Annotated in this window: 52 protein-coding genes and 1 pseudogene (2 of these 53 only partly in view); 20 read left to right on the top strand and 33 right to left on the bottom strand. The window is 60.9% G+C overall.

The genetic code is table 11. From position 1 onward, the window contains the following. On the top strand, positions 1-678 hold the 3' portion of the coding sequence (secF, locus tag B9Z50_RS03825) for a protein translocase subunit SecF (RefSeq protein ID WP_108362288.1). Its footprint begins 273 nt before the window's first position; only the last 678 of its 951 coding nucleotides appear in the window; its start codon lies off the left edge, out of view; the stop codon is at positions 676-678. Positions 679-753: 75 nt separating this feature from the next. Here secF and B9Z50_RS03830 read toward each other — a convergent pair whose 3' ends face one another. Next, complete coding sequence (locus B9Z50_RS03830) at positions 754-1,215, bottom strand: DUF3717 domain-containing protein (protein WP_108362289.1); 462 nt, start codon at positions 1,213-1,215, stop codon at positions 754-756. Positions 1,216-1,286: 71 nt separating this feature from the next. Beyond that, a complete protein-coding gene (locus B9Z50_RS03835; protein WP_233249738.1) occupies positions 1,287-2,873 on the bottom strand; it encodes a M48 family metalloprotease in 1,587 nt (528 codons plus the stop codon). A gap of 80 nt (positions 2,874-2,953) precedes the next feature. Between B9Z50_RS03835 and moaC the strand changes: the two genes are divergently transcribed. Both moaC and B9Z50_RS03845 read left to right on the top strand, forming a co-directional pair. Continuing rightward, positions 2,954-3,445 carry a cyclic pyranopterin monophosphate synthase MoaC gene (gene moaC / locus B9Z50_RS03840; protein WP_108362567.1) on the top strand — a complete coding sequence of 164 codons (492 nt, stop codon included), beginning with the start codon at positions 2,954-2,956 and terminating at the stop codon, positions 3,443-3,445. A 47-nt stretch (positions 3,446-3,492) separates the two neighbouring features. After that, positions 3,493-4,887, top strand: coding sequence for a sensor histidine kinase (locus B9Z50_RS03845; protein WP_108362290.1), 1,395 nt, complete (start codon positions 3,493-3,495; stop codon positions 4,885-4,887). A 51-nt stretch (positions 4,888-4,938) separates the two neighbouring features. Here B9Z50_RS03845 and recX read toward each other — a convergent pair whose 3' ends face one another. Both recX and recA read right to left on the bottom strand, forming a co-directional pair. Continuing rightward, positions 4,939-5,409 carry a recombination regulator RecX gene (recX, locus tag B9Z50_RS03850; protein WP_108362568.1) on the bottom strand — a complete coding sequence of 157 codons (471 nt, stop codon included), beginning with the start codon at positions 5,407-5,409 and terminating at the stop codon, positions 4,939-4,941. 2 nt (positions 5,410-5,411) lie between these two features. Next, entirely contained in the window at positions 5,412-6,449 is a 1,038-nt protein-coding gene (gene recA / locus B9Z50_RS03855) for a recombinase RecA (RefSeq protein WP_108362291.1), read from the bottom strand. A 141-nt stretch (positions 6,450-6,590) separates the two neighbouring features. Here recA and B9Z50_RS03860 point away from each other — a divergent pair, with 141 nt between their 5' ends. The 3 genes from B9Z50_RS03860 to B9Z50_RS03870 all read left to right on the top strand — a co-directional run bounded on the left by B9Z50_RS03860 (position 6,591) and on the right by B9Z50_RS03870 (position 9,402). Beyond that, positions 6,591-7,094, top strand: a complete 504-nt coding sequence (locus tag B9Z50_RS03860; RefSeq protein ID WP_108362292.1) for a MarR family winged helix-turn-helix transcriptional regulator — start codon at positions 6,591-6,593, stop codon at positions 7,092-7,094. A gap of 138 nt (positions 7,095-7,232) precedes the next feature. Then, on the top strand, positions 7,233-7,907 hold the full coding sequence (locus B9Z50_RS03865; RefSeq protein ID WP_108362569.1) for a response regulator transcription factor: 675 nt from the start codon (positions 7,233-7,235) through the stop codon (positions 7,905-7,907). 55 nt (positions 7,908-7,962) lie between these two features. Then, on the top strand, positions 7,963-9,402 hold the full coding sequence (locus B9Z50_RS03870; RefSeq protein WP_108362293.1) for a sensor histidine kinase: 1,440 nt from the start codon (positions 7,963-7,965) through the stop codon (positions 9,400-9,402). Positions 9,403-9,513: 111 nt separating this feature from the next. Here the strand turns inward: B9Z50_RS03870 and B9Z50_RS03875 are convergent, their stop codons facing one another. The 4 genes and pseudogenes from B9Z50_RS03875 to B9Z50_RS03890 all read right to left on the bottom strand — a co-directional run. After that, on the bottom strand, positions 9,514-10,173 hold the full coding sequence (locus tag B9Z50_RS03875; protein WP_108362570.1) for a glutathione S-transferase family protein: 660 nt from the start codon (positions 10,171-10,173) through the stop codon (positions 9,514-9,516). A 25-nt stretch (positions 10,174-10,198) separates the two neighbouring features. Continuing rightward, positions 10,199-10,522: a hypothetical protein gene (locus tag B9Z50_RS03880; protein WP_108362294.1), complete on the bottom strand. Its 324-nt coding sequence runs from the start codon at positions 10,520-10,522 to the stop codon at positions 10,199-10,201. A gap of 14 nt (positions 10,523-10,536) precedes the next feature. Beyond that, on the bottom strand, positions 10,537-11,289 hold the full coding sequence (locus tag B9Z50_RS03885; RefSeq protein WP_233249739.1) for a biotin--[acetyl-CoA-carboxylase] ligase: 753 nt from the start codon (positions 11,287-11,289) through the stop codon (positions 10,537-10,539). 184 nt (positions 11,290-11,473) lie between these two features. Then, positions 11,474-11,995, bottom strand: a pseudogene (locus B9Z50_RS03890) (SET domain-containing protein); the annotation flags it as partial. Positions 11,996-12,090: 95 nt separating this feature from the next. Here B9Z50_RS03890 and B9Z50_RS03895 point away from each other — a divergent pair. Then, the gene (locus B9Z50_RS03895) at positions 12,091-15,015 is read left to right on the top strand and encodes a DNA topoisomerase III (protein WP_108362297.1); all 2,925 of its coding nucleotides are present in this window, start codon (positions 12,091-12,093) and stop codon (positions 15,013-15,015) included. 77 nt (positions 15,016-15,092) lie between these two features. Here the strand turns inward: B9Z50_RS03895 and B9Z50_RS03900 are convergent, their stop codons facing one another. Continuing rightward, on the bottom strand, positions 15,093-16,988 hold the full coding sequence (locus tag B9Z50_RS03900) for an AMP-binding protein (RefSeq protein WP_108362298.1): 1,896 nt from the start codon (positions 16,986-16,988) through the stop codon (positions 15,093-15,095). Between the two features lie 108 nt (positions 16,989-17,096). Between B9Z50_RS03900 and B9Z50_RS03905 the strand changes: the two genes are divergently transcribed. Then, entirely contained in the window at positions 17,097-17,990 is an 894-nt protein-coding gene (locus tag B9Z50_RS03905; RefSeq protein WP_108362299.1) for an NAD(P)-dependent oxidoreductase, read from the top strand. Here the strand turns inward: B9Z50_RS03905 and B9Z50_RS03910 are convergent. The 3 genes from B9Z50_RS03910 to B9Z50_RS17555 form a co-directional block, all read right to left on the bottom strand. Continuing rightward, positions 17,980-19,287 carry a leucine-rich repeat-containing protein kinase family protein gene (locus tag B9Z50_RS03910; RefSeq protein WP_108362300.1) on the bottom strand — a complete coding sequence of 436 codons (1,308 nt, stop codon included), beginning with the start codon at positions 19,285-19,287 and terminating at the stop codon, positions 17,980-17,982. The two genes, B9Z50_RS03905 and B9Z50_RS03910, sit on opposite strands and share 11 nt — an antisense overlap. Before the next feature lie 110 nt (positions 19,288-19,397). Beyond that, positions 19,398-20,399, bottom strand: a complete 1,002-nt coding sequence (gene gap / locus B9Z50_RS03915) for a type I glyceraldehyde-3-phosphate dehydrogenase (protein ID WP_108362571.1) — start codon at positions 20,397-20,399, stop codon at positions 19,398-19,400. A gap of 219 nt (positions 20,400-20,618) precedes the next feature. Then, positions 20,619-20,771, bottom strand: a complete 153-nt coding sequence (locus tag B9Z50_RS17555) for a hypothetical protein (protein WP_158270627.1) — start codon at positions 20,769-20,771, stop codon at positions 20,619-20,621. A gap of 231 nt (positions 20,772-21,002) precedes the next feature. Here B9Z50_RS17555 and B9Z50_RS03920 point away from each other — a divergent pair, with 231 nt between their 5' ends. Both B9Z50_RS03920 and B9Z50_RS03925 read left to right on the top strand, forming a co-directional pair. Further along, positions 21,003-22,145, top strand: coding sequence for a tetratricopeptide repeat protein (locus B9Z50_RS03920; RefSeq protein ID WP_146183157.1), 1,143 nt, complete (start codon positions 21,003-21,005; stop codon positions 22,143-22,145). After that, on the top strand, positions 22,142-23,311 hold the full coding sequence (locus B9Z50_RS03925; protein ID WP_108362302.1) for a HupE/UreJ family protein: 1,170 nt from the start codon (positions 22,142-22,144) through the stop codon (positions 23,309-23,311). The genes B9Z50_RS03920 and B9Z50_RS03925 overlap by 4 nt, the downstream gene beginning before the upstream one ends. Before the next feature lie 18 nt (positions 23,312-23,329). Here B9Z50_RS03925 and gndA read toward each other — a convergent pair whose 3' ends face one another. Continuing rightward, complete coding sequence (gndA, locus tag B9Z50_RS03930; protein ID WP_108362303.1) at positions 23,330-24,736, bottom strand: NADP-dependent phosphogluconate dehydrogenase; 1,407 nt, start codon at positions 24,734-24,736, stop codon at positions 23,330-23,332. 176 nt (positions 24,737-24,912) lie between these two features. Here gndA and hutG point away from each other — a divergent pair, with 176 nt between their 5' ends. Next, complete coding sequence (hutG, locus tag B9Z50_RS03935) at positions 24,913-25,728, top strand: N-formylglutamate deformylase (protein ID WP_108362572.1); 816 nt, start codon at positions 24,913-24,915, stop codon at positions 25,726-25,728. 184 nt (positions 25,729-25,912) lie between these two features. Here the strand turns inward: hutG and B9Z50_RS03940 are convergent, their stop codons facing one another. Next, entirely contained in the window at positions 25,913-27,064 is a 1,152-nt protein-coding gene (locus B9Z50_RS03940; RefSeq protein WP_108362304.1) for an alkane 1-monooxygenase, read from the bottom strand. Between the two features lie 213 nt (positions 27,065-27,277). On the opposite strand from B9Z50_RS03940, the gene B9Z50_RS03945 reads away from it, so the two are divergent. After that, on the top strand, positions 27,278-28,870 hold the full coding sequence (locus B9Z50_RS03945) for a GMC family oxidoreductase (protein ID WP_108362305.1): 1,593 nt from the start codon (positions 27,278-27,280) through the stop codon (positions 28,868-28,870). 18 nt (positions 28,871-28,888) lie between these two features. Here B9Z50_RS03945 and B9Z50_RS03950 read toward each other — a convergent pair whose 3' ends face one another. Both B9Z50_RS03950 and B9Z50_RS03955 read right to left on the bottom strand, forming a co-directional pair. Beyond that, the gene (locus B9Z50_RS03950; RefSeq protein WP_108362306.1) at positions 28,889-29,476 is read right to left on the bottom strand and encodes a hypothetical protein; all 588 of its coding nucleotides are present in this window, start codon (positions 29,474-29,476) and stop codon (positions 28,889-28,891) included. Then, positions 29,473-30,708 (bottom strand): sterol desaturase family protein, encoded by a 1,236-nt coding sequence (locus B9Z50_RS03955; protein WP_108362307.1) that lies wholly within the window; start codon positions 30,706-30,708, stop codon positions 29,473-29,475. The genes B9Z50_RS03950 and B9Z50_RS03955 overlap by 4 nt, the downstream gene beginning before the upstream one ends. A gap of 129 nt (positions 30,709-30,837) precedes the next feature. Between B9Z50_RS03955 and B9Z50_RS03960 the strand changes: the two genes are divergently transcribed. Then, positions 30,838-31,545 (top strand): Crp/Fnr family transcriptional regulator, encoded by a 708-nt coding sequence (locus B9Z50_RS03960; RefSeq protein ID WP_158270628.1) that lies wholly within the window; start codon positions 30,838-30,840, stop codon positions 31,543-31,545. 296 nt (positions 31,546-31,841) lie between these two features. Here B9Z50_RS03960 and gap (B9Z50_RS03965) read toward each other — a convergent pair whose 3' ends face one another. The 6 genes from gap (B9Z50_RS03965) to B9Z50_RS03990 all read right to left on the bottom strand — a co-directional run bounded on the left by gap (B9Z50_RS03965) (position 31,842) and on the right by B9Z50_RS03990 (position 38,434). Continuing rightward, positions 31,842-32,849 carry a type I glyceraldehyde-3-phosphate dehydrogenase gene (gene gap, locus B9Z50_RS03965; RefSeq protein WP_108362309.1) on the bottom strand — a complete coding sequence of 336 codons (1,008 nt, stop codon included), beginning with the start codon at positions 32,847-32,849 and terminating at the stop codon, positions 31,842-31,844. 137 nt (positions 32,850-32,986) lie between these two features. Further along, positions 32,987-35,017, bottom strand: coding sequence for a transketolase (gene tkt, locus B9Z50_RS03970; protein ID WP_108362310.1), 2,031 nt, complete (start codon positions 35,015-35,017; stop codon positions 32,987-32,989). Between the two features lie 180 nt (positions 35,018-35,197). After that, positions 35,198-36,142: a uracil-DNA glycosylase gene (locus tag B9Z50_RS03975; RefSeq protein ID WP_108362311.1), complete on the bottom strand. Its 945-nt coding sequence runs from the start codon at positions 36,140-36,142 to the stop codon at positions 35,198-35,200. Positions 36,143-36,150: 8 nt separating this feature from the next. Further along, positions 36,151-36,648: a ribosomal protein S18-alanine N-acetyltransferase gene (gene rimI, locus B9Z50_RS03980; protein ID WP_108362573.1), complete on the bottom strand. Its 498-nt coding sequence runs from the start codon at positions 36,646-36,648 to the stop codon at positions 36,151-36,153. A gap of 8 nt (positions 36,649-36,656) precedes the next feature. Then, positions 36,657-37,442 (bottom strand): tRNA (adenosine(37)-N6)-threonylcarbamoyltransferase complex dimerization subunit type 1 TsaB, encoded by a 786-nt coding sequence (gene tsaB, locus B9Z50_RS03985; RefSeq protein WP_108362312.1) that lies wholly within the window; start codon positions 37,440-37,442, stop codon positions 36,657-36,659. Next, positions 37,439-38,434: a DMT family transporter gene (locus tag B9Z50_RS03990; protein ID WP_108362574.1), complete on the bottom strand. Its 996-nt coding sequence runs from the start codon at positions 38,432-38,434 to the stop codon at positions 37,439-37,441. Before B9Z50_RS03990 ends, tsaB begins: the two co-directional genes overlap by 4 nt. Before the next feature lie 113 nt (positions 38,435-38,547). On the opposite strand from B9Z50_RS03990, the gene dacB reads away from it, so the two are divergent. The 4 genes from dacB (at position 38,548) to B9Z50_RS04010 (ending at position 42,586) form a co-directional block, all read left to right on the top strand. Beyond that, entirely contained in the window at positions 38,548-40,134 is a 1,587-nt protein-coding gene (gene dacB / locus B9Z50_RS03995; RefSeq protein ID WP_233249740.1) for a D-alanyl-D-alanine carboxypeptidase/D-alanyl-D-alanine-endopeptidase, read from the top strand. A gap of 16 nt (positions 40,135-40,150) precedes the next feature. Continuing rightward, positions 40,151-40,405 (top strand): SemiSWEET transporter, encoded by a 255-nt coding sequence (locus B9Z50_RS04000; protein WP_108362314.1) that lies wholly within the window; start codon positions 40,151-40,153, stop codon positions 40,403-40,405. Positions 40,406-40,517: 112 nt separating this feature from the next. Further along, a complete protein-coding gene (locus B9Z50_RS04005; protein ID WP_108362315.1) occupies positions 40,518-41,891 on the top strand; it encodes an SGNH/GDSL hydrolase family protein in 1,374 nt (457 codons plus the stop codon). Beyond that, positions 41,882-42,586: an OmpW family protein gene (locus B9Z50_RS04010; protein WP_233249741.1), complete on the top strand. Its 705-nt coding sequence runs from the start codon at positions 41,882-41,884 to the stop codon at positions 42,584-42,586. The genes B9Z50_RS04005 and B9Z50_RS04010 overlap by 10 nt, the downstream gene beginning before the upstream one ends. Before the next feature lie 54 nt (positions 42,587-42,640). On the opposite strand, the gene B9Z50_RS04015 is transcribed toward B9Z50_RS04010, so the two are convergent. Genes B9Z50_RS04015 through purE form a run of 3 tightly spaced genes read right to left on the bottom strand, consistent with a single transcriptional unit; the run spans position 42,641 to position 45,341 of the window. After that, positions 42,641-43,645, bottom strand: a complete 1,005-nt coding sequence (locus B9Z50_RS04015) for an L-threonylcarbamoyladenylate synthase (RefSeq protein WP_108362576.1) — start codon at positions 43,643-43,645, stop codon at positions 42,641-42,643. An 8-nt stretch (positions 43,646-43,653) separates the two neighbouring features. Next, a complete protein-coding gene (locus tag B9Z50_RS04020; protein ID WP_108362316.1) occupies positions 43,654-44,844 on the bottom strand; it encodes a 5-(carboxyamino)imidazole ribonucleotide synthase in 1,191 nt (396 codons plus the stop codon). Continuing rightward, a complete protein-coding gene (gene purE, locus B9Z50_RS04025) occupies positions 44,841-45,341 on the bottom strand; it encodes a 5-(carboxyamino)imidazole ribonucleotide mutase (protein WP_108362317.1) in 501 nt (166 codons plus the stop codon). Before purE ends, B9Z50_RS04020 begins: the two co-directional genes overlap by 4 nt. Before the next feature lie 81 nt (positions 45,342-45,422). On the opposite strand from purE, the gene trxA reads away from it, so the two are divergent. Beyond that, positions 45,423-46,376 carry a thioredoxin gene (gene trxA, locus B9Z50_RS04030; RefSeq protein ID WP_108362318.1) on the top strand — a complete coding sequence of 318 codons (954 nt, stop codon included), beginning with the start codon at positions 45,423-45,425 and terminating at the stop codon, positions 46,374-46,376. A gap of 274 nt (positions 46,377-46,650) precedes the next feature. Beyond that, positions 46,651-47,016 carry a hypothetical protein gene (locus tag B9Z50_RS04035; RefSeq protein WP_108362319.1) on the top strand — a complete coding sequence of 122 codons (366 nt, stop codon included), beginning with the start codon at positions 46,651-46,653 and terminating at the stop codon, positions 47,014-47,016. A gap of 67 nt (positions 47,017-47,083) precedes the next feature. Here the strand turns inward: B9Z50_RS04035 and B9Z50_RS04040 are convergent, their stop codons facing one another. The 3 genes from B9Z50_RS04040 to pyk form a co-directional block, all read right to left on the bottom strand. Next, entirely contained in the window at positions 47,084-47,992 is a 909-nt protein-coding gene (locus B9Z50_RS04040; protein ID WP_108362577.1) for a phosphoribosylaminoimidazolesuccinocarboxamide synthase, read from the bottom strand. A gap of 80 nt (positions 47,993-48,072) precedes the next feature. After that, entirely contained in the window at positions 48,073-49,137 is a 1,065-nt protein-coding gene (gene fba / locus B9Z50_RS04045) for a class II fructose-bisphosphate aldolase (protein ID WP_108362320.1), read from the bottom strand. Between the two features lie 151 nt (positions 49,138-49,288). Then, on the bottom strand, positions 49,289-50,719 hold the full coding sequence (gene pyk, locus B9Z50_RS04050; protein WP_108362321.1) for a pyruvate kinase: 1,431 nt from the start codon (positions 50,717-50,719) through the stop codon (positions 49,289-49,291). A 264-nt stretch (positions 50,720-50,983) separates the two neighbouring features. On the opposite strand from pyk, the gene B9Z50_RS04055 reads away from it, so the two are divergent. After that, a complete protein-coding gene (locus B9Z50_RS04055; protein WP_108362322.1) occupies positions 50,984-52,099 on the top strand; it encodes a fatty acid desaturase in 1,116 nt (371 codons plus the stop codon). 137 nt (positions 52,100-52,236) lie between these two features. Here B9Z50_RS04055 and B9Z50_RS04060 read toward each other — a convergent pair whose 3' ends face one another. The 5 genes from B9Z50_RS04060 to def all read right to left on the bottom strand — a co-directional run. Then, on the bottom strand, positions 52,237-53,430 hold the full coding sequence (locus tag B9Z50_RS04060) for a phosphoglycerate kinase (RefSeq protein WP_108362323.1): 1,194 nt from the start codon (positions 53,428-53,430) through the stop codon (positions 52,237-52,239). Between the two features lie 108 nt (positions 53,431-53,538). After that, positions 53,539-53,874: an AzlD domain-containing protein gene (locus tag B9Z50_RS04065; RefSeq protein ID WP_108362324.1), complete on the bottom strand. Its 336-nt coding sequence runs from the start codon at positions 53,872-53,874 to the stop codon at positions 53,539-53,541. Then, positions 53,871-54,602, bottom strand: a complete 732-nt coding sequence (locus B9Z50_RS04070; protein WP_108362325.1) for an AzlC family ABC transporter permease — start codon at positions 54,600-54,602, stop codon at positions 53,871-53,873. Before B9Z50_RS04070 ends, B9Z50_RS04065 begins: the two co-directional genes overlap by 4 nt. Next, positions 54,602-55,564 (bottom strand): methionyl-tRNA formyltransferase, encoded by a 963-nt coding sequence (gene fmt / locus B9Z50_RS04075; RefSeq protein WP_108362326.1) that lies wholly within the window; start codon positions 55,562-55,564, stop codon positions 54,602-54,604. Before fmt ends, B9Z50_RS04070 begins: the two co-directional genes overlap by 1 nt. Positions 55,565-55,584: 20 nt before the next feature. Next, a protein-coding gene (gene def / locus B9Z50_RS04080; protein WP_108362327.1) for a peptide deformylase crosses the window boundary here: on the bottom strand, positions 55,585-55,750 show its 3' end. It continues 341 nt past the right edge of the window; the window shows 166 of its 507 coding nt (coding positions 342-507); its start codon lies beyond the right edge, outside the window; it ends in the stop codon at positions 55,585-55,587.

Here is a 55,750-nt window from a genome sequence, read left to right on the forward strand (position 1 = left end):
CCGGTGCAAAAAGGTGTGACCACTGCCCAGCAAAGCGAAGCCGTGTTGAGCGCCCTGAAAGCCGCCAGCCCCGATGTGACGCTGCGCCGCACCGAGTTTGTGGGCCCGCAGGTGGGCAACGAGCTGGTGGAGGACGGCCTGATGGCGCTGGCCTTTGTGGTCATCGGCATCATGATTTACTTGGCCATCCGTTTCGAGTGGAAGTTTGCCGTCTCGGCCATCATCGCCAACTTGCACGATGTGATCATCATCTTGGGCTTTTTTGCCTTCTTCCAGTGGGAGTTTTCACTGGCGGTGCTGGCGGCGGTGCTGGCGGTGCTGGGGTATTCGGTCAACGAATCGGTGGTGATTTTTGACCGCATTCGCGAGAACTTCCGCCGCTACCGCAAGATGAACACGGTCGAGATCATCGACAACGCCATCACCTCCACCATCAGCCGCACCATCATCACCCATGGCTCGACCCAAATCATGGTCTTGTCCATGCTGCTGTTTGGTGGCGAAACGCTGTACTACTTCGCACTGGCTTTGACGATTGGCATTTGCTTTGGCATCTATTCGTCGGTATTCGTGGGTGCGGCCGTGGCCATGTGGCTGGGCATCAGCCGCGAAGACATGGTCAAGCCAGTCAAGAAAGACAACGACCCGGACGACGAAAACGCGGGCGCGGTGGTCTAAAAGCACCGCCAAGTTGACGCCACAAGCGGGCCATTGGCCCCGCTTTGCGCGCCAGCTGGCACGCAAAGCCAGTGTTCAGAGCTTGAGGTCCAGTGGCACCTGCGCGTCTGCGGCAGCTTTGGCCAAGAGACGGTCTTCAGCAGCGCGCTCGGCATAGCGATTGAAGCGCCAGGAGCTGCCCTCCATGGTGATGCGATGCCAAATGCTGCGCTTTTCACCGGGGCTCATCTCAATCCACAATTGCACCTCTTCAAAGCTGCGGCCGCAGCCTTTGCAGGTTTCGTCGCCTTGGCTGGTCGAGCAGATGGCAATACAGGGCGTGTCAGGGGTGGTGGCATACCAATCTTGCCAGGCCTCGGCCGCGGCCAATGGCAAGCTGAATTCATCGGCCAAGTCTTGCTTGTAATACACCATGAGCCCATACACCTCGGCCAGCGCACGCAGTGGCGGCGCGAGCGAGACGCCGTCCGGCGAAGGGCTCTTGGCGCGCCAATGGTTGATGGCGGCTTCGATGTCGGTGATGTGGATTCCGGCCATGGTGTGTTTTATGCAAGGAGGGCGATCATAGCCCCTGAACGCTGTTGGCGTGGCACGCCTGGGCAACAAGCCTAGCGCGACCCTGACGATGGCTGCTGCAGAGCACGCAACTGGGCCTGCACTTCGCGCAAGCGGGTGTCCACGATCGAGGCTTCGATGTGCTCGCCCGCCTGCAATCGGCTGCGCTTGGCCAGATCTTGCGCAGCCCGAAAGCGGTCCAGTGCGCCTTCCCAGTCGAGCCGGGCCACCTGCGCCTCGGCCTCGGCCCGTAAACCCGCCAGGGCCTGACCTTGCGCGGCCAGCAACCCCGCCAACAAGTTCCAGGCTTGGGCGTCATGGGGGGCGACAAACACCCGCTGGCGCAATTGCCTCGTGATCTCAGCCTGCAGCGCATGGCCGGGCAAACGCTGCACGGCTTGCGCAGCGGCCATCAGCTCTGGCCGCCCCCATTCCGCGACGGCCCCGCCGGGCAGCAGCTGCTGCAGTGCGGCTTCAAATCGGTCTTGCTTCATGGCCACTTCGGCCGCCAACAGGCGCAACCAACGCTCGACCGACAGCGCTGCAGGTGAAGAGACAGTTGGGTTGGATGACTTGTATGTGGGCACTGACTTTTTCACCAAATCTTGCAATTGATGAAGACTTTGTTCCGCAGCAAACATGTTTCTTTGCTGCAGATAGGCCAGCGTGCCCGCATAGAGCTTGCCCGCCCGTTGGGCCGGACCGTCTTGAGGCGAAGGCTGTTGCGCCTCTTGGGTCCAGGCCTTGAGCGCATCGGGGGTGTTTTGCGACAAAACCCGCGCGCGCGCCGCCATCAGCGCTTGGGCCATGTCGACGGCTGGGGCTGCGGCGGGCGTGTTCAGCTGCTGGCGGGCCTGCATGTCGGCGATGCGCTCGCTGGTCAGGGGGTGGCTGCGTAAATAAGGAAAAGCGCCACTGTCGTTCAAACCCGCGGCCTGTTGTAGCTTGCCAAACATGCGCACAAAGCCGCGGGGGTCGTAGCCTGCATCGACCAAAATGCCGTAACCCACGCGATCGGCTTCGCGCTCCATATCACGCGAGTAGCTCAGCTGGGACTGCACCGCCGCAGCCTGCCCGCCCACGATCAGGGCTTGGGCGCCTTGCGGACTTTTGCTGGCGGCCAAAGCCCCCAAAATCATGGCCCCCACCAACCAAGGCGTCATCCGGCCTTGCTCGCTGATGCCGCGCGCAATGTGGCGCTGGCTGACGTGGCTCAATTCGTGGGCCAGCACCGAAGCCAACTCGTCGTGCGACCCCACCACCGCAATCAGACCCAGGTGCACCCCCAAGTAGCCGCCCGGCAGGGCAAATGCGTTGACCGAACGGTCGCGCCCAAGCAGGATGCGCCAGGCAAAACGCTCTTGCAATTCGGCAGACAACTCGCCCCTGGCCGCTGCCGCCTGCACCAAAGGAGCCCACAACAGCTGGATGTACTCGTCAAGCACGGGGTCTTCGATGTAATCGGGGTCGCGGTAAAGTTCGCGGGCGATGCGGTCGCCCAGTTGCCGCTCGGCGCTGAGCGAAATGCTTTCACCATCGCCCAAGCCGGGTAAACCAACCGACTGCGCCTGTGCGAGCGGGCAGACCAGCGCAGCGACCAACAGGCCATGCCATAAGCGATCACGGTATTTGTGTTTCAAAGCTGTCCTTGCCAGGTTCAAGCCTCGTATGATGCCCTCTTCTTGTGAATTCTCTGTAAACCCTTTTGATGCTGACTTCCATGAGCCAGAACCACGCCACACTGACCCACTTTGATGCCCAAGGCCAGGCCCACATGGTCGATGTAGGGGGCAAGGCCAGCACACGGCGCGTGGCGGTGGCCACTGGCCGCATCGAGATGCTGCCGGCCACCTTGGCCTTGATCACCTCGGGCACCGCCAAAAAAGGCGATGTGCTGGGCATTGCCCGCATCGCGGGCATCCAAGGTGCCAAAAAAACCAGCGACCTGATCCCTTTGTGCCACCCGATTGCCCTGACGCGGGTGGCGGTGGATTTTGAAGTGCAAGAAGAGCTGTCATGTGTGGTGTGCACCGCCACCGCCGAAGTCAATGGCCAAACGGGCGTTGAAATGGAAGCCCTCACGGCCGTGCAGGCGGCCCTGCTCACCATTTACGACATGTGCAAAGCCGTGGACCGGGGCATGACCATCAACGGCGTCAAGCTGCTGGAAAAACATGGCGGCAAATCGGGCAGCTTTGTCGCTGCCGCCTGATGTGATGGTCTGCTGACCCGCCGCTCACCTCCACTCACAGTCAGGCCATGACGCCCTTGCATTTGCCAACGGCTTATTTGATCGCCGGTATTTTGTATTTGATCATGCCCTTGGTGGTGTGGCTGATGCTGCGCAAGCAACATGCGCTCAGCAACACGCTTTGGTACCTGGGTGGACTGTCTTTTGGCCTGAGTTTGATCTTGCTGGGCATGCGCGACAAATGGCCCGATGCACTCACGTACGGCTTTGCCGTTTGGTTGCTGGTGTTGGGGCCCTTGTTGCGCGCGTGTGCCTTGCGACACGAGTTACAAAAGCCCATCCATTTGACTTGGATGCTGATTCTGTCTGTGGCCTTCATCGCTTTGTACACGGTGTTCCATGCGGTGTTGAATGACGCCAGTCTGCGTTTCATGTGGTCATCTTTCGGGGCTGCGGCCGCATTTGCTTGGTTGGCCCTGTCGGCAAGAGCGCTCTACAAGCGCGACCTCAGCATCAGTGCTCAATGGATTTTTTATTTTTATTTCGCTTTGGCGGTGCTGTTGTGTTTGCGCGTAGTCAGTGTCCTGTTCGGTTGGTCCCAACCTACAGCCATGACCACCGACCTTTTGTCCTTTGTGTTGATCACATGTGCTGTGGTGACCTCCATTATTGGGAACATTGGCTTTTTGGGCGTGTTCATTGAACGGATGAACTCCGAGGCGCTCGAGTCCGCCAAAGTGCAGGCCCGTCAAGAAGAATCGGCACGCCTGAGCGAGCAAATCGCCCAGCTCGACCGACGTCGCAGTGTGGGCGAAATTGCGGCTTCTTTGGCGCACGAGTTGAGCCAGCCACTGACCAACATTTACCTGATTACCGACCGCATAGAGTTGTCCCTTCAGCAGATCCAAGACGAGTCACTGAACAAGTACTTTGCAGACCTCAACCGCAATACCCAGAAAGCGGGCGACATTCTGGGTCGCATACGCACCTTCATTCAGTCCAAGAACACGCGTTCTGAGCGCGTTGAACTCAGCCAGGTGATCACCGATGTGAGCGCGTTGATCCACGATCTGGCCTACAACGAATCGGTGGAACTGCAGGTCTCTTTGCCGCCTCAGACCTTGGCTGTCTGGGCCGATCCGGTTCAGCTGTCGCAAATTTTCATGAACTTGCTGCGCAACGCCATCCAGGCCACACAAGGGCAAGCATCACGGCAATTGCAAATCCGCGTCTGGCGAGAAGGGCCGATGGCGCACATCACCCTCACCGACAATGGACCGGGCTTGCCTGCTGAAGCCTTGAGCCAGGTGGGTACCGCTTTTTTCACCACAAAAAGTGATGGCTTGGGTGTGGGCTTGTCCATTTCCAAATCGATTGCCCAGCAGCATGGTGGCAGCTTGAGCATTGGCAACAGCCCCTCGGGCGGTGCCGTGGTCGAATTGCAGCTGCCGGTGGTGGACTGAAGGTTCAATGGATGGCGTGGGCCTTGCGCCGACAAGAATCTGAGTCCAGTCTCAATCTAAGAGATCGTCACCCAGACCATCGCCTTTGACCACTCGCCGCACCACTTCGGCGTTGAAGCCCCGGGTGATCAGAAAACGCATTTGCTTGGCGCGCGCCTGTGGGTCTTGCGCGGGCGCAGCGAACTTCTTGCGCCAGACCTCTTGCGCCCGGCTCAGTTCGGTGTCTTTGAGCTGCTCCAAGGCCTCGGCCACCGCCTCGCCTGACAAGCCCTTGGTGGCCAGTTCTTGTTTGATTCGCGCACTGCCGAGTTTGCCAGCACGGCGGTTGACCAAAGAGTCCACCGCCCGGCCGTCATTGATGAAGTCCCGTGCTTGCAGCTCATCGAGGGCTTTGGCCAGCTCGCCAGGCACTTCTTCGTGTGCGGCCAATTTGCGCTCCAGCTCAGCACGCGAGTACTCTCGTTGGCTCAAAAGCCGCAGGGCACGGCCTTTGAGCGTGGGCTGAAAGCCGGGCTTGTTCAAAATCAATCGCCTTTGGGTTCTGCAATCGCCGATTCGAGCAAGCGAATGCCCAGCGATTCACGCACTTTGTTTTCGATCTCGCGGGCCAAAGCTGGGTTCTCGCGCAAAAACTCGCGGGCATTGTCGCGGCCTTGGCCGATTTTCTCGCCCTGGTAGGCGTACCAAGCACCCGATTTGTCGACGATTTTGGCGGTCACGCCCATGTCGATCACCTCGCCTTCGCGGCTGATGCCCTCGCCAAACAGAATGTCGAACTCGGCCGTCTTGAAGGGCGGGGCGACTTTGTTTTTGACCACTTTGACTTTGGTCTCGTTGCCGATCGCGTCGTCGCCCTTTTTGATGGTGCCGGTGCGGCGGATATCGAGGCGCACAGAAGCGTAGAACTTGAGCGCGTTGCCGCCGGTGGTGGTCTCGGGGCTGCCGAACATCACGCCGATCTTCATACGGATCTGGTTGATGAAGATGACAGTGCAGTTGGTCTTTTTGATGGTGGCGGTCAGCTTGCGCAGGGCCTGGCTCATCAAACGCGCTTGCAGGCCGGGCAGGCTGTCGCCCATGTCGCCTTCAATTTCGGCCTTGGGCGTGAGCGCCGCGACCGAGTCGATGACGACCAGGTCCACCGCGCCGGAGCGCACCAAGCTGTCCACGATTTCCAAGGCCTGCTCGCCGGTGTCAGGCTGGCTGACCAGCAGCTCTTGCAGGTTGACGCCCAGGTTTTGGGCGTATTGCACGTCCAAAGCGTGCTCGGCGTCCACAAAGGCGCAGGTGCCGCCCAGGCGCTGCATTTCAGAGATGACTTGCAGGGTGAGCGTGGTTTTGCCGGAAGACTCGGGGCCATAGATCTCGATCACGCGGCCACGGGGCAAGCCGCCCACACCCAAAGCGATGTCCAGGCCCAAAGAGCCGGTAGAAACCACCTGGATGTCCGCGATCACCTCGCCTTCACCCAAGCGCATGATGGTGCCTTTGCCGAATTGTTTTTCAATCTGGGCCAGGGCGGCTTGCAGGGCTTTGGACTTTTCGGTGTTGTCGTCGCTCATGGGAATCTCCTTGAATATCAATGGGTTGGGGCACCGGGCTCAGCAGTGATGCGCTGTTTACTGGATGCGCAAACAGTACTGTAAACGAACTGTACAAAGCTTTAAAGCAAATTTTTGGTCAGTTTGCCTTATCATTTAACCATGTCAGAAAACACCCATTTCAGCGCTCCGGGCAACCCCAACTTGCAAGACGATCGCTGGCGCGAAACCCACCTGGGCCGCTTGCTGGGCCACGCCATGCGGCGGTTTGATGAACGCGTGTTGCACCTGATGGCGGGCAACGAGGGCGTGCCCCTGGCCTTGGCCAATCTGGCCGCGCGCGACCAGATCAGCGCCGCGCATGTGCACATCACTCGCCACTTGGCCTTGGAGGGCTCGCGCCTGACCGACCTGGCGCGTGCTGCAGGCATGAGCAAACAGGCCATGGGCGACCTGGTGGGCCAATGCGCCGCTTGGGGCCTGGTGCAGCGCGAGGCCGACCCGCTGGACGCCCGCGCCCGGCGCGTGGTGTTCACGCCCGTGGGTCTGGCCTGGCTGCAAGCCTTCAAGGACGCCGTGGCCCAAGCCGAGGCTGAGTTTCGCGAGGCAGTGGGCAAAGATGTGGCCACCGTAGTGGCCTTGGGGCTGGAGGCTTATGCCAATTGAGCTGGCGGCATCAGGCAAAACGCAGAACCATGCGCCAGAAGCCCAATCTGCCCATAACAAGTGCTTGCAGACACTAGAATCGACAAAGATCACAAACTTGTGCCCCCGAGAACCCCCCAAAAACAACAGGAGACAGCCATGCGCATTCTGATAGCCGAAGATGACCAGGTGCTTGCCGATGGTTTGTTGCGCACCTTGCGCAGCGCGGGGGCGGCCGTGGACCATGTGGCCAGCGGCAGCGAGGCCGATGCGGCACTGATGACGAACAACGAGTTCGATTTGCTGATCCTGGACCTGGGCCTGCCCCGAATGCATGGCCTGGATGTACTCAAGCGCTTGCGCGCTCGGGGCTCCACGTTGCCCGTGCTGATCCTGACAGCGGCCGACAGCGTGGAAGAGCGCGTCAAAGGCCTGGACTACGGCGCAGACGATTACATGGCCAAACCCTTTAGCCTGCAAGAACTCGAAGCCCGTGTGCGCGCCCTCACCCGCCGTGGCATGGGTGGAGCGACTTCGCAAATCAAGCATGGCCCGTTGATCTACGACCAGTCCGGTCGTGTGGCCACGATCGACGGCAAGATGGTCGAGCTGTCGGCCCGCGAGCTGGGCTTGCTGGAGGTGCTGCTGCAACGCGCGGGTCGCCTGGTCAGCAAAGACCAACTGGTCGAGCGCCTGTGCGAATGGGGCGAAGAGGTCAGCAACAACGCGATCGAGGTGTACATCCACCGCCTGCGCAAGAAAATCGAAAAAGGCCCCATCCGCATCGCCACCGTGCGGGGTCTGGGTTATTGCCTCGAGAAAATCCCGGGCTGAGGGCGCGCCTGGCATGCGGCAGTCCCCTTAAGCCATGCAATCCAAGGGCTGAACCATGCGGATTTTCAAGCGCGAACAACGCTCGCTGTTTGGCGAAATTCTGGACTGGATGCTCACGCCACTGCTCTTGCTGTGGCCCATCAGTCTGGCGCTGACTTGGTTGGTTGCACAGGGCTTGGCCAACAAGCCTTTTGATCGGGCACTTGTCTACAACGTGCAGGCGCTGGCCCAACAGGTCAGGCTGGGGGCCGATAAACGTGTGGAGTTCAGCCTGCCGCAACCGGCCAGTGAACTGCTGCGCGCCGACGAAACCGATCTGGTCTATTACCAAGTCACCGGTAACTTGGGCGAGCACCTGAGTGGCGACCGCGAACTGCCCTTACCCAAACCGAATGAGCCCAAGGGCAGCAGCTACGAGGTGCACATCCGCGACGATGAAATGCGTGGCCTGGAAGTGCGGGTGGCCTTCACCTGGATACGGCTCGATTCCGACGGCAAGCGCCCGGCTTTGGTGCAGGTGGCCGAAACCCGCGAAAAGCGCTCGGTGCTGGCCGCTGAAATCATCAAGGGCGTGATGCTGCCCCAGTTCGCCTTGCTGCCGCTGGCGGTGTTGCTGGTTTGGCTCGCCTTGGTGCGTGGCATCAAACCTTTGTCGCAACTGGAAGAGCGCATCCGAGAGCGCAAGCCCGATGACCTGAGCCCTTTGGACGACAAAGCGGTCCCCATGGAAGTGGCCCCTTTGGTGGTCTCGGTGAACGACTTGCTCGAACGCCTGAAGGACTCCATCGTCACGCAAAAACGCTTTTTGGCGGATGCCGCGCACCAGCTCAAAACGCCTTTGGCGGGCTTGCGCATGCAGGCTGACCTCGCGCAGCGTTCAGGCTCCAGCGAAGAAGATCTAAAAAAATCTCTGCAGCAAATTGGCCGCGCCAGTGTGCAAGCCACACACACCGTCAACCAGCTGCTGTCACTGGCACGCGCCGAGGGTGGTGGGGCCAACTTGCCCTTGCAATCGTGCGACATGGTGAGTTTGGCCAGCGAGGTGTTGCAAGACTGCCTGCCCCGCGCCATGGACAAAGGGCTGGACTTGGGTTTTGAGGGGGTGACAGCAGGCACACCTGGGGCCCAGGTGCAGGGCAATTCCACACTGCTCAAGGAGATGCTGCGCAACTTGGTGGAAAACGCCATCCACTACACGCCCAGCCCACCCGAAAGGCAAGGCGTGATCACCTTGCGGGTGTTGGTAGACCCGTACAGCCGAGCCTTGGTGATCCAGGTGGAAGACAACGGCCCCGGCATTCCCCTGCCCGAGCGTGAGCTGGTGTTTCAGCCCTTTTACCGCGCCCTGGGCACCAACGTGGACGGCTCCGGGCTGGGCTTGCCCATCGTCAAGGAAATTGCCCAGCAGCACGGGGCCACCGTCAGCATCGACGCCGCCCATCCAGGCCAGACGCCACCCGGGGCCTGCTTCACTTTGCGCTTTGGGGTGAGCTGAGTCACATCGCACCCAGCTTTCGCTCAAAAGCCTCAAGCCAAGGCGGCAAAACACCGCCCTTGGACAGCCCACCACTTGTAAGCGCCCACCCTGGGGGCGATAGACCTTCGATCAGGCCGGCGCGCTCATGTTCAGCTGCAAGCGCTCGCGGGCCATCACGCGGGCCACGGCGGGCTCAGCAGCCACCTTCTGCACAAAGTCCCACAAGACGGGATGCGCCTCAGGCGCAATGCCTGCGATGGTGCCCCATCGGGTGAGCGTGAGGCTGTAGGCGTCAAGCGGGCCAAAGCGCTCACCACTGAGCCAAGGCTGGCCTTGGGCTTCAGCAGCTTGGACCAAGCCTTGCAACTCGCCCAACATGCTGCGAAACAGCTGTGTGTTGTAAGGCTTGAGCGCCGCTTGAACTTCAGGCTGGTCCGAGAACTTTTGCGGCATGAAGATGTGCGTGAAGGTCGGGTGCACCGTGTTGTTCATCCAGGCCAAGGTGGACAAGGCTTGGGCGCGGGCCATGGGATCGGTGGGCAAGAAACCCATCTGCGGGAAGATTTGATCAAGGTGCAGCACGATGGCCACAATTTGCGTGATCGGCTGCCCCGCATTGACCAACACAGGCACCTGAGCGCGCGGGTTGATGGCCTGGTATTCGGCGCTGTTTTGTTCACCCTTGTGCAGCTTGACCATGCTGGGCTCGAACTCGGCACCACTCATCTCCAGCAGCACATGGGGCACAAAGGAGCAAGCTCCGGGGGCAAAGTAAAGTTTCAAACTCATGGGAATCATCTCCGTGGCAAAGCAATCATCGCGGTGCAGCGGGCGGGGCTGCTGGGGCGGGTGCGGGCAAGGCCGGGACCGGGATGGTGGCAGTCGGGGCACTCGGGGCACTCGCATCTTGGGGTACTGCACTGGCTGGGTCGCTGGCCTCCACGGCGGGTGACTCGGCCGTGCTGGCAGTCGGCGGGATGACCACGAATTTCAGGGCTTCGGGGCGCACCTGCTGCTGCAAGCGTTCGGGTTCGCGCTCTTGGTTGGGGCCATGGCCCCAGCGAGCAAAAGCATCCCATTGCCAGGCCAACACAGCGGCATTGAGCACCAGCAAAAGTGCCAACCAGTATTTCAACATCTTGCAGGGTTCCGTCAGGTCTTGGGGCGTACGCTGATCTCGGCGCTGTGGATGTCCTGAACGCCAAGCTCGGTCTGCAATCGTAACGCACCCCCGGGGCCCACCCCCAGCGACACGCCTTGTTGGCCATCGCTGGTGTGTACAGCACGGCTTTGCAGCACGTCACGCGCTGCAAAACGGCTTTGCAACGGCGCAAAACCCTGGGCTTCAAAAGCCTTCAAGGTTTGGATGAGGGGCCATGCCACACGCGCCAAAGCAGCGGGTGCCGTGAGCTCAGGCAGCAACTCGGTCAGGGCCGCTGGCGGCGTGTTCAGCCCGTCTGCGGCTCGGGGGCGGATGTTCAGGCCCACGCCCACCACCACCTGGCTGCGTCCGCCCATGCTGGCCGCCTCGACCAAGATGCCGCCGAGCTTGCGGTCCTGAAACCACAAATCGTTGGGCCACTTCAGGCCCACATCGGGATGCAGGCTCTCGGCCAAGCTCAGGCCCACGGCCAGCGACAGACCCGACCAGTCTTGCGGCGCCAACGGGAGACTGAGCGAGAAAGTGAGCGAGTCGCCGGGCTGGCTTTGCCAGACGCGCCCCATGCGGCCGCGTCCTGCGGTTTGACGCTCAGCCACCAACAAGGTCGGCTCATGCTGGCCTGCGCGGGCGCGACGCATGAGCTCACTGTTGCTCGAATCGATCTCGGGCAGCACCTCGACGGTGAAGTCGGGCAACAAGGGGTAGACCTGCTCCCAGATCGTTTCAGCGGGCCAACGGGTCATGGGTGAATACATCCTTGCAAGCGTCACAGGGGTGGGCGTCCGTCTCGGTGGACTTGGGTCTCGGTGGACTTGGTTCTTTGTGGGAGCGGTCTCTGACCGCGATCAACGTCACTTCACAATCGATCGCGGTCAGAGACCGCTCCTACAGAAAATCGCAGCGCCTCCCCGGTGGGTCTTATTTTTTCTGGCCAGGAATTTTGGGCGTGGCCGGGCGGCGCTTGGGGGCCAGCAAGGTGCCCCGGCAATTGTCACTGCCGCACCAGCAAGGGTATTCGGCCTTGAGCTTCTTGGTGTAGGGCTCGTCGATGATCAGGCCGTAGTCGTAATTGAGTTCTTCACCAGCGGCAATGTTGCGAATGGCTTTGATGAAGATGCGGTCATTGTCTTCATCGGCTTCGCAGTTGGGGTCGCAGCTGTGGTTGATCCAGCGCGAAGAGTTACCGCCGTACAAGGCGTCGATCACCCGGTCTTCGTTCACATGAAAGTAAAACGTGTGGTTCGGATCTTCCGGGTCGTGCGGGTGGCGGTCTTGCGCCTCGTCCCAGCTGATGACCTCACCCACGTATTCGATCAGGGTCTCGCCTTCGGCGATGTCCTGCAGCGCAAACACACCCTTGCCGTGCACGCCAGAGCGGCGCACCTGAATGCGTTTACCGGATGCGCTGGGTTTGGCGCGGCTGGGGGATGAAACTGGTGTTTTGGCCACGGCGTTAAAAATTTGTTATGGTGAATTCATGTGGGCGTGCGCGTGAGCGTGTGCCCGGGCGCGTGCGCACACGCGAGACAACGGATTGTAATGACATGAAAACCTTGGTAATTGCAGAGAAGCCTTCAGTGGCTCAAGACATCGTCAAAGCCTTGACCCCGACCTCGGGAAAGTTCGAAAAACACGACGACCATTTTGAAAACGACAAATACGTGGTGACCAGCGCGGTGGGCCACCTGGTGGAGATCCAGGCCCCCGAGCAATACGACGTGAAACGCGGCAAGTGGAGCTTTGCCAACCTGCCCGTGATCCCGCCGCACTTTGACTTGAAGCCCGTGGACAAAACCAAGAGCCGCTTGACGGCCGTGGTCAGGCAAGCCAAGCGCAAGGACGTGAACGCCCTCATCAACGCCTGTGACGCGGGCCGCGAGGGGGAATTGATCTTCCGCCTGATCGAGCAGTACGCCGGTGGCACCAAGTCGCTGGACAAACCCGTGCAGCGCTTGTGGCTGCAGTCCATGACGCCGCAAGCCATTCGCGATGGCTTTGACAACCTGCGCACCAACACCCAGATGCAGGGCCTGGCCGACGCGGCCCGCAGCCGATCCGAGGCCGATTGGCTGGTGGGCATCAACGGCACGCGCGCCATGACCGCCTTCAACTCACGCGATGGGGGCTTCTTCTTGACCACCGTGGGTCGGGTGCAAACCCCCACGCTGGCCGTGGTGGTGGAGCGCGAAGAGCAGATTCGCAAGTTCATCAGCCGCGATTACTGGGAAATCCACGCCGAGTTCGGCGCTGCTGCCGGCACCTACCCCGGCAAATGGTTCGACCCCGCCTGGAAAAAAGAAGAAGACGCCGAAAAGAAAGCCGACCGCAAATGGACCGCTGCCGAAGCCCAAGCCATCGTCGACGCGGTGCGTGGAAAAACGGCCAGCGTGACCGAAGAAGCCACGCCCACCACGCAAGCGAGCCCCGGCCTGTTTGACTTGACCAGCCTGCAGCGCGAAGCCAACGGCAAGTTCGGCTTTTCGGCCAAAACCACGCTGGCCCTGGCCCAAAGCCTGTACGAGCGACACAAGGCCCTGACCTACCCGCGTACCGATTCGCGCCACCTGCCCGAAGACTATGTGCCTGTGGCCAAGCAGACCTTTGAAATGCTGGCCGACAGCGGCATGCGCCACCTGGCCCCGCACGCGCTCACGGCCTTGAACAACAACTACGTGCGCAAGATCCCGCGCGTGTTCGACAACAAAAAAGTGTCGGACCACTTCGCCATCATCCCCACGCTGCAAGCGCCCAGCGGCTTGTCCGAGGCCGAGCAAAAGCTGTACGACTTGGTGGTGCGCCGCTTCATGGCGGTGTTCTTCCCCAGCGCCGAATACCAAGTGACCACCCGCATCAGCGTGGCCGCAGGCCACAGTTTCAAGACCGTAGGCAAAGTCTTGGTCAAACCCGGTTGGTTGGCGATTTATGGCAAAGAAGCAGCCAATGAGGTGGAAGACGCCAAAGACGGCGACAAGGGCCAGAACCTGGTGCCGGTGCAGCCAGGCGAGATGGTTGGCGTGGAGTCGGTCGAGGCCAAGGGCCTGAAAACCCGCCCGCCCGCCCGCTATTCAGAAGCCACATTGCTGGGCGCCATGGAAGGCGCAGGCAAATTGGTGGACGACGACGAGCTGCGCGAAGCGATGCAGGAAAAAGGTCTGGGCACACCTGCCACCCGCGCGGCCATCATCGAAGGTCTGCTGAACGAAAAATACATGCTGCGCGAAGGCCGCGAGATCATCCCCACGGCCAAGGCTTTCCAGCTCATGACGCTGCTGCGCGGCTTGCAGGTGGAAGAACTCTCTCGCCCCGAACTCACGGGCGAATGGGAATACAAGCTCGCGCAAATGGAACAAGGCAAACTGAGCCGCGCCACCTTCATGGCCGAGATCGCGGCCATGACAGAGCACATCGTCAAAAAAGCCAAAGAGTACGACCGCGACACCGTGCCGGGCGACTACGCCACGCTCAGCACCCCCTGCCCCAATTGCGGCGGCGTCGTGAAAGAAAACTACCGCCGCTACACCTGCGCGGGCGCTGACGGCGCCAGCGACGGCTGTGGCTTCTCGTTTGGCAAGTCTCCTGCGGGCCGCACCTTTGAACAAGCCGAGGTCGAGCAGTTCATGCGTGACAAAAAAATTGGCCCGCTGGAAGGCTTCCGCTCCAAGGCCGGTTGGCCCTTCGTGGCCGAGATGGCGCTCAAGTACAACGAAGAAGAAAAGAACTGGAAGCTCGAGTTCGACTTCGGTGACGAAAAAAAGAACGAAGAAAGTGGCGAGATCGTCGAGTTCAGCGACGAGGCCTTGGGCGCTTGCCCCAAGTGCGGCAGCCCGGTGCACGAGCATGGCAGCAACTACGTCTGTAGCAAAGCCGTACCGACGAACGAACAACCCACACCGAGTTGCGACTTCAAGACCGGCAAACTCATCTTGCAGCAACCGGTGGAGCGTGAGCAGGTCGTCAAACTGTTGACCAGCGGCAAAACCGATGTACTCGACAAGTTCGTCAGCAACCGCACCCGCCGCAGCTTCAAGGCCATGCTGGCCTGGAACCCTGAAGAGGGCAAGGTGACGTTCGAGTTCGAACCCCGTGAAGGCGGCAAGAAATACCCGCCGCGCAAGACAGCGGCCACCAAGACGCCGTTTGGCAAAGCGGCCGCCAAAAAGACCACGGCCAAAACAGCCAAAGCGCCTGCCGCCAAAAAAGCGGCCAAACCTGCAGCAGAAAAAGCCCCGCGCAAAGCTGCCGTGGGCACCCTCAAACCCAGCCCGGCCTTGATGGCTGTGATTGGCGATGGCACGTATGCCCGCACCGAGGTCGTGAAAAAAATCTGGGACTACATCAAGGCCAATAACCTGCAAGACCAGGCAGACAAACGCTCCATCAAGGCCGACGGCAAACTGCAAGCGGTGTTTGGCAAGGACAGCGCCACCATGTTCGAGCTGGCCGGCATCATCGGCAAGCACTTGAGCTGAGACTGCAACCACGAACACAAAAAACGCCACGCCATTCGTGGCGTTTTTTGTGGGCCATGCGCAGGCCGCTCAAACCCTCAAGGCGCGTGCAGCACCAGCTTCACAGGCAAAGCGTCCAGCAGGGGCTTGAGGGCCGTCCAAGCATCGGCAGGCGTGGCGCGGGCGTCCACCGCCACCGGTGCATCGCCAGCCGCTTGCACCTGCGGCCATTGCACGGGTTCGAGCTGCAAGGGCGCTAAGGTGTTGTGGATCAGTCGTTGCACCACGGCCGCTGTGGCCAAGGTGCGCAATTCGGGTTTGTAAATTTTGCCGACGTTGGTCACCGGCATGCGGTCCAGCACCGTGATGGACTTGGGTTGGGCAGGCGCTTCGTCGACCCGCTCGGCCGTGAAAGCGAGCAACTCGGCTTCGGTCACATGACGGCCCGGTTTGAGGGTGGCAAAAGCCACTGGCAACTCACCCGCATAGGCATCGGGCGCACCCACGGCAGCGCACAAGTCCACCGCTGGGTGCGCACCCAGCGCGTCTTCAATCACTTTGGGGTCAATGTTGTGGCCGCTGCGGATGATCAGGTCCTTGGCCCGGCCCGACAGGTGCAGACGGCCTTGCGTGTCGATGAAGCCCACATCACCCGTGATGAGCCAGCCGTCGGGCGTGAAACTGCGCGCTGTCTCTGCGGCATCCAGATAGCCGGAAAACAAATTAGGCCCTTGGTACAGCACCATGCCTTTTTCGCCTGCGGGCAGGGTTTGCGTTGTGGCCTGGTCATCGCTGTTCAGCGCCACGATGCGCACACGCGCATGCGGCAGTGGCCAACCCACGCAGCCTGCAGGTGCACTCAGGCCCGGCGGGGCCACGGTGCTCAGGCCAGCGGTTTCGGTCATGCCCAGGCTTTCGTTGATCTGCAGGCCCAAGGTTTGTTCAAAGCGTTGCGCCAATTCGGGCGGCAGCGGTGCTGCGCCCGTGCGTACCGAGCGCATGCGCGAGATGTTGGCCCCGTTCAGGGATACACCTGCCAAGGCCGCCAGCACCGTCGGCACACCCGACATGAGCGTGCAGCCGTGGTGCTCGGCCAAGCGCCAGTAGTTCTGCACCACCTCGCGGTTGCGAAACAGGCTGGACGTGGGAATGATCACATGCATGCCGATGGCCAGTGAACACAGCGCCCCAGGCAGCACGCCCGCCACATGGAACAGCGGGTAACCGTTGATCGTGACGTCGGTGCTTTGAAAGCCCTGCATCTGCGCGTTGGCCCAGGCGGTGAAGACCTGCGCACCATGGCTGTGGCGGGCCAGCTTGGGCGCACCGGTGGTGCCGCCGGTGTGAAAGTAAGCCGCGATGTCATGCGGGTGAAACACACGGCCGCTGATGAGCCGATCACCGACTTGCACAGCACGTGCAGCGTGAAAGTCTTGCACGCCCGCCGGCAGCACATCGGCTGCAGGCAGCGGGCCACCATCGGGATGAACCAGCAGCACGGTGTGCAAAGCGGGGCATTGGGCTTGAAGGCGCAGGGCTTTGGTGCGCAGTTGGCTGTCGTCGTCCACCCCGTGGGCGATCAGCACTTGTGCACCGCTGGCCTGCAACAAAGACACCAGCTTGTCCTCGCTCAGCAGCGGGTTGAGCGGCTGCACAATGCCCGCCGCCTCGCCACCCCACAGGGCCAAGTGGTAGGCCAGTCCGCCGGGCAACAGAACGGCTGCCACGTCTTGTGGGCCCAGTTGCAGGCTGTGCAACAAATTGGCCGTCTGGTGAATGCCTTGCAACAAGCTGCGGTAGGTCCAGGTGGTGGACGCGCCACCGGGCTGGCCCGTGTGCAAAAAAGTCAGCGCAGGTCGCTCGGCATGAACCTGGGCGCTGGCGCGGATCAGGTCATAGGTGCTGGCCCAAGGCATGGCCTCGTCCATCGATGTGGCCTCGATGCGGTGAACGTCTGCGAGGGATTGAACGGGAGATGAAACGGTCAGGTGCATGCACCATGTTAGCCAGGGTTTGCAGGTCTCAAGGCTGCTCAGGCGACACCATGGTCTGGCCATTTCTTCCAAAATAGGCTTTTCTTTCACCACACCGCAGAGACTCACATGCAACACATCGGATTTATCGGCGCTTCGGGTTTGATGGGCCATGGCATGGCCAAGAACCTCCGGGCCAAGGGTTTTGACTTGTCGATTTCGGTGCACCAGCGCACCGCGCCCGTGCAGGACCTGCTCGCTGCTGGAGCGCGACAAGTCAGCGCCTACGCCGACCTGGCGGCCTGCGATGCGGTGATCATTTGCGTGACCGGCTCGCCCCAGGTCGAGGCGGTGGTGGCTGGACCAGGCGGTTTGCTGTCCAAGGCACGCGCGGGCCTGATCGTCATCGACACCTCCACCAGCGAGCCCGAATCCACCCGACGCCTGGCCGCGCTGTGTGCCGCGCAGGGCGTGATTTATGTGGACGCGCCGCTCACACGCACGCCCATCGAGGCCGAGGCGGGCAAGCTCAACTCCATGGTGGGGGCGTCACCCGAGGTGTTCGCGCGCATCGAGCCTGTGATTCGCGCTTACAGCGAAAACGTGTTCCATGTGGGCGAGATGGGCTCGGGCCACGTCGTCAAGCTGCTCAACAACTTTGTGGCACAAGCCATTTGCACCGCCACAGCAGAGGCCTTTGCGGTGGGGGCCAAGGCGGGCGTGGACCTGGACAAAGTGGTGCAGGTCATCTCGGCCGGCGGGGTCAACTCAGGGCTGTTCCAGCTGATGAGCAAAACCCTGCAGGGCGACTATGGCGCGATGAAATTCGAGTTGAACAACGCGGCCAAGGATTTGCGCTACTACTCGCACCTGACCGAGAGCATGAAGGTGCCCTCCATCATTGGCACCAGCGTGCACCAAGCCCTGAACACCGCCGTGGCTTTGGGCTATGGCAGCGAAATGGTGCCTTCGCTGGTCAAGGCGCAGGCCCAGCTCAACCAGGTCACGATCGTCAAGGCTTGAGGGTTTGAAGGGCTTGGGCCACTTCGGCTGCTATGGGCCGCTGACGCGGCTGCTCTGACAAGCAGTCAAGGGCCAGTGCTTGCATGGCCTGGACTGCTGGGTGTTGTGCATGTGCCGGCACCGCAGCGCCCAACTCTTGCAGCAAACAGCCCAAGGCCCGCACCTCCAGCGCCAGCAGGCTTTGGCGAAGTTCGGGCTGGGCAGTCGGCAGCCGCGTGGCCGCGCCAAAGTCACCCAAGCGGGTCAGGCCATGCACAGGGTCGATCAAGATGTTGTGTGCGTACAGGTCGCCGTGCATCACGCCCCGCTGGTGCAGGTGTGCCACGGCACCGGCCACATCACTGGCGATGCCCAAGGCCAAAGTGACTGAGAGCTGAAAGTCCGGCGGGTACACGTCCCGGGTGCAGCTCTCTAAGCTGGGCGGCCCTGCCAGATTGATGTGCGCCGCAGGAATCAGCGGCATGAGCAAACCCTGAGCTTGCGCGGGGTGACCTGTGAGTCGCGCCACAGGCGTGGTGAGCACCGGGTGCTGCCCGGCTGCCAAGCAAGCGGCCAGTTCGTCTTCGGGCAGGCCGTCGCTGGTCACCTCGCCTTTGAATAATTTGAGTGCCAAAGGCTGCGGCCAATCTTTGGCGTGCACTTGGTAAATGTGGCCCGAAGCGCCTTCACCCAGCAATGGGCCGTACGTCAAATCGTGCCAAGCCATACCCGGCAGCTCGGAAACAGCCGGACCAACCCAGCCCATGGCATTACCCGCCAGCGCCAGCCAGGACAGGCGCGGCAGTTCCGTGAGCCAAGCGGGCACCGTGGTCAAGCGGTTGGCCGAAACGCGCAGCAATTCCAGACGGTGCGCGCGCTGCAGGCTTTCTGGCAAGGCCTGCAGCCGGTTGCCTGCCAGCATCAGCTTTTGCAAAGCCGGGCGTTGGCCCAGTTCAGAGGGCAAGCGGTGGATCGCGTTGTTGGTGAGCGTGAGCCAGCGCAAAACGTGCGGCAGCGCGGCGGCGGGCACTTCTGCAATTCGGTTGGCTTTGAAGCCGACCATTTGCAAAGCCGGGCAGTCGCCCAGCACTTCGGGCAGCACCTCAAAGTCGTTGTCTGAGGCAAACAAGACCTGCAGCTTGTGCAGGCGTGTCAGCTGGTGCGGCAATTCTCGCAAGCGGTTGCCACTGAGGTTGAGCACCTCCAGCGTGTCGGCCAACTCAAAAATCTCTTGCGGCAGTTCGGTCAGGCCACAAGACAGATCGAGGCGGCGCGTGCCCGCCAGAGCGCCGCTGCGCAATTGTTCCAGGGTGTGCATGGTTATCCATCAGCCAATGAAAACGCCCATGAAAAGCATGGGCGTTTTCTGTCGATTGTCGGTCATGGCGCAGTGACTTGACCCACGCCCTTGCACACGAACGGGTGGGCTTATGCCTGGCCCACCACCCGTGCCATCTCGAGGCACTTGTTTGAGTAGCCCCACTCGTTGTCGTACCAGGCCATTACCTTGATGAAGGTGCTGTCCAGCGCCATGCCCGCTTCGGCATCGAACACACTCGTGCACACCTCGCCACGGAAATCGGTCGACACCACCTTGGCTTCGGTGTAACCCAACACGCCCTTGAGTGCCCCTTGGCTTTGCGCCTTCATCTCGGCGCAGATTTCGGCATAGGTGGCCGGGTGGTTGAGCTCGGCCGTCAAATCAACCAAGGACACATCGCTGGTGGGCACACGCACCGCCACACCCGTCAATCGGCCTTTGATTTCAGGAATCACCACGCCCACGGCTTTGGCCGCGCCGGTGCTGCTGGGGATGATGTTTTCCAGAATGCCACGTCCGCCGCGCCAGTCCTTGTTGCTCGGGCCGTCCACGGTTTTTTGGGTGGCGGTGGTGGCGTGCACGGTGGTCATCAGGCCACGCTTGATGCCCCATTTGTCGTTCAGCACTTTGGTGATGGGGGCCAGCGCGTTGGTGGTGCAGCTGGCGTTGCTGATGATCGCTTGTCCGGCATAGGACGCGTGGTTCACGCCGTACACAAACATGGGTGTGTCGTCTTTCGACGGCGCAGACATCACGACTTTTTTGGTACCGGCTGCCAGGTGTTTGCCTGCACTGTCCTTGTCCAGAAACAAGCCGGTGGCTTCGATCACCACGTCCGCGCCCACCTCGTTCCACTTGAGGTTGGCCGGGTCGCGCTCTTGCGTGAGGCGGATGCGTTGGCCGTTCACGATCAAGGTGCTGCCCTCGACCGACAAGGTGCCCTGAAAACGGCCATGCACGCTGTCGTACTCCAGCATGTAGGCCAGGTACTCGGGCTCGAGCAAGTCGTTGATGCCGACAATCTGGACATCCTTGAAGTTCTGGACTGCAGCACGCAGCACCATGCGGCCGATGCGGCCAAATCCGTTGATGCCGATTTTGAGGGTCATGGGGGTCTCACTTTCATTGGGTTTATGGGCGGCAGCTTCCTGAAATGGGCAGCCCTGCATGTAACCATGCTACGCGAAATCATGAAACTTTGTTACAAAATCTGTCTGGCGTGTTGGATTGTTTTGGTTTTGTAACCTCGGTCAGCATGAAGAAGATGGGTTTTCAGACAGGCGTAAAAAAACCCCTCAAGAGGGGTTTTTGCACAGAGCCAAGAAAAATTACTTCTTGACGCAAGCTGGGTTTTTCTCGTTTTCTTTTTTCGAGCAGTCGACTTTTTTGTCGTCCATTTTGCCGCCGCCATGGCTACCTGCGAAGGCGGGCGCGGACATCAGCATCACTGCGGAAACGAGGGCAGTCATCACGGTTTTCATAGAAACACCTTCTGGGAATGAGGTTGTCGAAAAGATTCAGAATCGAGTGCCTGCGGTTTCGGGCACATCATCATCCTAGTCACTTTCCTTGAAAGGCCCTCCAAGATGGCCAAAACCCCTTTACTTGGGTCGCCTTTTAAAGCTGCAAGGCTTTCAACCCACTGGCGCAGCGTCGCACTGGCGCTTGGATGGGTGCTGACAAGCCAAAGCACACTCGCCCAGGAGCGCTTTTTGCCCCAGGCTTCGGCGGTCGTTCTGGCCGCTTCGGTGCACACGGCGGGGGGCCGCCCCAGTGCACTGCGTGCCCTGGACCAAGCTTGGCGAGCCCAACCTCAAGACTCACCAGCCGCACTGGCCTATGCCCGAGCGGTGTTCACTTTGGGTTTCAACGAAGGCGATTTGCGCTGGTTTGGTTCGGCCAAAGCGGCTTTGATGCCTTGGTGGCAGGCGACTGATTTGCCCGCCGATGGCTATTTCATGCGGGGTTTGGTCAAACAGGGCTTTCACGACTTCGATGGCGGCTTGCAAGACATCCACCAAGCCATCACTTTGAACCCCGAGCGTGCGGAGTTCTGGTCGTGGCGCTTTGCCCTGCATTTGCTCCAGGCCAATATGGGCGCTGCCCGGCAAGATGCCGAAGAAATTGCGCGGCGCTTTGGCCCACAAGAAGGCGACATTTACAGCGCCGTGTTGGCGTACCGAACGGGCCAAGCCTTGACGGCCGTGCAAAAGCTGAACGCGTCGATGCGCTTGCCCGACTACCAAGATGCCGCCTCGCAAGTCTGGATCGGCTTTCATCTGGGCGAGGCACACCGTGTGGCCCAGCAGCCCGAGCAGGCCATCGCCCTTTGGCAGCGGTTGCTGCAGGCCCATCCCCAATCGCATTTACTCAGGCTGTCTCTCGCCGATTTGCTCAACCAGCAAGGGGGATTCCGTCAGGCCAAGGCCGTGGCCACCGCACAAGCGACCCCATCCAACAGCAACTTGACCGACGCTTTGCTGATGCAGGCCCTGCTGGCCAGTCGCGGCCTGAAAGCGCCAAATGAAGCTGCCTTGGCCCAGCAGATGGCCGCGCGTCTGCAGTCGCAAGCGCTGCGCCAGGAGTCGCTGATTGAGCGGCCCAAACTGATTTACCAGATTGCTTATGGGCAGGATCTGGCGGCAGGCTTGGCCCTGTCCATCGAGAACTGGCAACAACAAAAAGAGCCGCCTGATGCGGTGCTCTTTGCACAGGCCGCGCTCGCGCTCAACCAGGCACGCGCGGCCGAACCGGTGGTCCAGTGGGCCCAAACCACGGGCTACACCGACCCGCAATTGGCCCCACTCCTCTTACAACTGAAGGCTCACCCGAGCTGGTCCAAGGAGCGCCCATGAGCTGCCCAACCATGCGCCAGCACTGGCACGCCTGGCTCGGTGTATTGACCTTCGTCGCTGCTTTGTTGGGGTCTGGCGCAGCCTTGGCGCATTCCAGCAGCAACAGTTACCTGACGCTCAGCGCGCCAGATGGGCGCTTGACTTTGCGTGCCGACCTTCATTTGCGCGATGTGGACCTGATCTTCGATCTGGATGCCGACCGCGACGGCCAAGTCAATTGGGGCGAAACCCACATGCGCAGGGCTGAACTGAGCAGTTGGCTCGATCAGGGTTTGCAGCTGAGTGCGTCCGGGCAAAAGTGCCTGCTGGGTGTGCCCGATCTGCAGGCCAGCGAACACGCCGACGGGACTTATTTGAGTGCGCTGTGGACACCCGATTGCCCCGGCGTCTCCGATCTTTCGAATGTCAGTTTGGCCTTGCGCTATGGCCTGATGTTTGATCAAGACAGCCTGCACCGTGGTCTGTTGAAGGTGGATTTGCCGGGCTTTCAGAGCAGCGCCTTGCTCAGCCCCGAGCGCCCCGAGGCGCAGCTGAGCCAGGCCGACAGCAGCGCCTGGCGGGTGTTCGGCCGCTACATCGTTGAAGGGGTGTGGCACATCTGGATCGGCGTTGACCACATCGTGTTTTTGCTCAGCTTGTTGGTGCTGGCGCCTTTGTTGCCTTCGCGCCAAAGGATCACACAGTGGCCTGCGGCGCAGCAGGCCAGGCCTGTGCTGATCGATGTGCTGGCCGTGGTCACGGCTTTCACGGTGGCGCACTCCATCACGCTGGGCTTGACCATCATGGAATGGCTCACGCCCCCACCCGATCTGGTGGAGCCCGCCATTGCACTGTCGGTGGTGCTGGCCGCTTTGAACAATTTGCTGGGCATCAATTCGCTCAAGCGCTGGCGCTTGGCTTTTGTGTTTGGCCTGGTGCACGGTTTTGGATTTGCCAGCGTGCTGCTGGACTTGGGCTTGCCTGCCAGTGCCTTGGTCGCAGCCTTGGGCGGCTTCAATGTGGGTGTGGAACTGGGCCAGCTGGCCATCGTGGGGGTGTTCTTGCCCATTGCCTGGCTCTTGCGCCACACCCGCTTTTACCGCTGGGTCATCGTCGCGGGGGGCTCGGCCGCCATTGTGGTGTTGGGCCTTTTCTGGACACTGGACCGCATTGGTTGGCTGGCTTGAGGGGCCAGCCGCCTTGTTTCAATCCATCCAGCGTGTGTGGAACTTGCCCGCACGGTCCGTGCGCTGATAAGTGTGGGCCCCAAAAAAATCGCGCTGGGCTTGCAGCAAGTTGGCGGGCAAACGCGCTGAGCGGTAGGCGTCGTAATAACTCAGGGCGCTCATGAAAGCGGGCATGGGCACACCGTGCAACGCGGCTTGGGCCACCACTTCGCGCAGGTCTTGCTGGTTGTCGGCCATGACGCGGGCGAAGTGCGAGTCCACCAACAAATTGGGCAAATCAGCCTGGCCGCTGTAGGCGCGTCGAATGTCTTCGAGCAAGTGGGCGCGGATGATGCACCCGGCCCGCCAAACCTGGGCCACTTGGGCCATGGGCAGCTGCCACTGCTGCTCGCGGTCGGCGGCCCGCATCAGGGCAAAACCCTGGGCATAGGCGCAGACCTTGGCGGCCATCAGTGCACCACGCAGCTGGGCCAACACGGCAGCGCGCTCGGGCCAAGGTGTGGTTTCAGGACCGTGCAAAACCTGAGCCGCTGCCACGCGCTCGGTCTTGATGGCGCTCAAGGTTCGGGCGAACACCGCCTCTGCAATGGTGGGCGCGGGCACGCCCAAATCGAGCGCCACCTGGCTGGCCCATTTGCCTGTGCCTTTTTGTTCGGCGGTGTCCAAAATCATGTCCACCAAAGGCGCGCCGGTCTCGGGGTCGGTGCGTTGAAGGATGTGCGCGGTGATGTCGATCAGGTAACTGCCCAGCTCGCCCTCGTTCCAGGTGGCAAACACCTCACCCATTTCTGTGGCCGACAAACCCAACTTTTGCATGAAGGCGTAGGCCTCACAAATCATCTGCATGTCGGCGTATTCGATGGCGTTGTGCACCATCTTCACAAAATGGCCCGCACCGCCCGGCCCCATCCACTCGCAGCAGGGCTGACCGTCTTCGGCTTTGGCAGCAATCGCCTGCAGCAGGGGCTTGACCAAAGGCCAGGCCTCGGGCGATCCACCGGGCATGAGGGCCGGGCCCCGCAAAGCGCCCTCCTCGCCGCCACTCACGCCCGAGCCCACATACAAGATGCCCGATGCACGCAGGGCGTCGATGCGCCGCTCGGTGTCGGTGAACAGCGTGTTGCCGCCGTCAATCAGCACATCACCGGGCGACATAAGGGGGGTGAGCTGCGCCAGCACCTGGTCAACGGCCGCACCAGCGGGCACCATCAACCAAACGCGCCGGGGTACCGACAGGCTGCCCACCAGTTCGGCCAAACTCTCGCTGGCCTGAGCTTTCAGGCCTTGGGTGCGTTGTGCAAAGTTGTCGCGCTTGTGGGCATCGAGGTCAAAGCCCGATACCGAAAAGCCGTTGCGCTCCAGGTTCAGGGCGAGGTTTTCCCCCATCACGCCCAGGCCCACGAGGCCGATGTCCATGGCTTGCATCTTGTTCTATCCTTCGTTCTAGCCTGTTCAAGCGGGTGTATTGTCATAGCAACCATTGAGAGTTCCTGTCACCTCTCTGTCTGCTTGAGCACCCCTGCTTTTAACCCCTCAACACTTCTAGGCATCAGGCCCTTCTTCTCGACGCATACTTCGTGACAGAGGCCAGACAAATGAGCATGACGTTTCAAACCACCGAACCCCCGTTCCGCTTTCGCCAAGGCACACGCCCGTTATTGATCTCGATGCCGCATGTGGGCACACATGTGCCGCCCGAATTGGCCGCACGCCTGACCGATGAAGCCCAGCGCGTGCCCGACACCGACTGGCACCTGGAACGCCTGTACGACTTTGCCGATGAATTTGGTGCCTCGGTGCTGGTGGCCACACATTCGCGTTTTGTGATCGACCTGAACCGCCCGCCGGATGGGAGCAGCTTGTACCCGGGACAAAGCGTCACGGGCCTGTGCCCAGTGGACTTGTTTGACGACCAACCGCTGTACCGCGACCCGGAAGACCTGCCGAATGAGGCCGAGATTGCCGAGCGGCGCGAAGCCATTTGGCAGCCTTACCACGCGCAGTTGGCGCAGGAGCTGGCGCGGCTACGCGAGGTACATGGCGTGGCGGCTTTGTGGGACGCGCATTCCATCCGCTCTGTGGTGCCTCGCTTTTTTGACGGCCAACTGCCCGACCTGAACCTGGGCACGGCCAACGGGGCCAGCTGCAGCCCGGCGCTGGCTGTGCAACTCCTGGCCATTGGCAAGCAAGCCAACGGCTACACAGCGGTCCTCAACGGCCGCTTCAAAGGCGGGCACATCACCCGGCAATACGGCAACCCGGCGCAAGGCGTGCACGCGGTACAGCTGGAAATGACGCAATGCAGCTACATGCAAGAAAGCTGGCCGTTCGACTATTTGCCCGACGTGGCAGCAGGCGTGCAGCCGCATGTGCGCAAGATGCTGGAGGCCGTCTTGGCGTTTGTCGAATCTCATTGATCTGGCCTGATCAATTTTGAATGGCTTGTGTTTTTTAGGCCATGCGGCTATTTTTGTCTTTGTAGGAGGCCACCCCGTAGGCGATGGTTTTGAGGGCCTGCTCCACGCCCATCGCCCACGGGGTGGGCTCCTACAAAAAAACCATCTCTTGAATGTTTTTACAGTCTTCAAGTGTGCAGATCATTCAGGCCCAGCGCCTCATGAGTTTTTGCCGAACTGATGGCTGGACATTGGCCAGGTTCAAATTTCCGCCATAGTGCGCCATCACGCGGCGGTCCATCCACGCAAACCACAGAGGCGGGCAGTAAGCCACTGAGATCATGGTGGCGTAGCCCGCGGGCAGTTGCGGCGCGGACTCGAAGTGCCGCAACGCCTGGTAGCGCCGGCTGGGGTGGGCGTGGTGGTCGGAATGCCTTTGCAGTTGGTAGAGCAAGAGGTTGCCCACCAAGTGGTTGCTGTTCCAAGAATGCTCAGGCTCGCAGCGCACATAGCGGCCGCTCGCGTCTTTTTGCCTCAGCAAACCGTAGTGCTCCACGTAGTTCACCACCTCCAGCATCGAGGCGGCGTACACGGCCTGCAGCACCAAAAACGGCAACGCCACCCAGCCCAGCCACACCACCAACGCACCATACAAGAGCAAGGTCATGCTCCAAGCCTGCAGGTTGTGGTTTTGCAGGTGCCACACGTTCATGCCTTGTTTGTTCAAGCGCTCTTGCTCCAGCGCCCAAGCCGATTGCCAGCTGCCCCACACCGAGCGTGACAAAAAGGCCCAAAAGCTTTCGCCCATGCGGGCGCTGGCCGGGTCTTCCGGGGTGGCCACACGTTTGTGGTGGCCGCGGTTGTGCTCCACAAAAAAGTGACCGTAAGCGCTGGGCGCCAAAGCGATCTTGGACAGCCACCGGTCCAAGGTTTCTTTCTTGTGGCCCAACTCGTGCGCGGTGCCAATGCCAATGCCATTGATGGCCCCCACCGTCAGCAACAAGGCGACATGGCCCCACCAGGGCAACGACTGGGTGACTGCGATCCAGGCGCCCAAGACCGTGCCAATCAGTTGCAGGGGCACATAGGCCCACACCAAGGCCCGGTAAAACACATCGGCATCGAGTTGCCCCACCGCAGATTCGGGTGGGTTGCTGAAGTCTTCGCCAAACACCCGGTCGAGCATGGGCAACAAGACATGGATGACCATGGGGGCCAAGAACATGCACCACACATGAGCGCTCCACAAAAAAGCCACCAAGGAGCCCGTGAACACCAGAGGGATGGCGGGGCTGAGCAGCCACCACCAGCGCTTGTCTTGCCAAGCCTCATCGAGTGGGATGCTTGGGCTTTTCATGAAAGAGGCCTGCCTAAGCATTTTGGGCCCACAAACTCAACGACGGTCCGCATAACTTGTCTCCAAATGTGGCTTCATTGTGAGGGGTGTTTGGACCCAAGAGATGCTGCCAAGACGAGGGGTTTACCGGGAAAAACCCTGATGCACACAAGACAGGCCAAGGCACGCTGGAGCCCTTACATTGGCGTCACAAAGTATTTTGCGAGGTATTTCATGGAATTTGATTACGTGATCGTGGGCGGCGGTTCGGCCGGTTGTGTGCTGGCCAGCCGGCTGAGCGAAGACCCCAACGTGCAGGTGGCCCTGCTCGAGGCCGGGCCACCCGACTCCAGCGCGCTGATCCATTGCCCGGCCGGTATCGCGCTCATGGCCCGCACCGAAATCGTGTCGCAAGGCCTGAACACCGTACCGCAACCCGGCTTGAACGGCCGCATCGGTTTTCAGCCGCGTGGGCGCACGCTGGGCGGCTCCAGCTCGACCAATGCCATGGCCTACATCCGAGGCCAAGCTGTGGATTACGACACCTGGGTCCAGATGGGTTGCACAGGCTGGTCCTGGGCCGAGGTCTTCCCCTACTTCCTGAAGGCCGAGCACAACGAGCGCATCCATAACGAGTGGCATGCCCAAAACGGCCCTTTGAACGTGGCCGATTTGCAAAGCCCCAATGCGTTTTCCAAACGCTTTGTCGAGGCCGGCGTGCAAGCGGGTTTGGCGCACACCACCGACTTCAACGGCCCCACGCAAGAAGGCGTGGGCTTGTACCAAGTCACGCAAAAGGCAGGCGAGCGCTTCAGCGCGGCCAAGGCCTACCTCACGCCCCATCGGGGTCGGCCCAACCTGCACGTCATGACCGGCGTCACGGTGGACCGGATCGGCCTGGTGGACGGCGTGGCGCGGCAGGTGCACACCCTGCAGGGTGGCAAGGCACAGACCTTGACCGCCCGACGCGAAATCATTTTGAGCGCGGGCGCTTTCCAGTCACCCGCCATCCTCATGCGCTCAGGCATTGGGCCTGCTGCGCATTTGCAAAGCTTGGGCATTGAGGTGCTGCACGACCTGCCCGGCGTGGGTGAAAACCTGCACGACCACCCTGACGCGGTGCTGGTGGCCGATGCGCCGGGACAGACCGATTTGATCGGCTTGTCAGCCCAAGGTGTGTGGCACACCTTGCAGGCCCTGTGGGCCTGGCAGAAACACCGAAAGGGACGCCTGACCACCAACTTTGCCGAGGGCGGTGCGTTTTACAAAAGCCGACCCGAGGAAGCGCACCCGGACATTCAACTGCACTTTGTGGTGGCCAAATTGGTCGACCATGGACGCCAACTGACCATGGGCCACGGCTACTCTTTGCATGTGTGTTTGTTGCAACCGGACAGCCGAGGCCGTGTGCAACTGGCCGACCGCAACCCCAACAGCGCACCGCTGATCGACCCCCAGTTTTTGAGCGACCCGCGTGACCTGCAGCGCTTGCGAGATGGCGTGCGACAAGCCCAACGCATCCTGGCCCAGCCCGCTTTGGCCGCGTATGGCAAAGAGTGGGCAGCATCCGCCGATGCCCGCACCGACGAACAACTGGACCACTGGATTCGCCAAAACGCCGACACGGTTTACCACCCGGTGGGCACCTGCCGCATGGGCCAGGACAACATGGCCGTTGTGGACGCGCAGTTGCGCGTGCACGGCGTGCCGGGCCTGCGCGTGGTCGACGCCTCGGTCATGCCGCGCATCGTGAGCGGCAACACCAATGCGCCAACCATCATGATTGCGGAGAAGGCGGCGGACTGGATCAAAGCCCTGCACAAATGATCTATGGGCCGATGTATTTCAGTTTGTGAGAGCGCTGGTTGACGTGATTGAGACCGATCGTTTGGAACCCATCCACAACACCAGCAAGCTCAAACTCATACCGATGTGCAACACATCACCAGGCAACAACGGCGGCGCATTCAGTTTCAAAGCAAATGCCGTTAATGTCATCAGCAACAGCAGGCCGCCCAACGCGGTGAGTTTCTTTTGATTTTTGACGCCCAAGACCACAATGCTCAGTGCAGAAAGCAGCGCACAAACTGCCGTCCAGGCTTTGATCTGGGCCACCATGACCAGAAAAATGCAGGCAGTCGCTGCAACGATGGCATAAATCCACGCAAATCGGCGTTGCGTCGCCACCGCACTGTCAGGCTGAATGACGGCCATGGCCAGCAGTGGCAAGCCCACTCCAGCGCCCAGCATGGAGAAGAATTGGTGGAGTGAAGGCATGGGCAACAGTTGCGAAAAACGCAAAGCCCCCAAAATGGCCGCAGCAGCCAAAAGCAATTGACTCAGTCGCCATGCAGGTCGGGCCTTGCTGGCATCAAAGGCCAACGCCAAACACACCACCGCCAAGACAGCATCAAAAAGTGCTTGCAGGTTCATGCGACTTCCAATGTGTTCGACAGTTTGGCCGCGGTGCTTTCCTGTTGCAGTGAGCGCAAAAGCGTCAATGAAATCAACAGGAGCGCTAAGGCGAGACCGCGCACAACAAGCGGGACCGGATAGAACCATAACCCTGCGATCAGAGGACTTAGCGTTATAAGACAGCGTAGGGCTTCGAGCTTGGCAGCACGCATGCGGCTTTCAAAAACGCGACTGAGAAAAGCCGTACTGATCACGATCATCAAGGTGAAGGCTGCCCGGTCGGCCCAGCTCAAATGAGAAGACACCCGCAAAAGCTCAATGACCATGGCCAACACAACACCCGAGGCGATCCAGCCGTAAACCATCTGCGTGCGGGTGACGGGCGTCTCAAATCGTTTTGAAGTCTGCGCCGTTGAGAGAGGTTCAGTCTTGCCACCCACCATCCCAGGTGGTGCAAACATGACATGGAGTTTTTTGCGCAAGCCTGTGACGTTGCGCATGTCACGCCAAAGTGTGGTGTAGTTTTTGAAATTTCCCCAAACAGGATTCCAGCTGTTCAATGGCGTCAAGGTGCCGTAGACCACAGGTTCGTCGTCGCGCTCTTCGGTGTAGGTGCCGAAAATTCGATCCCAGATGATCAGTGTGCCGCCATAATTTTTGTCGATGCAATAGTCGTTGCGCCCATGGTGGCAGCGGTGATTGGAGGGGGTCACGAAAATACGATCCACCCAACCGAGTTTGCCGACCAATCGGGTGTGGCTCCAAAATTGATACAAAGCACTGACCAATGCCGTGATCACAAAGACCTTGACGGGGATGCCCACAATGGCCATCGGCAGATAAAAAATCCAGTAAAAAACCTGGTTTGTCCAAGATTGCCGAAGAGCCGTAGACAGGTTGAATTCTTCACTGGAGTGATGGACCACGTGAGATGCCCACAGCAAGTTCACCTCGTGGCCGCTTCGGTGGGCCCAGTAGTAAAAAAAATCATACATAAAGAACGCCACGATCCAAACGGCCGGATGTCCGATGTCCCATTCAAAAGCAGCAACTTGGTCCACCACCATGGCGTAGACAAAGATGGACATCAGTTTCAAGACGGAGCGTATCGTCTCGCTGACAAAGCCAATGTTCAGGCTGGTCACCGTATCGTGAAAACGATAAACCTGTACAGCCCTCCTTTTGGACACGAAGTATTCAAGGGCAATGAACCCCAGAAAAAATGGAATGGCGTAAAGAATAAGACCCATGAGCGCAAAGTTCCTTGTTGATTTTTCTACCAGCGCCTGTGTCAAACTGTGCGCATGGCCTCTCACGAGTCTGAAAGATTAGTCGCCCGATGAATGTCGGCCAGCCGACAAATAGAGAACAGAGTCACTATGACAAACCCTATATCTGGGGCGAATGTGCGTGAAATATTGGCCCAGACTGTCTTCGCCGCCGTGGGTGCAGAAGCCATGGAAGACTTGGTCCGCGTGGCCCGCATTGAACACTTCAAGCTGCCGACTTTGCTGAGTGCTGCGGGGGAGTCACCAACGCATTTGCGTTTGGTCATTTCTGGGCATGTTGAATTTGTGACACGCCATATTTCGGGTTCGGAAATTGTTGTGGGCCACATCGCCGCAGGGGGGTGGGTCACATGGTTGGCCGTATTCATGACCCAGGCGCCCACGCATGATTTTTACATCAGCGCATCTTCAAGTTGCTTGGCTTTGCCCGTCAAAGATGTCCAGACGTTTTGCATCCAGCACCCCGAGATTTACCCTGTGGTTATCCGCATGATTGGCCATCGCATGCGATTGCTCATTGAATGGACCGGTCAATCCGTCTTGGCCACGCCAGTGCAACGGATGGCCAAATTGTTGAGTGTTTTGGCGCAGGAGCAAAACAGGCAAACCGAGCAAAACGGTGTGACTTTGCGTGTGACACAAGCCCGATTGGCCAGCCAAGCGCGGTGTTCACGGCAAACGGCCAATCAGTTGCTACAGCAACTAGAGCAAGAGGGATTGATTGTTCCGGGATACGGTCAATTCATGATCCCAGATTGGGCTCGTCTGAGCCATTTTGCGGAAGGTCATTTGGAGTAACCGAGCCCATTCACGGGTAGCTTTGGCGACTCTTTGGTGATCGATACATCGGTCATGCCGCGCATCGTGAGCGCCAACACCAATGCGCCAACCAACATGATTGCGGATAAGGAGGTGGACTGGATACGCGCCAGTCGGCCATGAAAAAAGGGCCCGAAGGCGCTTTGAATGTAAACACCATGACTCAGATGCCGTTGCCCCGCCGGGGCGATGTGGCAAAGCGAAGCCCCTCTGAGCCCTGCGGGGCATCGGCATCTGAGTCTGCCGCATGCACCTGCGACCGACTCAGCCAAAACTCACTTCTTCTTAGCCACCACCCGCACCATCTCCAGGCACTGCTTGGCATAGCCCCACTCGTTGTCGTACCAAGCCACGATCTTCACGAAGCTCTTGTCCAAGGCCAAGCCGGCGGTGGCGTCGAACACGCTGGCGCAGGGTTCGCCACGGAAGTCGGTGGAGACCACTTTTTCGTCGGTGTAGCCCAGCACGCCCTTGAGCGCGCCTTCGCTTTGGGCCTTCATTTCGGCGCAGATTTCATCGTAGCTGGCTTCGTTTTCCAGCTCGATGGTCAGGTCGACCACCGACACATCAGACGTTGGCACGCGGAAAGCCATGCCGGTGATCTTCTTATTCAGCTCGGGAATCACCTTGCCCACCGCCTTGGCCGCGCCGGTGCTGCTGGGGATGATGTTTTCAAGGATGCCTCGGCCACCGCGCCAGTCTTTGCGCGAGGAGCCGTCCACGGTCATCTGGCTGGCGGTGGCGGCGTGCACGGTGGTCATCAAGCCGCGTTTGATGCCCCATTTGTCGTTGAGCACCTTGGCCACGGGGGCCAGGCAGTTGGTGGTGCAGCTCGCGTTCGACACGATGGCTTCGCCTGCGTAATTTTTGTGGTTCACGCCGTAGACGAACATGGGGATACTGTCTTTGGACGGGGCCGATATCACCACTTTTTTGGCACCTGCGGCCAAGTGCATTTGGCTGGTGGGCTCGGTCAAGTAGTGGCCGGTGCATTCGAGCACGGTGTGCACACCCATCTCGCCCCAGCGCAGGTTGTGCGCGTCGCGTTCGTGCGAGAGCTTGATTTTCTTGCCATTGACGATGAGCGTGTCATCGGTGAAGTCGACAGTGCCATCAAAGCGGCCGTGCACGCTGTCGTACTTGAGCATGTAGGCCAGGTAGTCGGACGGCTTGGGGTCGTTGATGCCGACGATCTGGATGTCGTCGTAGCCGTGCTTGAGGGCGGCGCGAAGAGCCAGACGGCCAATGCGGCCAAATCCGTTGATGCCCAACTTGATGGTCATGGTGAGAGCCTTGGGGAAAAGTTACTAAACGGTTACGTAACCGGATTTGAAACCAAAACCCTTTCAGGATCCTGATCCCCGAACGTGGCTTCAGCGCCTTGTGGGCGCTGAAGAGGTCCGGCCGGTCAGCGGCCTTTTCAGGCCTTGAGCAGTGCGGCGTGGACGGTGTCGGCCACGTTTTCGGCGGTGAAGCCGAAGTGTTTGAACAGCACAGGAGCAGGTGCAGATTCGCCGTAGGTGTCGATGCCGACCACGGCAGCGCAGCCGTATTTCCACCAGCCGTCGGTGGAGCCCATCTCGACCGCCACGCGGGGGATGCCTGCGGGCAGCACGCTTTGCTTGTATTCGGTGTCTTGGCGGTCAAACACGTTGGTGCTGGGCATGGAGACCACGCGCACACCGATCTTGCGTTCGGCCAGCAGCTTTTGCGCGGCCAGGGCCAGTTGCACTTCGGAGCCGGTGGCGATGATCACGCCGTGGGTCTTCTTGATGCCAACGTGCTCAGGCTCGGACAGCACATACGCGCCACGGCTGATGTCGCCCAGATCGCTCTTGGGCGAGTAAGCCAGGTTTTGGCGGCTGAGCAGCAGAGCCGATGGACGGTTCGCATTTTGCAGCGCCACGGCCCAGGCCACGGTGGTTTCGGCCGTGTCGGCGGGGCGCCACACGTCCAAGCCCGGGATCAGGCGCAGGCTGGCAGCGTGCTCGATCGACTGGTGGGTCGGGCCGTCTTCGCCCAGACCGATGGAGTCGTGGGTGAACACATGCACCACGCGCTGCTTCATCAGCGCGGCCATGCGGATGGCGTTGCGCGAGTAGTCAGAGAACGTGAGGAAGGTGCCGCCGTAGGGGATGTACCCGCCGTGCAGGGCCACGCCGTTCATGATGGCGGCCATGCCGAATTCGCGCACGCCGTAGTTGATGTGGCGACCGATTTTTCCGTCTTCGGTTTTGACCACGTCACCGGCCAGGTCCACGCGGAAGGCGGGCGTGCTCTTGGTGTTGGTCAGGTTGGAGCCGGTCAGGTCGGCCGAGCCACCCAGCATTTCGGGCAGTGCCGCGGTGAAGGCTTCCAGCGCCAGCTGGCTGGCCTTGCGGCTGGCGACGGTCTCGCCCTTGGTGTGGGCGGCGACCACGGCGTCAAACGCCACCTGGTTGAAGTTCTTGGGCAAGTCGCCCTTCATGCGGCGCACAAACTCTTTGGCTTGTGCAGGAAAGGCGGCTTTGTAAGCGGCAAAGGCGGTGTTCCACTCGGCTTCGCGGGCTTTGCCGGCGGCCTTGGCGTCCCAATCGGCATAAACCTCTTTGGGGATCTTGAAGGGCTCGGCGGTCCAGCCTAGGGCTTCGCGGGTGAGTTTGATTTCCTCAGCGCCCAAAGGCTCGCCGTGGGCTTTGGAAGTGCCTGCGCGGTTGGGCGAGCCCTTGCCGATGGCGGTTTTACAGACGATCAGGGTGGGCTTGTCGGCGCTGTGTTTGGCGCTGGCAATGGCGGCCGACACGGCCGCAGCGTCGTGGCCGTCCACGGCGTCGATCACGTTCCAGCCGCAGGCGGCAAAGCGCTGAGGTGTGTTGTCGATGAACCAAGGGGCGACTTGGCCGTCAATCGAGATGCCGTTGTCGTCGTACAGGGCAATCAGTTTGTTCAGCTTCCAGGCACCGGCCAAGGCCACGGCTTCGTGGCTGATGCCTTCCATCAGGCAGCCGTCACCCAAGAACACGTAGGTGTGGTGGTTGACGATTTTGTGGCCTTCTTGGTTGAACTCAGCGGCCAGCATCTTCTCGGCCAGGGCCATGCCCACGGCGTTGGTGATGCCTTGGCCCAGCGGGCCGGTGGTGGTTTCCACACCGGGGGTCACGCCCACTTCAGGGTGGCCTGCGGTTTTGCTGTGCAGCTGGCGGAAGTTCTTCAGCTCGTCAATCGGCAGCTTGTAGCCGGTCAGGTGCAGCACCGAATAAATCAGCATGGAGCCGTGGCCGTTGGACAGCACAAAACGGTCGCGGTTGGCCCAGTGTGGGTTGGTGGGGTTGTGCTGCAGGTGATCGCCCCACAGTGCAACGGCCATGTCGGCCATGCCCATGGGGGCGCCGGGGTGACCGGAGTTGGCTTGTTGAACGGCGTCCATTGCGAGGGCGCGGATGGCGTTCGCCATTTGTGCTTGATTGGCCATGTGGGGCAACTCCGGGGAAGTATTCTGGTAAACCCGAGATTTTAGCGGTTGTCGGGCAAGCACCCGCCGCAGCATGATGCCCGTTGCCACGGCCCCAAGCGTGCATGGCGCAAGTTACCCGACCTGCCGAAGGCCACGCCATTGCACACCCGCCCAGCCACTGCTCGGGCAAAGCCGTGGTCAGCCTTGGGTCACCGACAAAGCCAACACCAAATCGGCCCAGGCCTTGGCCTTGTCGGCCGGGGTTCGCAACAAGCTCGACGGGGGGTAAGTCACCACCACCGGCACGCCCTGAAAGTTGTGCAAACGACCGCGCAGTTTGCCCATGGGCTCGGTACTGCCGAGCAGGGTCTGGATGGCAAAACGGCCCATGGCCAAAATCACCCGGGGCTGCGCCAGTGCGACCTGGCGCGACAAATAGCCCGCGCATGTGGACAACTCGGTGGTCTCGGGGTTGCGCCCGTTCAGGGGGCGGCATTTGACGGCGTGGGTCAGGCAGGCCTCGGGCGTGTCATCTCCGGCGTCTGCTGTGCCAGATAAGCCTTGGCGGCGCACACCCACAGCCTTGAGCATGTTGTCGAGCAGCACACCTTCCGGCCCGGTAAAGGGTTGGCCCTGCTGGGCATCGGTGTCCAAAGGCAAATCGCCCACCACCATCCAGCGGGCGGTGCCCTGGCCCGACCCCAAAACTGGCGTTTGGCGTGCAGCACACAGACCGCACGACTGGCAAGTTTGCACGGCCGTTTGCAGCTCGGCCCAGCCCATGCTGGACAGGCCCTCAGGCAAGGGCGCAAACACTTGGCCCTGGGCCTGCACCGGCGCAGGGGCAGGGGCAGGTGCCACAGGCTGACGGATGGTGGAGCGGGTCGCTGGCGCTTGCACAGGCACTGACAGATCGGGCCTCGCAAGCGGTGCAGAAGGCACAGGGCTTGCAGCCTCTGCAGAGCCTGCAGCACCCATCCCACCCGTCGCTGGCGCCACGCTCACGTTCGTCATGGTGGGTGCATCCCCCGCCACCAATGGGGGCGCGGCATCGCTGCGTTGGGGCCACCACACGCGCACGCCCATCTCGGCCAGCATGGCGCGTTGGCGGTCGTCCAGGTCGAATCGGGTGGGGTCGCTCATGTTCAGGCTCACAGTTTCAAACTCATCACCACCGCATGCTCACGCTGCTGGCGGCCTGCGGGATAGTAATCTTTGCGGATGCTGACCTGCTTGAAGCCGTAGCGCTCGTAAACCTTCAGAGCCCGCACATTGCTTTGCCGCACCTCCAGCCACAGCCATTGCGCCCCAGCATGGCGCGACATGAGCGACAAGGCGTCCAACATCATGTGGCCCCAACCTTGACCTTGCCGGCCAGGGGCGACGGTGATGTTGAGCAGGTGCATTTCTTCCACACCGTGCATGGCCAAAAAGTACCCCAGCAATTCGCCATCCAGCCACAGGCATTGGGCGTCAAAAAGGGGGTTGAGCGAGTCACGAAAATTGCCCCGCGTCCAAGGGTGGCTGTAGGCGGTTTGCTCGATGGCGATCACCGCGTCCAGGTCGTCCTGCGTCATGGGGCGCAGCGTGACGCGGTTGCGCGTGGCCTCTGTCGGCTGGGCGCCTTCGTCAGATGAAGCAGGATTCATGGACAGACTCATGGCTGCGCTGCGGCTTTGTCCAAGGCGGTCTGGGCCTTCATGGCCTCGCGCTCGGCGGTGGTGTTGGCCACTTTGTCGCGGATGTAGAGCGGCATGGCCTGCTCGGCCGGTACGGCCAGGCCTTGCGCCCACAAGGCCGGGGCCAAGCGCAGCAAAGCGGCGGCCGTGGGCAGGGCCTCGCAGCGTAAGCCACCAGGGGCCACAGAGGGCAAGCGCTCGCCATACGCGGCAAACGCGTTGCCCGCTTGCAGCATCGGACGGTCATCGTGCAGGTGCAATTTTTCGGGCGCACCCACTGTCAATGGTGCCGCTTCTTGCCAGCGTCCGTGTTGAGACCCCAACACAGGCTCCCAACGGTAAACGGCGCTGTACACCTCGTCCATGCGGGCGTCCAACAGCGCCAGCACGGTCAACCCGGCATCGTGCGCAATAGCCCCGGCTTGCACTTGTGTCCAGCGGGCCTCTTCGGCCACGGCCAGCAAAGTATCGACGGGCAGCACCGGCACATCGGCCCCAAAAGCCAGGCCCTGGGCCACGGCGCAGGCGGTGCGCAAGCCCGTGAACGAGCCCGGCCCCCGACCGAACACGATGGCGTCGAGCGAAGCCAGCGGCATGTCGGCCTCGGCCAGCAGCGCCAGCACCGCCGGGATCAATCCACTGGAGGCTTGTGCGCCTCCGGGCAGGGTTTGGGTCCAGACCTGCTCGCCGCGTGCCACGGCCAAAAACAGCACATCGGTACTGGTGTCAAAGGCCAGCCAGCGGCGCTCGGAGTTGGTGCTCATGGCTGACCTCCGGGCGAAGAAGTGGCAGCGGAAGGCGTGGCGGCGGCCACAGGTTTTTTGGCTTGCCGCACCCCAAACAAAATGCCACTGGTCACCAGCGCCAGCCCAGCCAGCAAATTCCAGTGCATGGGCTCACCCAAAAACCACACCGCCCCCAGCGCCGACAAGCCCGGCACCAAGGCTGTGATCATGGTTGAGCGCACGGGGCCATAGTGGCGCACCATCTGGGTGAAGGTAATACCCGAGATGACCACCGAGCCCATGCCTTGGAACACGGCTTGAAACAAGATCTCGGTCCAGGGCACCTGCATCAGATGGGTGGGTAACAGCCCCACGCCAATCAAGGTCAGGTACACGGGCACAAAAGTAACAAAGGCAAACGCGGTGATGGCCATGGTCGCTCGCACAGCATCCAGACCATGCCGGCGCACCGTGATGCTGTAACCCGCCCAGCAGCAAGCGGCCGTCATGAACAGCAAATCGCCTTTCCAGACCTCGCCACCGTCAAAAGCCATCAGCAAGCTGGCACCGCCCACCAGCACATCGCCCAGCACAATGAAGCCCAGCCCCAAGGCACGGGCCGATGAGACTTGCTCACGCAAGACAAGCCAGGCCAGCAAGGTGGTCCACAAAGGCAAGCTGCCAGGCAACAGCACCGATGCATGTGAGGCCGGCGCAAAAAAGAAACCCGTGTAAGCCAACACGGCGTAAAGCAAGCCACCCAACAAGCCGGCCTGCACAGTCGGGGCCAAAGGCAAAGGCGACAGTCCCCCCAAGGAGCCCACTTTTTGTCCAGCCTGGCGTGCGGAGCGCATCAACCACCAAGCCCAAGGCAGCAAGATGCTGCTGGCGCCCAAAATGCGGGCCAGCGCAATGTCCAAAGGCAACAGCCCCCGAGACGCCGAGGCCCGCGCAATGACAATGAAACCCGTCCAAATGAGGACCGTGATGACCGCCGAAGCCAGCCCCACCGTTTTTGAAGAAAATCGCATGGCCTGAATCATACGGGGCCGCCAACCCAGCGCGGGCTTGGCTGCCTATTGGCGACCTATTGACTGCCCAAGGCAGCACCCTGCCCAACCTGTGTGACCGTTAGACTCACCCGATGAATCGCTCCCGCGTCCCGCGCCCACTTTTGTTCACCATGGCCTACGCCGCCTGTGCCGCCTTCGCGCTGGGTGCCGCCTTGGCCAATCCTGCCCTCGCCCAGAGCAGCGCTGAGTCGATGACCCGTCAGCCCAATCCTGGCCACACCCACACCCCGCTGCCCCGCCATATCCTGCAGACCCTGCACCAAGCCCAAGTTCCCCCTTCGGCCCTGAGCGTGCTCATCGCTCCCCTCCCCCATGGACCTGCAGCCAGCAGCGCCCAGCCACGGCACTTATCGCACCACGCGCAAGCCAGCGTCAACCCGGCCTCGGTCATGAAGCTGTTCACCACCTATGCCGGTTTGAGCCTGCTGGGGCCAGACCACGTCTGGCGCAACCGGGTGTACACCGACGGCCCCGTGCGCGACGGCGTGCTGCAGGGCAACCTGGTCGTGCGCGGCAGTGGCGACCCCAAGCTGGTGGTCGAGCGCTTGCAAGATCTGATGGTGCAAATTCGGGCGGCGGGTGTGCGCGAAGTGCGCGGAGACATCGTGCTCGACCGCAGCGTATTCGACGTTCGCGAACGCAGCGAACCCTTTGACGACGAACCCCTGCGGCCCTACAACGTGGGCCCTGACGGGCTGCTGCTCAACTTCAAGGCGGTGGTCTACACATTCACGCCCGACGCCGCCAGCGGCCAGGTGCAGGTGCGCTTTGAGCCGCCCTTGGCCGGGTTCTCGGCCCCCACGCAGCTGCCGCTGAGCCAGGCCCCCTGCAGCGACTGGCGACGCCAGCTGCAGGCCGATTTCAGCCAAGCCCAGCAAGTGCGTTTTTCTGGCCGCTACCCCACCAGCTGCGGCGAACGCGAATGGCCTGTGGCCTACCCCGAGCCCGAAGCCTATGCGCCCCGCGTCATGCAAGCCCTGTGGCAAGGTTCGGGCGGGCAACTCACGGGACAAGTTCGCTACGGCTCGCGCCCAGCATCGGCCAAGCTGCTGCTGGAAGCGCCCTCCCTGCCCTTGTCCGAGATCATTCAGGACATCAACAAATTCTCGAACAACGTGATGGCGCAGCAGCTGTACCTGACGCTGTCGAGCGAGCTGGGCGCTCCCGGGCGCTTTGAGGCCTCGCGCCTGCGCCTGTCGCAGTGGTGGCGAAAAGGCTTTGCCGGGCACGCCGAGCCGGTACTGGACAACGGCTCAGGCCTGTCCCGCACCGAGCGCAGCACTGCGCAAGCTCTCACAGCCTTGCTGCAGGCCGCACACGCCAGCCCGCATGCCCGGCATTTTGTCGACTCGTTGTCCATCGCCGGGGTGGACGGCACCGCTGCCCGCCTCAAAGACCGCAGCCCGCAGTCGCCCGTGATCGGCAACGCATGGCTCAAAACCGGCTCGCTGCGCGATGTGGCCTCTGTGGCCGGTTACGTGCAGGGGCAAAGCGGCCAGCGCTACACCTTGGTGGCCGTGTTGCACCACCCCAACGCGCACCAGGCCCGCGCCGCGCTCGACCAATTGCTGGAGTGGACGGTGCGTGACGCCGCTGGCCCCTCGCAGGCAGCAACCCGAAACCGTCAAAACCATGGATCGCTTCGCTCCTCGCGATGACAAAATCCCGGCACCTATGAACCTCATCGACTGGATCGGCTCCGTGGCCGCCTTCCTGACCACCGCCAGCTTCATTCCGCAAGCCTGGCAAACCTTCCGCACCCGCAACGTGAGCGGCATCTCGCTGGGCATGTACAGCCTGTTCACCGTGGGCGTGGCCCTGTGGCTGGTGTATGGCATTTTGCTGGTGGCCTGGCCCATCATCATCGCCAATGCCATCACCACCAGCTTGGCGCTGATGATTTTGGTGATGAAGTTGCGCTACCGCTGACGGTCTGCAAAGACCTTCGAAAAATCGGTATATACCCCATGGTTTGAATCCCAGCGCCCATATACATTGACTTAAAAGAACACTCGTTCTTTTTCAATCTTGGAGACGACAAATGCGGCAAAAAAACAAATGGGTGCTGACGACAAGCTTGATAGCTTCGCTGGTACTCGGCCTGACAGGGTGTGGCGGTCAAGATGAGGCCCGTCAAACACCCAAGGTCGCCTACGCCTCGGTCGTATCATTTGGCGACAGTCTGAGCGACCCCGGCGCTTACCAAGTCGGACCGGTCGCACAGTTGGGAGGGGGGCTTTTCACGGTCAATGGCATCGCAGGCAAAGCAGGCTCTGAGCCCGTTCCCAGCTACTCATGGGCCCAACTGGTTTCCGCAGCCGCCATCGGACAAGTCTCTTGCGCCGCCAGAACCGGCGGTTTTGGGGTGGCTGTGAGCGACATCGCAGCTTGTACCAACTATGCTCAAGGTGGCTCGCGTGTGACCAATCCGATCGGAACTGGCCATGCGGCCGATGGCAGTGCCGCGCTGACGGAGCCCATCGTGACCCAAGTGGCCAATTACCTGAGTCGCAACAACGGCGTGTTCACAGGCTATGAACTGGTCACGGTGCAAGGCGGGGCCAATGAACTTTTCGCCCAAGCCGGCATCTTGAATGCGGCGGCAACCAACGCTGGAACATCGGCTTTTAGCACCAAACTGGTCGAATTGCTTGTCGCTGACGCCACCGACCCCCAGACTGCAGCTCTGGCCATTGCTACGGCTATGGCCACGGAATCCAACAGAACTGGAAACACCCCAAACACCGTTGTGTTCGCCGCCGTGACAGCAGCTGCCTCGCAACCAGGTAATGCTGCTGTAGGGCAATCTGTTGTTTACGAACCAATAGTGGCTGCAGCCACGGATGCAGGCAATTTGGCAGCCGCACAATTCATCGCTAACACCGGTGCGCCCAACGCCATAGCCGCAATGGTCACGGCAGCAGCGCAATTGAGCGACAGCGTCAACAACATGATCAACAAAGGCGCCAAACGGGTGGTGGTGACGAATTTGCCCGACGTTAGCTTGACGCCCTATGCGCTTGGCACCATCAAGGGCTCAGACAACTCCACACAGCAGCTCGTACTGGCGATGACTAGGGCCTTCAATGAACGTTTGCAAGTAGGTTTGACAGGCCTGCCCAATGTACTGTTTGTAGATGTATTCACCGAAAACCAAAGGCAAATCGCCAATCCAGCGCAGTTTGGTTTGAGCAATGTCACCGGCATGGCTTGTAATTTGAATTACCCGAACAACGCTTTTGCCACCGATGGGGTGCCTTCCAGTGGCAGCTCCCTGGTTTGCAACACCAACAACCTGATTGCTGGCGATACTTCTCGCTTCTTGTTTGCGGACAGTGTGCACCCCACCCCCTATGGACACAAACTGCTGGCCCAACTGGTCACCAAAGAGTTGATTTTGGCTGGTTGGCTCTGACCCCTGAACCGCACGGAGAACCCATCATGAAAACAAGTTTGAAAATCATTGCTGCGGCAGTCTTGGTTGTGACGCATTGGCAAGTCCATGCGCAAACTGCTGGCACCCGATTGATTCGTTTCGGAGCCACCCAGATTTCCCCCCAGGTAACCAGTGGTGACATGACAGCCCCCAGTTTTGCGAACACCCAAACGGATGTTGGCAAAGACACTCAGTTCAGTGGTGGCATCACTTACATGTATACCGACAACCTGTCCTTCGATATTCCAGTGGCTCTGCCATTCACCCACAAACTCTATGGGGCGGGTGCCTTGGCGGGATCTGGTCAATTGGGCAGTGTCAAAGCCTTACCTTTCACGATCTTTGGTCAATACCGGTTCAACCAGGCCACCTCCACATTCAGGCCCTATCTGGGCTTGGGCATCACCTACGCGTATTTTTTCGATGAACAAGGCTCCAGCGCTTTGACCGCCACCACCAACCCGGGGGGTACGCCCACATCCTTGCGCGTGGAGTCCAAATTTGCGCTGACCCCTCAATTGGGCTTCACCTTTGTCCTGAATGAAAAATGGGTGCTCGATACGTCGTTCAGCAAAACCTTGTTGAAGAACCGCACTTCATTTTCTACAGGACAAACCATTGATACAACCCTTGACCCTATTTCATTCAGCTTGAGTTTAGGCACACGTTTCTGATCACTGCGGCCATCGGCCAAACACCTGCAACTGCGGGCATTTGGCGCTACAGCGTTAAGCCGCAGCCCGCTGCAGCCTGTCCCTCACGCCTTCCCACTCGGGTGTATCAGGGGGCAGCTGGACCCAGATTTGCGTGACGCCCCGGGCGTCCAGGTCGCGCAAGACACTGAACAAGTCGTGCGCGGCTTGCTCTGCCGTGGTGGCTTGCTCAAGCCATAGCACCCCTGACCCGAAGCCTTCGTCGGTTGCAGGCCGCTTGGCCGACCACAGACCCAGGTTGTTGGCGTGTGGCCCCAGGGCTTGCAATTTGGAGGCGATGTCGGCCGCCGACATCAGGCGCACCTTCGCGCGGGGTGCGTAATGCGATTCGAGCGTGCCCGAGGCGCGGGGCGCAGGCTGGCCCAGCGCCGCTTGGGGGGCATCCTTGTCCAGCACGGTGCGGCCACATGCCGCTTCGATTTGCGCCCGCGTGATGTGTCCAGGGCGCAGCAACACGGGCTCCCCACGGGTGCAGTCGATGATGGTGGACTCGATGCCCACATCACATTCGCCGCCATCCAAAATGAGTAAATCGGGCCCCAGCTCGGACTGCACATGCGCAGCACTGGTGGGGCTCACGCGGCCAAAGCGGTTGGCGCTGGGGGCGGACACGCCCAGCACACCCAGGTCCGCACAGGCTTGCAAAAGCTGTTGGGCCACCGGGTGCGAAGGACACCGCAAACCGATTGAGTCTTGCCCCCCGGCCGAGGCCTTGGCCACACCGCTTTGGCGCGGCAAGATCAAGGTCAACGGGCCGGGCCAAAAGGCATTGATCAGCGCTTGCGCAAAGTCAGGCACTTGCGCGGCAAACACGGGTACTTGCGCGGCGCTGGCCACATGCACGATCAGCGGGTGGTCGGCCGGGCGGCCCTTGGCCACAAAGATTTTTGCGACCGCCCCGTCGTCGCTCGCGTTGGCCGCCAAGCCGTACACGGTCTCGGTCGGCAGTCCGACCAACTGGCCGTCAAACAAAGCTTGTGCAGCCTGCGCGATGGCCGCTTCGTTGGCACGGAGGATCATGCCCAACCTTAAAAGGCTTCGATGCCAAGCAAAGCGGCCGCTTGCAAGGCCGTAGCCCGCACAGCCTCAGGCGTCTCAGCCGTGATGTTCAGGTGACCCATCTTGCGACCGGGCCGGGCCGACAACTTGCCGTACAGATGCAAGTGCGTGCCAGGCAGCGCCAGCACCTGTGCCCAAGCGGGGCTGGTTGGGCCTTTGCCTGTGGGTGTGACTTCGGGCCACAGATCGCCCAGCAGGTTGAGCATGATGGCGCTCGAATGCTGGCGCGGCTGGGTGAGCGGCAAACCCGCCAAGGTGCGCACCTGCAGCTCAAACTGCGACTGGTCACAAGCGTTCATGGTGTAGTGGCCGCTGTTGTGCGGGCGCGGGGCCATTTCGTTCACGACCAGCTGGCCGCCTTCGAGCAGGAAAAATTCCACGCACAGCACGCCCACGTAATTCAAACCCTCGGCAATGGCGCGGGTCGCAGCCACGGCTTGGGCGGCGACATCGGTCGGCACGGCACCTTCGTACACGCTGGTCACGGCCAAAATGCCCTCGCGGTGCAGGTTCAGTTGCACCGGAAAATTCACCATCTGCCCATCGGCCCCACGCGCCACGATGACCGAACACTCGGCCTGCAGCGGCAGCATCTTTTCGAGCACGCAGGGCACGCCCTTCAACTCGGCCCAAGCCGCTGCCAATTCTTCACGCGCCTTGACGCGGATCTGGCCTTTGCCGTCGTAGCCCATGCGCGAGGTTTTCAAGATGCCAGGCAGCAAATCCTCGCCCACCACCGCCAACTGCTCCGCCGTCTCGATGACGGCATGCGGCGCAACCGGCACGCCGCAGCGCACAAAGTGGGCCTTCTCGGCGGCGCGGTCTTGTGCAATGGCGACCGAGTCTGAGGCAGGCGCTACCGGGCGGTGTGCGCCCAAGGTCATCAGCGCAGGCGCGGGCACGTTTTCAAATTCGGTGGTGATGGCAGCGCAGCGCTGCATCAATTGAGCCAAGCCCTGCTCGTCCAAATAATCGGTTTGGATGTGGTGGTGGCTCACCAGTCCGGCGGGGCTGGCCGCATCGGGGTCAAGCACCGCGGTGAAGTAACCCATGGCCTGCGCAGCGTGCACAAACATGCGGCCCAACTGGCCGCCCCCCATCACGCCCAAAGTGGCCATCTGGCCATTGACCATGGAGCCCGGCAAAATGGCGCGGCTCATGCGGCACCTCCGGTTGGGAGTGTCATGGCGCGGGCCATGGCGGTTTGCTCGGCCCGAAAAGCTTCAAGCTTTTGACGCAAAGCCGGGTCGTTGTTGGCCAACATGGCCACCGCAAACAGGGCCGCGTTGGCCGCACCCGCTGCGCCAATTGCAAAAGTGGCCACGGGCACGCCCTTGGGCATTTGCACAATGCTGTGCAGCGAATCCACCCCCGACAGCGCCTTGGTCTGCACCGGCACACCCAGCACCGGCACCACGGTTTTGGCCGCGATCATGCCAGGCAAATGCGCCGCGCCGCCTGCGCCCGCGATGATGGCTTGCAGGCCGCGCTCGGCCGCGCTCTGTGCATAGGCAAACATATCGTCCGGCATTCTGTGGGCCGAAACCACGCGGGCGTCGTGAGGGATGCCAAACTGTTGGAGAATCTGGACTGCGTGCTGCATGGTGTCCCAGTCAGAGCTGGAACCCATGACGACGCCGATGAGCGCTTGAGTCATTGGGTGCTTTTCGTGATCAATCTTGAATTTTAAGGTTTCGCTTCGCTCGGAGCCGAAACACAACCCGGAACACTGCCCGCCATGATGGACGTCACGATACAAAACTTTGAAGCCGAGGTGATTGAAGCCTCCATGACCACGCCCGTGCTGGTGGACTTTTGGGCCCCTTGGTGCGGCCCCTGCAAATCGCTGGGCCCCGTCCTCGAAAAAGTGGAAACCGCCTACGAAGGCCGCTTCAAGCTGGTCAAGATCAACTCCGACCAAGAGCAGCAACTGGCCCAGGCCTTTGGCATCAAAAGCATCCCCACCTGTGTGCTGCTGATGAACGGCCAGCCGGTCGACGGCTTCATGGGCGCTTTGCCCGAAGGCCAAGTCAAGCAGTTCTTGGACAAACACCTGCCCGCCGAAGGCGAGCTGCAAGCACAAGCAGCCGCCCAAGAAGCCGAAGAACACCTGCAAGCGGGTGACGCAGACAGCGCTCGCGCCGCCTTAGAACAGGCTCTGGCCACCGACCCCGGTAACGACGATGCGCGTTTTGACCTGGTCAAGCTGCTGATTGGCTTGGGTGAATTGGCCGAAGCCTCCGCTTTGTTGGCCCCGGCCATGGCCCGCATCCCGGTGCCACTGCGCTTTGAGGCGCAAACCCAGTGGCTCAACGCTTTGGAATTCATCACCACAGATCCCCGCGGCGAATGGGACCTTGACCAGTTTGACGCCTTGATTGCCCAAAATAAACGCGACTTTGAGGCCCGTTTTGCCAAAAGCCGCTTGCTGATCGCCATTGGCCAATGGGAAGCGGCCATGGACGAATTGCTCGAAATCATCATGCGCGACAAGAAGTGGGACAACGAAGCCCCGCGCAGAACCTTTGTGGCTTTGCTGGAACTGATGACACCGCCCAAGCCCAAAACCCAAGACGCCACGGGCAAATCAGCGGGCGGTATTGAGTTGATGGGCAAAGCGGCCCTACAAGAAGACCCGCTCTTGGCCATGATCTCCAGCTACCGCCGCAAGCTGAGCATGGCGCTCAACTGAACACAACCGCCCCCCAACCCGTAGCCCGGTTCAGCTGCAGCGATGCAAACTGACCGGGCTTTTTCACGGCTGCGCCGCCAAGCCTCACTGCGCGGCTCAGCCACCACGGGCTGGTGAGTGCCCTCATGCACCCACTTTGGCGATCCACCCCCAATGTAATACTTGTCGTTACAGACATTTACCGGTTTCAGCCCATCAACCGGGGCATGGCCGCGCTTTTGCAAGTTGTTGCAACCTAAAATTTAACCATCACTTTTGAACTCATTTTGAAACCATGCCACGCGCTGAGCCCCTGATCACCCCTGAAGAGCTGCAATCCCTGCTCGGTGGTGTCCCTTTGCGTTCAAACATGGCCAAGCGCTCACTTGCGGCACAACTGCCGACCCTGCATTGGGGCGCTGCACTCTGGCTGGTCAAAGGCATTTTCCTGTATGCCGTGCTGATGAGCCCCGATGCAGCCAAGCTGGTCGACAGCAGCCGCTACCTGTGGATGCGCGGCAGCCTGGAAATGGTTTGCCTGGCCGCATTCTGGGGCGCATCCCTGCACCCACGCGGCCAAACTCTAACTTGGGCCAGCTTGCTGGTGGCCAGCACCACCTTGCTGCTCGATGCCATGACACTGCTGGCGTTCACCGGCTGATTTCTGAATCTCCAAGCAAAAGGCGCTGCCATGCAGCGCCTTTTTTGTGCCCAACCTGCGGTGGGGTTCAGGCCATCAACTTCTTCATGGCTTCTTCGTATTTGGCGGCGGTGTTCTCGATCACTTCGCGCGGCAAGCGGGGCGCAGGCGGGGTCTTGTCCCAAGGCTTGCCATTGACCGTGGCGGTCTCCAGCCAGTCGCGCAAGAACTGCTTGTCGTAGCTGGGCGGGTTGGCGCCTTCCACGTAGCTGTCGGCAGGCCAATAACGGGATGAATCGGGCGTCAACACCTCGTCCATCAACACCAGCGTGCCATCGGCATCCAGGCCAAACTCGAACTTGGTGTCGGCAATGATGATGCCCTTGGTGGCCGCGATGTCGCGGGCGGCTTTGTAGAGCTGGATGCTGATGTCGCGAATGCGGGTGGCCAGATCGGTGCCGATCATGGCCACGGTTTGCTCAAAAGTGATGTTTTCGTCGTGCTCACCCACTGCCGCTTTGGCTGCGGGCGTGTAGATGGGCTCGGGCAAACGGCTTGCGTTTTTCAGGCCTGCGGGCAGTGGCACGCCACACACGGCCTGGTTGTCCTGGTATTCCTTCCAACCACTGCCAGCCAAATAGCCGCGCACCACAGCCTCAACCGGGATGGGTTGAAGGCGCTTGACCAGCATGGAGCGGCCCGTGACCTGCGGCACCTCTTCGGCGCTCACCACGCTCTCGGGCCCTTCGCCTGTCAAATGGATCGGACAAATGTTCAGGCCCTTGGGTCCGAGTTGGTCAAACCAAAACAGCGCCATTTGCGTGAGCAGCACGCCCTTGCCGGGAATCGGCTCGCCCATGATCACGTCAAACGCGCTGATGCGGTCCGAAGCCACCATCAAGATGCGGCCCTCGCCCACCGCGTAGTTGTCGCGCACTTTGCCACGCGCCAGCAGGGGCAAGGAGGTCAGGGCCGAGGTATGGAGTGCAGAGGTCATGGCAAAACAATCAGGCAACAGCAAAAAAGAAAAAGGCCCGTTGAACAGTCAACGGGCCATTCGGGTCAATTATCGCAGGCTCAGTTCACCACTTGCGCCAATTCACCCCGCGCATAACGGGCGGCCACCACCTGCAGGTTGTCGCCCTTGATCTTGGGGGCCTGGCCTTCGCAACCGAACTCCAGGTAGCGCTGTTTGCAGATTTGTTTGGCCGCTTCGCGGGCGGGCTTGAGCCATTCGCGGGCGTCGAACTTGTCTGGGTTTTCAAACAAAAACTTGCGGCAAGCGGCGGTCATCGCCAGACGGATGTCGGTGTCGATGTTGATCTTGCGCACGCCGTGCTTGATGGCTTCCTGGATTTCCTCGACCGGCACGCCGTAGGTTTCCTTCATCTGGCCGCCGTACTGGTTGATCATGGCCAGCAGCTCTTGCGGCACGCTGGACGAACCGTGCATCACCAAGTGGGTGTTGGGGATGCGCTGGTGAATTTCTTTGACGCGGCTGATGGCCAAAATGTCGCCCGTGGGCTTGCGGCTGAACTTGTAAGCGCCATGGCTGGTGCCAATGGCAATGGCCAAAGCGTCCAGTCCTGTGGCTTTCACAAACTGAGCGGCTTCTTCGGGGTCGGTCAGCATCTGGCTGTGGTCGAGTTTGCCTTCGGCGCCAATGCCGTCTTCTTCACCGGCTTCACCGGTTTCCAAATTGCCCAAGCAGCCCAATTCGCCTTCCACCGACACACCCAACAAATGTGCCATGTCCACCACGCGGCGGGTCACGTCGACGTTGTAGGCAAAGTCAGCCGGGGTCTTGCCGTCTTCCAGCAAAGAGCCATCCATCATCACCGACGAGAAACCAAGGTTGATCGCGCCTTGGCATACCGCTGGGCTTTGCCCGTGGTCTTGGTGCATGACCAGCGGAATGTGCGGCCACTGCTCGGTGGCGGCCTGGATCAGGTGTTTGATGAAGGGCTCACCCGCGTATTTGCGGGCACCCGCGCTGGCCTGCAAGATGACAGGCGCACCGACCTCGTCGGCGGCCATCATGACGGCCTGGACTTGCTCCAAGTTGTTGACGTTGAAAGCTGGAATGCCGTAGCGGTTGACGGCCGCATGGTCCAGCAGCTCGCGCATAGAAACGAGTGCCATGGTGGTGATTTCCCGGGGAAGTTAAAAATTCGGCGGCGCCGGGCTGTAACCGGCTTGTAACTGGCCTGATTTTATAGGTTTTGGTCCACCACCCGGCAGCAAACTCTGGCCAACAGCCCCACCACGCTGACGTGGTGGGATGGCCTCATGATCAATCTGCCCGGCAAATTTTGAGCGTGTTGGTGCCGCCAGGCGTGCCCATGGGCTCACCCACGGTGATGGCGTACACATCGCCCGAGTGCACAATGCCGCGCTTTTTCAGGTGCGCTTCGGCATCGGCCAAGGCCGTGTCGCGGTCAGCGCTGGTGTCCATCAGCAAGGGGCTGACGTTGCGCATCAGGGCCATCTTGCGCTGGGTCGCAACCTTGGGCGTGAGGGCATAAATGGGCATGCGCACGCTGTGGCGGCTCATCCACAGCGCGGTTGAACCTGAATCGGTCAAGGCCACAATCGCCTTGGCTTTGAGGTGGTGCGCCGTGAACAGGGCGCCCATGGCGATGGCATGGTCGATGCGGTCAAAGTGCGCCCCCACAAAGTCATCTTCCAGTGGGTCGTGGTCGGTTTTTTCGGCCTCAAGACAAATGGCAGCCATCATTTCGACAGTCTCCAGCGGGTACTTGCCTGCAGCGGTTTCGGCACTGAGCATCACTGCGTCGGTGCCGTCCAGCACGGCGTTGGCCACATCCGACACTTCGGCGCGGGTGGGCACCGGGTTGACGATCATGCTCTCCATCATCTGGGTGGCGGTGATGACCAGCTTGTCCAGTTCGCGGGCGCGTTTGATCATGTGTTTTTGCAGGCCTGGCACGGCGGCATTGCCCACCTCCACCGCCAAATCACCGCGTGCGACCATGATGCCGTCCGTCACCTGGAGGATGCGGTCCAGCTCGGGGATCGCTTCAGCGCGTTCGATCTTGGCGATCAGGCCGGGCTTGTGGCCACTGCTGCAAGCCACATTGCACAGCTGGCGCGCCATTTCCATGTCGGTCGCGTTTTTGGGGAAGCTCACCGCCACATAGTCGGCATTGAAGCTCATGGCCGTTTTGATGTCTTCCATGTCCTTGGCCGTCAGGGCCGGGGCTGTCAGGCCGCCGCCCTGTTTGTTGATGCCCTTGTTATTGGACAACTCACCGCCCAACTTGACTGTGGTGTGGACCTGCTCGCCCTTGACGGCGTTCACCGTGAGCTCGATCAGGCCATCGTTGAGCAAGAGCACATCGCCTGCTTTCACGTCACGTGGCAGCTCTTTGTAGTCGAGACCCACGCCTTCGATGTCGCCCAGCTCGGCGCGCGAGGCGTCCAGCACAAAGGGAGCACCGGGCTCCAACATCACTTTGCCTTCGGCAAACTTGCCCACCCGGATCTTGGGGCCTTGGAGGTCGGCCATGATGGCCACCTCGCGGCCTGCACGCTGCGAGGCTTCGCGCACCAAGCGGGCGCGGTCGACATGGTCTTGGGCCTTGCCGTGGCTGAAGTTCAGGCGAACCACATTGACGCCTGCTCGGATCATGGCTTCAAGCATTGCGGGATCGCTGGAAGCAGGGCCTAAAGTGGCAACAATCTTGGTGGCGCGACGGGGCATCAGGAAATCTCCAATGTAATTTGGTTTCAATTCTCACACGAAATCGGTTACATGACGGGATCTTTCGAGGGCATTCTTGCGATCAATAACCGTCAATCCCTGTCGGAAAGACCCGTCAATTTCTGACTTTTAACGACAAGTTGCTGCCAGATCAGTCCCGTTACCGCCGGTTTCCCTTACCAATCCCCTTGAATTGATCTTTGTCAGCCCAGTGAAACGCCAAGCCGACTAAACTCCATCCTGAGCGATTTACATTCAAGCGTCATGACTGCCTTACACACCCCCAACGCCGATCAGCCCATCTCCTTGGACCAAGCCCTGCCCCACCGCAAGACTTTGCGTGAGTGGCTGATCCCTTTGTCAGAGCGCAGCACAGCGCGCGCTTTTGTGTTGCTCGCTTTTGACTACGCCTTGTTCTTTGCCCTGATCACAGCCACCGTGATGCTCGAAGCCGTGTGGGCCAAGTTGCTGTGCGCCATGGTGGCGGGTTTTGTCATCGGCCGCCTGTTTGTGATCGGTCACGACGCTTGTCACCAAAGTCTCACGCCCCACCGCGAACTCAACAAAGTGCTGGGTCGCATCGCGTTTTTGCCCTCGCTCACGCCTTACAGCCTTTGGGACACTGGCCACAACGTGGTGCACCACGGCTACACCAACCTCAAAGGCGTGGACTTTGTCTGGACCCCCCTGACGGCCGAAGAATTTGCCGCCTTGAGCCCCATGCAACGCTTGCTGCAACGCGCCTACCGCAGCGGCTGGGCCCCTGGCCTGTACTACATGATCGAAATTTGGTGGAAGCGCGAGTTCTTCCCCAACAAAACCCACATGCCCACGCGCCGCCCGATCTTCTTCAAGGACAGCCTGCTGGCCAGTGCTTTTGGCGTGCTGTGGATCGCCGCCATCGCCGCTGCGGCTGTCTACACCGGGCAGTCGGTCTGGCTGTCCTTGCTGATGGGCGTGCTGATCCCCTTCTTCTTCTGGAACACCATGATCGGCTTTGTGGTCTATGTGCACCACACCCACGTCAAGGTCTCCTGGCACGACAACAAAGCCGCCTGGACCAAGGCCGCGCCCTTTGTCTCGACCACGGTGCACCTGACCTTCCCGTTCAACATCGGCGGCATGATGCACCACATCATGGAGCACACCGCCCACCATGTGGACATGAGCATTCCGCTGTACCGCCTTAAGCAAGCGCAGGCCAAACTCGAAGAAATGCTGCCCGGCCGCATCATCGTGCAGCCCTTCTCATGGAAGTGGTATTTCGAGACCGCCAAAAACTGCAAGATGTACGACTTCACCCGTGAGTGCTGGACCGACTTCAAAGGCAACATGACCAGCCCGGTGCGTGGCAACCTGCCGCCTGCTGCACAGGCCTGATCTGAGGCCATCGCCGACCACAAAAAACCCCGCAATGCGGGGTTTTTTGTGAAGTGGGTTCTGAAAATTCATGTCGTGGCCAAAGCCTATCGACCTGCCTGAGAAACTGCAGCTCGCCCCTCAGGTTCGACAGGCCCTCAGGCCGCAGCCCGTTTGGCCAAAATCTCGAAAGCGGGCAAGGTCTTTCCTTCCAGGATTTCCAGGAACGCACCACCGCCGGTCGAAATGTAGCCCACTTGCGCTTCGATGCCGTATTTGGCAATCGCCGCCAGCGTGTCGCCACCGCCCGCGATGCTGAAGGCGCTGGACTCGGCAATCGCTTGCGCAATGACTTTTGTGCCGTTTTCAAAAGCCGCAAACTCGAACACGCCCACCGGGCCGTTCCACACAATGGTGCCCGCCTGCTTGAGCTGCGCGGCCAGCTTGGCAGCCGTCTCAGGGCCAATGTCCAAAATCATGTCGTCGTCGGCCACCTCGGTAGCTTTCTTCACCGTGGCCACGGCGTCGGCGGCAAAGGTCTTGGCGGTCACCACATCAGTTGGGATCGGCACTTCTGCGCCCCTGGCCTTCATGGCTTCAATCACGGCTTTGGCCTCATCCACCAAATCGGCTTCGGCCAGGCTCTTGCCGATCTTCAGACCCGCCGCCAGCATGAAGGTGTTGGCAATGCCGCCGCCCACGATCAACTGGTCCACGTTTTGCGACAGGCTCTTCAAGATGGTCAGTTTGGTGCTGACCTTGCTGCCCGCCACGATGGCGGCCAATGGGCGCTTCGGCGCAGCCAGCGCCTTGCCAATCGCGTCGATCTCGGCGGCCAGCAAAGGACCTGCACAGGCGATGGGGGCGAACTGGGCGATGCCGTAGGTCGTGCCTTCGGCGCGGTGGGCCGTGCCAAAAGCATCGTTCACATAGATGTCGCACAACTGGGCCATCTTGCGGGCCAAGTCTTCGTTGTTTTTCTTCTCGCCCTTGTTGACACGGCAGTTCTCGAGCAAGACCACCTGGCCGGGCTGCACGTCCACACCGCCGACCCAGTTGGCCACCAGCGGTACATCGCGGCCGAGCAACTCGCCCAAGCGCTTGGCCACGGGAGCCAGCGAGTCTTCGGGCTTGAACTCGCCCTCGGTGGGGCGGCCCAAGTGCGAGGTCACCATCACAGCAGCGCCTGCATCCAAAGCCATCTGGATGCAGGGCACGCTGGCGCGGATGCGGGTGTCTTCGGTGATGCGGCCGTCATCGGCTTGTGGCACGTTCAGGTCGGCGCGAATGAAGACGCGCTGACCAGCGGCTTGGCCTTTGGCACAAAGATCGGAAAAGCGGATGACGTTCATGGTGTGAAGAAGAGTGAAGGGAAGAATTCCCACCGATTTTAAAAGCCAGGTCTGACAACGGCTGACATGCGGGGCAGATACGAAACCCGAACAATGCCCCAACGAGACTTACCAACCCAGTCCAAGGCGCAAAGGCAGGTAAACCGCCATGCCAACCAGGATCGTAGTCAACACACCGCGCCGCCAAAAGTAAGCGGCCACACCCGCAGCAGCCGCGTACAAACGGGCGTCTTGCCAGGTGTTAATCAAATCACCCTGCACCGTGATGATTTCGGGAATGACCACGGCCGACAGCGCTGCAATGGGCGCGTACTGCAAACCGCGCTGCGCCCAGCCGGGCAACTGCCAGGACTGGCTGGAGATGAAAAAGAAACTTCGGGCCACCACCGTGACCACGGCCAGGCCCACGATGACGGCCAGCGTCCACAGATCGGTTTCGTTCATGCCGCCGCCTTCGGTGCAGGCCGGATTTTTTCAACCGTCAGACACAGGATCACCGCCACGGCAATCGCCACCACGATGTTGAGTTTGAGCGGCAGGTTGTAAGCGGCCACTGCTGCTGCACCCGCCACAGCGGCTGAAAGGATACGCATGCGCGAGCTGGCCAGCGAGCACTGGATACCCAGCAAACACAAGATGCCCGCGAAGCCCAAGCCCCATTCCGGTGGGATCAGATTGGCCAAGCCCACGCCCAGCAGACTGGCCACGATCCAGCTGCCCCAGTTCAGGAAATAATTGCCCGCCAGATAAGCCTCTTGCCCCGTGCGCTCGGTGTCGGTGCTGCCTGGCTGAGGGTAGTGCCGGGTGAACAGCACATAGGTGATGTCGGCAGTGAAGTAGCCGTGGCACATGCGCTGCCAACGCGGCAGGTGCATCAGATACGGCCGCAGGTGCAAGCTGAACACCACAAAGCGCAGGTTCACGCAAAACCCGGTCGCCAAAATCACCCAAGCCGGGGCCCCCGCCACCAAAAGTGGAATGGCCGCCAACTGCGAGCTGCCGGCGAACACCAGCATGGTCATGGCCACAGCCTCGAACACACTCATACCCGACTTGACCATGGCCACCCCGGTCATCAAGCCCCAAGCCGCCACACCGGGCGCTTGCGGGGCCAAGTCACGCAGGCCTTGCCAGAACTCGGCACGGCGGTAGAGCGTGGGCCGAAAAAACATCAGGCCACCAAGCGCTGGCCAGGTTGCAAGGGGCAACCGCGCAAAAAGTCGGCAGCACCCAGGCGCTTGCCACCGGGACGCTGCAACTGGGTCAGGCACAACTGGCCCTCACCACAGGCCACCCGCACGCCAGACGCATCGGCGCTGAGCACGGTGCCCGGCTGAGCCATCTCTTCGGCCGCTTCGGCCTCCGCTTGCCAAAGCTTGAGGGTTTCCACACCGGAGGCGGTGGCCAGCGGCACGGTCATGCCCGGAAACGGGTCAAAGGCGCGGATGCGCCGCGCCAGCACCTCGGCGCTCAGGGCCCAGTCGAGTGCGGCTTCGGCTTTGTCGATCTTGTGCGCGTAGTTCACACCCGCCAAGGGCTGAGGCTGGCGAGACAGGTCGCTCAAGTGGGTCAGAGCCTGCACGATGGCTTGTCCGCCCAACTCGGCCAAGCGGTCGTGCAGCACGGCGGTGGTGTCGGTGGGCGCCAGGGCGCAAGGCAAGACCAGCAGCATGTCGCCCGTGTCCAAGCCCGCGTCCATCTGCATGATGGTGATGCCGGTTTGTGTGTCGCCCGCCTCGATGGCGCGGTGAATCGGCGCCGCACCGCGCCAGCGTGGCAACAAAGAAGCGTGGATGTTCAGGCAACCCTTGGGCGGCAAGTCCAGCACCCACTGCGGCAAGATCAAGCCATAAGCGGCCACGATCATGGCGTCGGCCTTGGCGTCCAGCAGCGTCTGGCGGGCAGCGGCAGCGTCTTCGGGGTATTTGCCATCGAGCCGCAGGCTGCGCGGCTGGGCCACAGGCACCGCATGGTCCAAGGCCCATTGCTTGACGGGCGAAGGCTGCAGCTTCATGCCGCGCCCTGCGGGCCGGTCAGGTTGGGTCAGCACCAGCACGATCTCGTGACCTGCCGCATGCAAGGCGGCCAGCGCCACTTGGGCAAATTCGGGCGTGCCCGCGAAAATCAAACGCATGAAAGGTTCTTTAAAAGGAATCAGCGCCCGGCTTTTTGGGCTTTGACCATCTTGGTCTTGATGCGGCCTTGCTTGAGTGGCGAGAGGTACTCCACAAACACCTTGCCCAACAGGTGGTCGAGCTCATGCTGGATGCAAATGGCCAGCATGCCATCGGCCTCGATCGTGCGGCTTTGGCCATCGCGG

It is taken from the genome of Limnohabitans sp. Bal53, from assembly GCF_003063355.1.
GTDB lineage: Bacteria > Pseudomonadota > Gammaproteobacteria > Burkholderiales > Burkholderiaceae_C > Limnohabitans_A.

Excerpts from the sequence above, each read along its gene's own strand:
- B9Z50_RS03905 (WP_108362299.1), top strand. The coding sequence starts at position 17,097 with ATGCAACACATCGGATTTATCGGCGCTTCGGGTTTGATGGGCCATGGC.
- B9Z50_RS03860 (WP_108362292.1), top strand. The coding sequence starts at position 6,591 with ATGTCAGAAAACACCCATTTCAGCGCTCCGGGCAACCCCAACTTGCAA.
- rimI (WP_108362573.1), bottom strand. The coding sequence starts at position 36,648 with ATGAATCCTGCTTCATCTGACGAAGGCGCCCAGCCGACAGAGGCCACG.
- hutG (WP_108362572.1), top strand. The coding sequence starts at position 24,913 with ATGACGTTTCAAACCACCGAACCCCCGTTCCGCTTTCGCCAAGGCACA.
- B9Z50_RS03910 (WP_108362300.1), bottom strand. The coding sequence starts at position 19,287 with ATGCACACCCTGGAACAATTGCGCAGCGGCGCTCTGGCGGGCACGCGC.
- B9Z50_RS03940 (WP_108362304.1), bottom strand. The coding sequence starts at position 27,064 with ATGAAAAGCCCAAGCATCCCACTCGATGAGGCTTGGCAAGACAAGCGC.
- B9Z50_RS03865 (WP_108362569.1), top strand. The coding sequence starts at position 7,233 with ATGCGCATTCTGATAGCCGAAGATGACCAGGTGCTTGCCGATGGTTTG.
- tkt (WP_108362310.1), bottom strand. The coding sequence starts at position 35,017 with ATGGCCAATCAAGCACAAATGGCGAACGCCATCCGCGCCCTCGCAATG.
- B9Z50_RS03960 (WP_158270628.1), top strand. The coding sequence starts at position 30,838 with ATGACAAACCCTATATCTGGGGCGAATGTGCGTGAAATATTGGCCCAG.
- B9Z50_RS04055 (WP_108362322.1), top strand. The coding sequence starts at position 50,984 with ATGACTGCCTTACACACCCCCAACGCCGATCAGCCCATCTCCTTGGAC.
- B9Z50_RS03955 (WP_108362307.1), bottom strand. The coding sequence starts at position 30,708 with ATGGGTCTTATTCTTTACGCCATTCCATTTTTTCTGGGGTTCATTGCC.
- B9Z50_RS03925 (WP_108362302.1), top strand. The coding sequence starts at position 22,142 with ATGAGCTGCCCAACCATGCGCCAGCACTGGCACGCCTGGCTCGGTGTA.
- moaC (WP_108362567.1), top strand. The coding sequence starts at position 2,954 with ATGAGCCAGAACCACGCCACACTGACCCACTTTGATGCCCAAGGCCAG.
- purE (WP_108362317.1), bottom strand. The coding sequence starts at position 45,341 with ATGACTCAAGCGCTCATCGGCGTCGTCATGGGTTCCAGCTCTGACTGG.
- B9Z50_RS03950 (WP_108362306.1), bottom strand. The coding sequence starts at position 29,476 with ATGAACCTGCAAGCACTTTTTGATGCTGTCTTGGCGGTGGTGTGTTTG.
- recA (WP_108362291.1), bottom strand. The coding sequence starts at position 6,449 with ATGAGCGACGACAACACCGAAAAGTCCAAAGCCCTGCAAGCCGCCCTG.
- B9Z50_RS03895 (WP_108362297.1), top strand. The coding sequence starts at position 12,091 with ATGAAAACCTTGGTAATTGCAGAGAAGCCTTCAGTGGCTCAAGACATC.
- B9Z50_RS03975 (WP_108362311.1), bottom strand. The coding sequence starts at position 36,142 with ATGAGCGACCCCACCCGATTCGACCTGGACGACCGCCAACGCGCCATG.
- B9Z50_RS04020 (WP_108362316.1), bottom strand. The coding sequence starts at position 44,844 with ATGAGCCGCGCCATTTTGCCGGGCTCCATGGTCAATGGCCAGATGGCC.
- B9Z50_RS04060 (WP_108362323.1), bottom strand. The coding sequence starts at position 53,430 with ATGAACGTCATCCGCTTTTCCGATCTTTGTGCCAAAGGCCAAGCCGCT.
- B9Z50_RS03875 (WP_108362570.1), bottom strand. The coding sequence starts at position 10,173 with ATGAGTTTGAAACTTTACTTTGCCCCCGGAGCTTGCTCCTTTGTGCCC.
- B9Z50_RS04005 (WP_108362315.1), top strand. The coding sequence starts at position 40,518 with ATGCGGCAAAAAAACAAATGGGTGCTGACGACAAGCTTGATAGCTTCG.
- pyk (WP_108362321.1), bottom strand. The coding sequence starts at position 50,719 with ATGCCCCGTCGCGCCACCAAGATTGTTGCCACTTTAGGCCCTGCTTCC.
- B9Z50_RS03880 (WP_108362294.1), bottom strand. The coding sequence starts at position 10,522 with ATGTTGAAATACTGGTTGGCACTTTTGCTGGTGCTCAATGCCGCTGTG.
- B9Z50_RS04065 (WP_108362324.1), bottom strand. The coding sequence starts at position 53,874 with ATGAACGAAACCGATCTGTGGACGCTGGCCGTCATCGTGGGCCTGGCC.
- B9Z50_RS04000 (WP_108362314.1), top strand. The coding sequence starts at position 40,151 with ATGAACCTCATCGACTGGATCGGCTCCGTGGCCGCCTTCCTGACCACC.
- fba (WP_108362320.1), bottom strand. The coding sequence starts at position 49,137 with ATGGCACTCGTTTCTATGCGCGAGCTGCTGGACCATGCGGCCGTCAAC.
- tsaB (WP_108362312.1), bottom strand. The coding sequence starts at position 37,442 with ATGAGCACCAACTCCGAGCGCCGCTGGCTGGCCTTTGACACCAGTACC.
- B9Z50_RS03990 (WP_108362574.1), bottom strand. The coding sequence starts at position 38,434 with ATGCGATTTTCTTCAAAAACGGTGGGGCTGGCTTCGGCGGTCATCACG.
- B9Z50_RS04015 (WP_108362576.1), bottom strand. The coding sequence starts at position 43,645 with ATGATCCTCCGTGCCAACGAAGCGGCCATCGCGCAGGCTGCACAAGCT.
- B9Z50_RS03885 (WP_233249739.1), bottom strand. The coding sequence starts at position 11,289 with ATGACCCGTTGGCCCGCTGAAACGATCTGGGAGCAGGTCTACCCCTTG.
- B9Z50_RS04035 (WP_108362319.1), top strand. The coding sequence starts at position 46,651 with ATGCCACGCGCTGAGCCCCTGATCACCCCTGAAGAGCTGCAATCCCTG.
- B9Z50_RS03945 (WP_108362305.1), top strand. The coding sequence starts at position 27,278 with ATGGAATTTGATTACGTGATCGTGGGCGGCGGTTCGGCCGGTTGTGTG.
- gap (WP_108362309.1), bottom strand. The coding sequence starts at position 32,849 with ATGACCATCAAGTTGGGCATCAACGGATTTGGCCGCATTGGCCGTCTG.
- gndA (WP_108362303.1), bottom strand. The coding sequence starts at position 24,736 with ATGCAAGCCATGGACATCGGCCTCGTGGGCCTGGGCGTGATGGGGGAA.
- trxA (WP_108362318.1), top strand. The coding sequence starts at position 45,423 with ATGATGGACGTCACGATACAAAACTTTGAAGCCGAGGTGATTGAAGCC.
- gap (WP_108362571.1), bottom strand. The coding sequence starts at position 20,399 with ATGACCCTCAAAATCGGCATCAACGGATTTGGCCGCATCGGCCGCATG.
- B9Z50_RS17555 (WP_158270627.1), bottom strand. The coding sequence starts at position 20,771 with ATGAAAACCGTGATGACTGCCCTCGTTTCCGCAGTGATGCTGATGTCC.
- dacB (WP_233249740.1), top strand. The coding sequence starts at position 38,548 with ATGAATCGCTCCCGCGTCCCGCGCCCACTTTTGTTCACCATGGCCTAC.
- B9Z50_RS04040 (WP_108362577.1), bottom strand. The coding sequence starts at position 47,992 with ATGACCTCTGCACTCCATACCTCGGCCCTGACCTCCTTGCCCCTGCTG.
- B9Z50_RS03830 (WP_108362289.1), bottom strand. The coding sequence starts at position 1,215 with ATGGCCGGAATCCACATCACCGACATCGAAGCCGCCATCAACCATTGG.
- B9Z50_RS03870 (WP_108362293.1), top strand. The coding sequence starts at position 7,963 with ATGCGGATTTTCAAGCGCGAACAACGCTCGCTGTTTGGCGAAATTCTG.
- B9Z50_RS03900 (WP_108362298.1), bottom strand. The coding sequence starts at position 16,988 with ATGCACCTGACCGTTTCATCTCCCGTTCAATCCCTCGCAGACGTTCAC.
- B9Z50_RS03845 (WP_108362290.1), top strand. The coding sequence starts at position 3,493 with ATGACGCCCTTGCATTTGCCAACGGCTTATTTGATCGCCGGTATTTTG.
- B9Z50_RS04070 (WP_108362325.1), bottom strand. The coding sequence starts at position 54,602 with ATGTTTTTTCGGCCCACGCTCTACCGCCGTGCCGAGTTCTGGCAAGGC.
- fmt (WP_108362326.1), bottom strand. The coding sequence starts at position 55,564 with ATGCGTTTGATTTTCGCGGGCACGCCCGAATTTGCCCAAGTGGCGCTG.